Origin of the sequence: Psychrobacter sp. 1Y11 (genome assembly GCF_052259045.1) — a bacterium.
In the GTDB taxonomy this organism is placed as follows: domain Bacteria; phylum Pseudomonadota; class Gammaproteobacteria; order Pseudomonadales; family Moraxellaceae; genus Psychrobacter.
On the sequence record NZ_JBQQER010000001.1, the window covers coordinates 288,358 to 346,028 of the forward strand.

A 57,671-nucleotide genomic window follows, 5' to 3' on the forward strand; every position below is an offset into this window, starting at 1 on the left:
CCAAGCTTTAATACCGGCATCTCGGCAAGCATCGATGATACCCGTCACTAAAGGTGCTTCAGGGCCCACGATGACGATATCAATATCGTTATATTGACAAAACTCTATAACTGCGCTGTGTTCATTATCAGTGTTTTTATTCTCCAAAACGATATTTTGGCATTTGGGCTCTAGCGCCGTGCCTGCATTACCTGGTGCGACGTACACCTTCTCAACCTTGTCATCTTTGGCACATTGCCACGCCAATGCATGCTCACGTCCACCGGCACCTATTACCAAAACCTTCATCATACATCTCACCTTTGTATCGATTGAATCGACTATGTTGTTTATTGAGTGTTGTTATTGTCAATTTTTAATGATCATTAGCGCTAAAGCTTGTAAATCACCTGAATATACTATGGCGTATTCTAACAAATAATTTGTCTTAATTGTTACGAGTATAGGACCCATTAGATAGGTAAAAATAGAAATTGTTGGCTGACAGCTAAGAGTGTTTGTGATTAGCTAAATTGACCTTTTTGGCTGTAAGCTCAGCTGTCTCATTAGTAAAGGTTATTAACTAACGCTTAATACATGAAATTATATTGAATACTACAGCTAAGGGCATAGGTGCGTTACACTTCACTAAATGAGAGCTATGTTTAAAGCTGTAAGGTCATTACTCATATTGAGTCATTAGCCGTATTAAATAATATCGACTCAAAATACATAAAGCCGAAAACTATCATGATAAACAAAAACTTATAATAAGGACAAACGCTATGCCAAACTCTCTAAGTATCAGTAAAGAGGATATTAACCAAATCAGTGACATTGCCACGAGCTACGTGCAAAAGGATAAGTCACTTTTAGAACAGTTTATTCAAAGCTACTATCGCACCTTACATCACGAGATCGCTGATCAGATTGACAATATCGATCTAGCCGGCATGGCACTGCACCACTTTACCTTGTTAAAAGCTTACGCAGGCAACAAACCTCAATTAAAAATACTAAACCCTATCGCAGAGGAACAGCATTTTCATAGCTCCCATACCATCATTCAGATGGTTGCCTATGATCGCCCCTTTCTGGTAGATACTATCTTGATGAGTCTTGAGGCTCAAGGCATAAACGTACACCGCACCTATAACACGATTATTAGCGTAGAGCGAGATGATGACGGTCATATCACTCAAATCGATAGCGCCGCTGAGAGCGCAACCTCGCATCTGTCACTGATTCAATGCGAAATTGCTTATCAAGAAGATAGCGAATTGGCGGATCTACAACAAATGTTGCTAGAAAAAGTGGACACGCTAGATACAGTAGTCGGCGACTGGCAGCAAATGCACGAGCGCTTAACACAGATAAAAAATGAGTTATCAAAGCAGACTTTGCCTGAAGTGTTTTATTCTCAGCAAGAGATTCAAGCCTTTTTGGATTGGATATTAGAGGATAACTTTATATTTTTAGGCTACCGAGAGTATCGCTTAGAGCAAGGTGATATGAAAGAAGTCAATAATCCGGCGGCCGCTTCGTCAAGTACGCAAAATAATGATGATTTGAATCTATATTCTATTGGTAATAGTGGTCTTGGCTTATTACGCGGGAGCAGTGAAGATAGCTTGTCGGAGAGTTTTAGCCAGTTGCCAAAAGAGCTCAAGAAGCTGCTCACAGGACCACGGGTGCTTATGCTATCAAAGTCGAGTCGCGTCTCACCCATTCATCGTCCTGTCTATATGGACTTTTTGGGTATTCATAAATTCGACAGTCATGGCAAACTCATTGGTGAGTACCGCTTCATTGGTCTATTGACCTCACAGGCTTATCAGTTAACGGTCAGCAACATCCCACTACTGCGCGAAAAAGCCAATAAAATCATGGCGATGACATCTATACCCAAAGACGGTCACGCTTATCATAAGATGACTCATGTCATCAATACCTTACCACGTGATGATTTGTTTCAAGCCAGCGTTGAAGAACTGTATCCGATGGTCACAGGCATCTCGCAACTACAAGATAAAAAGAGCCTACGTCTATTTAGTCGTGTCGATCATTACCAGCGCTTTGTCTCCTGCTTGGTCTATATTCCAAGAGACAAGTTCAATACTGAGCTACGGATTAAAGTACAAAATGTGCTAAAAGAAGCTTATGGTGGCACCTCATCTGGGTTTACTACTGAGTTTAATGAATCCGATCATGCCCGCGTTCATGTGCATGTTCGCACAATCCCAGGACAAGTCAATGAGGTCAATACTAGCGATTTAGAAGCAGAGCTCACCGGATTGATGCAGTCATGGAGCGATCATTATCAAAAAATGCTACTCGATAACGTCGGTGAGCAACAAGCCAATGCGCTCATGCGCCGATTTCTAGCGTTTATACCAGCTGCTTATCAAGAACGTTTTGATGCGCGTACCGCGGTTGAGGACACCAAACGCTTGCAGCGTCTTATCAGCTCGACAGACGATGAGCCAATGATTTGGCACTTATATCAGTCAACGGGTGATGCTAGCAATCAGCTGCATCTAAAACTTTATGGTCATCAGCAGCCCGTTATTTTATCAAAAGTGTTACCCGTACTAGAGAATTTTGGCGTATCGGTGGTCTCAGCACAAACTTATGAGTTTGATCTGTCAGAGCAGCCGATATGGATGCAAGAATATGAGCTAACGCTCGAGCATGTCGATACTGTTGATATGCGCGTGGTCCGCGAGCAGTTTGAGAACAGCCTACAACAAATATGGGCGGGCAGAGTGGAGAGCGATCCCTTTAATGAGCTTGTGCTGATTACCGAATTAGATACCTATGACGTGGTTGTCCTACGAGCGTTGTCAAGCTATATGCGTCAAGCTAAAGCACCATTCTCTAGTAGCTATATTCAGCAGACCATCGTCAAATATAGCGCTATCAGCGTCGCCTTAGTCAGGCTATTCGACGCGCGTATGAACCCCAAACACAATGAGGGCACTCGCGAAGAAAAAACCGCGCAAATTCAACAAACTATCATTGAAGACCTAGCAGCAGTTGATAGTTTGGATGAAGATCGCATTCTGCGTTGGTACTTAGATTTGATTAACGCTATGGTTCGTACTAATTTTTATCAGATCGATGAAGAGGGCAGGCGTAAAGACAGAGTATCGTTTAAGTTCTTAGCGGCCGATATTCCTAATCTGCCTAAACCTAAGCCAATGTTTGAGATTTTTGTCTACTCACCAAGAGTGGAAGCGGTGCATCTACGCGGTGGCAAGGTCGCCCGTGGTGGTCTGCGCTGGTCGGATCGTATGGAGGATTTTCGTACTGAAGTGCTCGGCCTCGTCAAAGCACAAATGGTCAAAAATGCGGTTATTGTGCCAGTCGGCTCAAAAGGTGGCTTTATCGTTAAGACTAAAACTATAGCAGATGGCCGCGAAGCCTTTCAAGCCGAAGGCATCGCTTGCTACCAAACTTTCCTGCGCGGGATGCTTGATGTCACTGATAATATCGTCGATGGACAGATCGTCCCGCCAGCTAATACTGTGCGTCATGATGACGATGATCCGTATTTAGTAGTAGCAGCTGATAAAGGTACGGCAAGTTTCTCTGATATCGCTAATGCGCTGTCTAGCGAATATAACTTTTGGCTCGACGATGCTTTTGCCTCAGGCGGCTCAGTCGGTTACGATCATAAAGCCATGGGTATCACCGCACGCGGCGGCTGGGAGTCGGTCAAACGTCACTTCCGTATGCGTGGTCAAGACATTCAAAACCGTGACGACTTCACGGTAGTCGGCATCGGTGATATGAGTGGTGACGTCTTCGGTAACGGTATGCTGCAATCTAAACATACCAAGCTTGTTGCAGCCTTCAACCACCTGCATATCTTTATCGATCCAAACCCTGATACCGTAAGCTCTTATAGCGAGCGTGAGCGCTTATTTAATACGCCACGCTCCACTTGGGATGACTACGATAAGTCGCTTATAAGTACAGGCGGCGGCGTGTTCGCCCGTACCGATAAAACCATTGCCATTACCCCTGAGATGAAAGCGCTATTTGCAATTGAAGAAGATAACTTAGCGCCCAATGATTTTATAAGTGCTTTATTACGAGCACCGGTTGATCTCATCTGGAACGGTGGGATCGGTACTTATGTCAAAAGTGCTAATGAGAGCCATGCTGATGTTGGTGACCGCGCTAATGATGCCGTACGTGTCGATGGCGGTGAGCTGCGGACCGCAGTTGTCGGTGAAGGCGGTAACTTAGGTTTCACTCAGCAAGGGCGTATTGAATATGCGCAAACCGGCGGCCGCATATATACTGACGCTATCGATAACTCAGGCGGCGTCAACTGCTCGGATCATGAAGTCAATATTAAGATCTTGCTCGGTAAAGTCGTTGAACAAGGTGATATGACCTTGAAGCAGCGCAACGAGCTACTTGAGAGTATGACGGACACCGTAGCGCAGTTGGTATTGCGTCAGAACTATCTACAACCCCAAGCGCTGGAGCTCAGTCAAATACGAGCCGCTGATAATCTAAGCGATCACCAGCGCTTCATTCAGCTGCTAGAATCTGAAGGCCGTCTGGATAGAGCGATTGAATATCTACCCTCGGATGAAGAGATTGCCAAACGCCAAAAAGCCAACACCGGTCTAACTAACCCTGAGCTAGCGGTAGTTATGGCTTATGGCAAAATGTGGGTCTATGATCATCTGCTATTATCAGACCTGCCCGATGCGCCATACTTTGTAAATGAGCTGCGTAAATACTTCCCTGATGAGCTGGTCGGCCGTTTCTTTGATGAGATGACAGAACATCGTCTAAACCGCGAGATCATTAGTACCTATTTGACCAATAGCGTGGTCAATCGTCTGGGTATCGAAGCGCTGTTCCGCCTGTTTGAAGAAACAGGGCAGACGCTAGCGACTATCATTCGTGCTTATGCCATCAGCCGTGAAGTGTTTGAGGCAAAGGCAGCATGGCAATTGCTTGAGTCGCTCGATAATAAAGTCGACGCCAAGCTATTATTAGAGCTTGAGCTACGCTTACGTGACGCGTTAGAGAGTGGCGTCGTTTGGTTTATTAATGCCTTTGGACAAAATCTACAAGTGGCGGATATGATCGAGCGTTTTGGCGATAGTGTTGCACAGCTCACTAAGTCCAATGGCTTTATTGAGCAGCAGTTTGCTCAGCATCTACAAGATGATACTGCAAGGCTCACCGCTGATGGCCTCGAGGACAACGACGCGGCGCTGTTTGCTATTTTGCCTTACCACGTTGATGCCTTAGATACGGCCTTACTCGCTGAAAAATATGAGCGCTCAGTAGATGATATCGCTTCCTTGTACTTTGAGGCTTATCAAGTGCTACAGTTCGATTGGATGATGGATCATATCGCCACTCTGCCGCAGCAAGACTACTGGGATCGCCGCGCACGTCACGCGCTGGTCAATGAGCTGACGCGTAGTTTGCGTTTGCTTATGAATGCCATACTATCAGAGCCTGATGCGAAAGGAGCCTTTGACGAGTGGAAGTCGCGTCATGCGAATGCGCTTGACTCTGTCACGACTGAGATGCAAAAGCTAGATAACCATGATGACAGCGTAATTAGTCTATCCACGCTGTCAGTAATGATGAGCGAGCTTAGCAGCTTAGTCAGTAAATAATGAGTTAGTCAATAAATTGTATAGCAAAAAAGCCACCGCTCATTAAACGGTGGCTTTTTTATGGGTAATGTTTGGTTATTTAATGATAAAGGGTTGAACATGAACAAGCCACAAGATGCTACGCTTGCCATCGTCTCCTATCCATAAACAGAGACTTATAAAGAGGTGAAAATCAGCATCGTCGCTATCATGGCTAGCAGAAAAACTATAATAGGCAGCACGTAGCTAGGCATAGATAGTGGCTTAGATATCGGCTTAGACACTTGAGCAATTTTACTAATAACAATAGCCATTTTATTCTCTTATTTATTAGGAATTTGCAACGTGATAACAGCCTTGACCACTAATTTGACTGAAGCCGCCGGACAGTTTTTTGACTTGGATTTGCGTCAAAATCCGTTCTTTTAACGCTTGAACATGGGAGATCACGCCGATCAATTTACCTTCTTGTTGCAGGCTGGTCAGCGTATCTAGCGCAATATCGAGCGATTCTTCATCTAGCGTACCAAAACCTTCATCCAAAAACAATGAATCGACGCGGATGTTTTGACTAGCCATTTGCGATAATCCTAATGCTAAAGCTAAACTAATAATAAAGCCTTCGCCGCCTGAGAGGTTTTTGGTACTGCGAATCTCGCCGCCTTGATAGTTGTCTATGACGTTGAGCTCTAACGGATTACTATTATCACGCGCCAGCAAGTAACGATCACTCATCTTATGCAGCTGCGTATTAGCGTGATTGACCATAATATCAAAGGTCAGACCCTGCGCAAACGCCCGGAACTTTTTACCACTACTGGATCCTATCAGCTCATTTAACTGACGCCAAACTTGCAGATTTTGTTTTTGCTCAGCTATGGCCTTAAGCTGGGATTGTTGGTTGCCTTTTTTGGCTTCATTGTCTTTGAGCTTTTGCATCATAGCGCCGATGGACTCTATTAAACTATTAGACTTGCTTTGTGCTTGCTGCTGCTCATCTAACAAACACTCTTTGTTCTCTAAAGTTAAAGGGTGGGCTTTTTGATCCGCTAGTGCTTGTTCAGTCTGCTGTAGTAAAGATTTTGCTTGCTTCAAGTGATAGTCGATTTGCTGCCGCTGCTCGCTTAAATGATTGCGTTCATTTTGCGATAGGCGCGCGCTCACAAAATCAGCTTCAGTAGCAAAGTCAGAGCTCGCTAGCGCCTGTTGAAAGATATCATCTTGACTCTCTAGCGTGGTTTGTGCGGCTAATAATTCACTTGCAAGTCGTGTCAGCTGCTGCTCTGCTATTTGCAATAGTTGCTCAGCACTATCGGCCTGTCTTTGTACCCGAGACTGCGCAGTTTTGGCTTGTTCAACATCTAAACGTAACCGATCTTCTTCCTTATCAACCTCTTTTTCAGCAAACAGGGCTTTTCTGTCTTTCTGAAATTCAACAACAGCTTTTGTCTGTTCTGCAATAGACTGACTTAAGGCGTCAAGCTCTGTGCTCTCTTTATCCAGCTGTGCTTGTTTGGTCTCAATTTGAGTGGTCAAACGACTAAGCTCAGTCGTTAGCGTTTGCTGTTGTTGCTTTTCTTGATTATAGCTCTGTTTTAACTCCAACATATGGCTACGATACTGACGCAAAGCCGCTAACTGCTGCTCGATTTCTGTATTATCTAATACGCTTTGCTCATCGATACTGGACTTTAAAAGCTGTATTTCTGGGAAGATCCGCTCGGATTGCGAGTAACTAGCAGTATATTTATCGATAATGCTGAGCACATCAGCGATAAGCGTTTGCAGCTCGAGAAAATGAGCCTTAGTGTTATCTTGTAGTCCACCGAGTCTTTGCTGATTGAGCTTGTCATCGTTATCGAGCAGACTGATTTCGCTTGCCAGCTGATACTGATTTTTCTCAAACAGGGCTAATTCTTTTTCAAGCTTTGCTATGGACTCAGCCAATGTCTCATAATCGGTCAAAGCTGCCTTTACACGGTCTTTATGCTCGAGAAGTTGCTGTTTGGTTTGAGCTGAACTTGCAGTAATAGAGTGGATAACGTCGATAGCACTGGTGTCAATCGCATTAGTATTTAGACTCCGCTTAAGCTTTTGGGTCAATGCGCCGATGTCCTTGATAGGATTAACACGAGCCGCAACCGCTTCGTTATAGCGCTCATCTTGTCTAGTTAGAGTATCGCTCATCTGCGCAATATCATCGCTAAGCATACTCGCTTGAGTGATTAGTGGCACGAGTTGCTGCTGCTGGTGTTCTAACTGATTGGTATGAGTTGCAAAAGAAATTTTGAGTTTCGACAGCTCGTTATCTAGACTTTCAATCATGGTGTCGCTATCAGCGAGCTGCTGCTGCGTACTCAAGATTTTCGAGGGCTCAGTGGTTTCGTTGAATGATTCTTTATTAGCATTGGGATGTTCTAAAGCGCCGCAAAGCGGGCAGGGCTGACCATTTTCTAGCTCATTAATATAGTGCTCAAGACTTGCAACTTTTTGTAGTAGCGTCAATTGCATCTGCTTTTCTTGACGCTTGTCCTTGGCCTGTTGAAGACTTTTTTCGGTATTAGTGATTGATTCTTTAAGTGTTGCCAATGCCTCGTTGATACTAGGCTTCGATGATTGAAGGTTTTTTATTTGAGTCGTGAGTGTACTTAACTGCTGGTTACTATATATAAGTGGATCAATTTGACTGATTAGGTGTTCAATCTGCTGTTGTTCCGCTCGATGTTCCGCCAATGATTTGGTCGCTAGCAATTGCTGCTGTTGCTGTTGTAACTCACTAAACTGCTTTTGCGCCGCTGCAATTGAGGTTTCTTGCTCTTGTTGCTGTGATATAAGCTTGGCTTTGTCTAGCCGATATTGCTCGGTTTGCGCTACTAGAACCTTTTTTTGCTGCGCTAGAGTAGTATTATCTTGCAGTAGCGTCTTAAGCCTGCGACCATTATTCTCAAAAGTTGCTATGTCGGTATCGATATCCTTAAGCTCGCTATACTGTGCAAGGTATTGTGCGGTACTAGCCAACTGCGACTCACTGCGCGCCGCTATGGTTTGATGGGATTTTATTTCTTGCGTTAATCTCTGCACACTCGCTGATAGCGTGTCTTGACGTTGGCTGTTATCCTGTAGACGCTGACTTTGCTGCTTGATGCTCGCATCTAATTCGCGGGTTTCGGTAATCTTAGGTAAAGCCTCTTTTAACGCCAGTTGAGCCTGCTTATAGGTTTGATCCGCATGGTTAAGTTGATCCTGTGCTTGCTGCAAGTCAGACTGCTGCGTGGGTAATTTCACTGCTACTGCTTGCTGCTCATCGAACAAGCGCTTCGTAGTGTCGCGACTGCGACTCAGCTGGCCAAATTGACTCTCTAGCTCGAGCGCTTTTGTCGCAGCATCTAAGCGCTTAGCATCAGGGATAAAGTCTTGTTTTGATTGTTCAGCTTTTGATAAATCGTTTTGATAAGTGGCACGTTTGTTTTGCAACTCATCAATCGCATCTAACCACTGAATCTGTTCAGTGAATTGCTGATACTTTTGCTGCTGCTCGGTTTGGGCTAGCTGATACGTTTTTAGCTCTTCGTTAATGACCGCTTCTTCATCAACAGTCAATAGGATCAAGCCGTCCAAACCATATTGTAATTTACTAAGCACCTCTTCCTCGCTACGCTTCTTCTCAAAGACATGAGTTGAGATCGTCGCATAAATATCCGTGCCAGTAATCTTTTCTAAAATATCCGCACGCTCATCTGCTTTGGCTTTTAGAAACGCTGAAAAACTGCCTTGCGCGAGCAAAATGGAGCGCGTGAACTGATCAAAATCCATGCGCGTTAGTTCAATAATTTTCTCTTTAGTACGTGACAGCTTGCTCTCTAAAATATCATCGCCACTGTTTTCACTATCGTCAGTTTGAGCATTGATCAAGGCGACTTCATGAGTAGCGTCTTGCAAATTACCATCAGGCTTACCATAAGCGCGGCGCTGACCCCATCGGCAGCGGTACTGAGTGCCATTTAAATCAATCACCACCTCGGCAAAGCACTCCGCCGTTTGTCGCGTCATCACTTCATTACTGCTTTTGCTAATGCTATTGATACGCGGGGTTTCACCATATAGTGCCAAGCAAATCGCGTCCAAAATCGTGGTCTTGCCCGCGCCGGTCTGTCCGGTAATGGCAAAGATACCTTCGTTAATAAAAGCAGGATCAGCGAAATCGATATACCATTCGCCTTTGAGAGAGTTAAGGTTTTTGAGTCGCAGTTCGATTAGGCGCATGTTAAGATCTTTGTCGTGTTAAAAGTGAGATATAAACTAGGGTTTACAAGGTAAAAGAGGATTTATCTATTCGGCCTGGCTATCATTATGATAGATGTTGTGTAGTATTTGCTGATAAGCGTCTAACAAGGATTTTTTTTGTGAGTCTGGTATCTCATTAATGCTCAAGCAGCGCTCAAACACATCCTTCTCATTTAAGTCTTGCAGAGTCTCTGCATTTTTATCTTGACCCAGCACTTTATTATAAGTGCGTGTGTTTTTAATTTTTAATACTTCACAGGATAGACCCTCTACCATGGCAGCCACTTCTTCACGCAGCTCAGTGACAATGTTATCGCCGTCATAAATAATCTCAAGCCATACCGACTCTGTTAGATCTAAAGCTTTGATGGTATGAGCAATGGTAGTCAAATCACCTGAGATTTGCGCTAATTTTTGGAAGCAAGGGATAGCTAGGCAGACTACTTGCATCCTGTTTACATCGTTTGAGTAAAGGGTTTTGGCATCGCTAGCAGTAGGAACATTCAAAACTTGTTCATGGCTTAACGGTTGTTGGTTGCTGTCGTCTTGCTTGTCAGGCTCAATCTCCATGTCATCAAAGCCAAATAAATCATCGATTAAGTCGTTTGTATTGCTTACGACTTTTTTTGTAACGCTTTCAATAGGCTTGGCTATAACCTCAGGTAATAACTCAGCGGCGTTGTCTATTAAGGACTCATTTGACACATCCCCAAACTGCACAAGTAGCACTTGCTTTTGCTGCTTTGCTTCCCCAAAACCCATGGCAATGGGCGAGCCTGAATAACGAATATGCCCTTGACCACCGACGCGCTGCGGCACGTGCAAATGCCCAAGCGCGACATAATCAAAGCACTCATCGAACATCTCAGCGGATATCTGACCGAGATTACCGACATACAAGTCGCGTACGCCATCATCTTCTGTCGTTTTGCTACCAGCGGCAAACAGATGACCGGTGGCGATAATTGGAATGTGGCGCTGATGGGTTTGGCTTAATGATTTTTGCTGATCTTTGGCTAAGTTTGCAACTTCATCGTAGTGCGCGCGAATTCCCTTGATGACATTAGCATCTTTGCTATCTGCGGACTCGCCGGCGCTGCTACTGCGCACATCGCGGTCACGCAAGTAAGGTACCGCAGCGATAATGCAGTGCGTGTTGCCTTCGTTATCGTCTAAGACCAAAACTTCATCGCTCAAATCTTCACAGGCAGTACCGATGACATGGACGTTTAAAAATTTAAGCACTTGGCTTGGCGCATCCAAAAAAGTAGGGGAGTCGTGATTGCCAGCAACGATGACGATATGCTCACAGCAAAGCGTTGAGACTTTGCCTAAAAACTCATAATACAACGCTTGTGCCCGATTGCTTGGCGTCATAGTGTCAAAGATGTCACCAGCAACGATAAGCACATCTACCTTTTGCGCGCTGATGGTCGTCTTTAGCCATTCTAAAAAAGCCTCGAACTCATCATAACGCATGCGCCCATACAGCCTGCGCCCCAAATGCCAATCTGAGGTGTGGAGAATAGTGAGTGGTTTAACCGGGTTTTTAAAGATATCAGCTGCGGACATAGATAGGCTTAATGGCAATGAATAGAAAGGTTTTATTTTAGCAAGAATTGCTCATGAAAAAGCCACTTTAACAAATAATTAAAGTGGCTGCGTTTAGTGATGATAATAAGTATAAAACCGCTAAACAATGACTAACTGCTCCAAACTATCTTCTTTTGACTCAGACAAAGTAGCAATCATAGACAGCGCATGTGCTTGCTGCGGCGTATTATTCTCATCTACAAGTTGTCTCGGAGTCGAAGCGGTACCGCCGCGTAGCCAATTACTTTGAGTATGGCTACTATCTTTATTATGCGTGTTGTACCATGCCAAATCATGATGCAGCCCCACTACGTCACCCATAATGAGTAGGGCAGGCGTTGGCAACTGAGCGCTATCTTGTAGAGCCACAATCGTATCAAGCGTACCTGTGAGCACTTGCTGATTGGGCATGCTAGCGTTAGAGACGATAGCGATAGGCGTACTAGAGTCGCGTCCCGCCTGCATCAAACCTTCGGTGAGACGCGTTAGCGAATGCAGCCCCATATAAAACACCACGGTCTCATCGGTATCAAGCAGGTTTTCAAACTTCTCATTGGGCGCGCCTGCTTTTAAAAATCCGGTGACAAAACGCACCGACTGCGCATGATCGCGATGGGTTAAGGGAATACCAGCATAGCTGGCCGCGGCATTGGCAGCCGTGATACCCGGCACCACTTGATAAGGAATACGGTGCGCGCGCAGGCTTTCAATCTCTTCACCGCCGCGTCCAAAGATAAACGGATCACCGCCTTTTAGTCGTACCACACGGCGACCTTTTTTGGCCTCAGTTATTAGTAGCTCATTGATACCTAACTGCGCTACCGCGTGATTGCTACGTTTTTTGCCGACATAGACCTTGTCGGCGTCACGGCGGCATAGATCTAATACTTGCGGGGACACCAACGCATCATAAAAGACAATATCAGCTTGCTGCATTAGCCTGAGCGCTTTAAAAGTCAACAGCTCTGGGTCACCAGGGCCAGCTCCTACGATATAAACCTCGCCAACGTTTGCTGGTTCCGCTTGGATGTCATTATCTTCACCTATAACTGCTGCTTTAGCCACTTGCACAGGTGCGCTTGCTGATACTGGCTGTTTACCCTGCTCATTTGTGTGCTGACTGATGGGCGCAACAGGGCTTTGCTTATGTAAACCTTCATTAGTAGTTTTGCTCTGGGCAATCTGCGCGGCGGTTTTATCCAAATCTTTTTGCAGCTGCGCGTTTGCTTCAGTCTCATTACCAGCGAAGACAAGCTCGCTGACTTTTCCTTCAAAGGCACGCTCCCAAAACTGCCGACGACCCGTTAGTGTAGGTATTTTAGTTTTGACCTCGCTACGAAAGTCGCCGGCAAGCTTGGCTAATTTGCCATAGCCTTGTGGTATTAAGGTCTCTAAACGCGCGCGCAATAAACGCGCCAGTACCGGCGCTTTACCGTTAGAGGAGATACCAATCACGATAGGGTTACGATCGACGATAGCAGGGAAAATAAAATCGCATAAATGCGGCGTATCGACCACATTGACTGGGATATTAAGCTCGGTGGCATCGGCATGAATTTGATGATTGAGCGCTTCATCATCGGTGCCGGCGATGATGATACGTGCGCCTCTCATATAGGTTTTATTATAATTTTCACAAATAAGCTCATGCTTATCGTCTTGCAATAACGTTTGTAAAGGATCGCAAATATCAGGCGCGACGACCGTAATATTGGCTCCTGCGCGGCTTAATAAATCCGCTTTACGCAGTGCGACATCGCCGCCACCCACGATCAATACTTTACGGCCTTCTAGTTTAAAAAACAGCGGAAAGGTATTCATAATGTTATGAGCCTTCAATTCAAATATGCTGCCATTATGAATTATCGCGCGCGGTATCTCACCTAACGGATTGGCATTAGTATAGTTATATTTTTCATAAGGGTGGGGTTTTTCGTTTGAAATAGGAATAGATAGCTCTGAATATTAACGCAACCGCAAAAAACAACCTAACAGAGGCCAACCTGACTATCTTGTAGACTGTGCTAATCTATTTAAGATTGATGTATTATTTATAGACACAAAAACAAATAAGGATAAAGACTATGAAATTACGAGACAGAGTAGCCATCATATTTGGCGGCACCTCCGGACTGGGTGAAGCCACGGCAAAAGCTTACGCAGACGAGGGCGCAAAAGTAGTTGTGACAGGTCGCGATGAAAAAGACGGCAATCGCATCGTCAAAGACATTAAAGACAATAATCAAGAAGCAATTTTTGTCAAAGCCGATGTTTCTAAAGGCTCTGAGATTCAGGCAGTAGTGGATAAAACACTAGAAACCTACGGCCAAATTGACATCTTATACAACGGCGCAGGCATTCATGATGCTTATGATAATGCGGTTGAATTAGAAGAAGACTTTTATGACAAACTAATGGCAATTAATGTCAAAGCGCCTTATCTGGCCTCAAAAGCGGTGATTCCGCATTTTATTAAGCAAGGCAAAGGTGCGATTATCAATGTTGGCTCGCAAGCGACACAAATGGCAGGTCCGGGCGGTTCCGCTTATGTGACTTCCAAACACGCAGTATTAGGATTTACCAAGCAGTTGGCCTTTGATTTTGGTAGTCAAGGCGTAAAAGTGAACATTTTATCACCAGGCTTTATCGAGACGCCAATGACCGACGGCATTGACGATGAGCGTTTAGATCGTATTCCTGCCGAGCGTGCTGGCAAGCCAGAAGAGATTGCCGCATTGGCGGTATTCTTGGCGTCGGATGATTCTAATTATATGCATGGTTCTAACGTGTTCATGGATGGCGGCTGGGTGCTTGGTCGTAAATAGTAGTTCTTCTTTGTATCAGTCGTAAATACAATAAAAAAGCCCTTTCATTGAACTGACCCCCATAAGTTGGACACAACTTATGGGGTATTTTTATGCGTTACGACCTAGACTTTAAGATGCAAGTCATCGCATACTATGAACAAGGACATAGTGGTCAAGCCACAGCAAAGACATTTAATGTAAACAAGCGTTTTATAGTTAAATGGGTAAAACAATATCAAAGCGGTGGTATCGATGCTATCAAACCAAAGACCAGCAAAGCCTACTATAGTGGCGAGTTTAAACTTAACGTGTTAACCACCATGCTTAAAGAGGATTTGAGTCAATCTGAGGTGGCACTGAAGTTTAACATCAGCTCACCAGCTTTAATCAGCCACTGGCACAAAGCATATCGAAAGCACGGCATATCTGGCCTAATATCCAAACCTAAAGGTAGAACCGCCATGAGCAAACCATTTATCACAGACAAGCCAGATGATGAAAAGAGCTTAGCAGAGCTTAAGCGTGAGAATGAGTACCTACGTGCGGAGAACGCCTACCTAAAAAAGCTAGATGCCTTGCTCAAACAGAAGAAGAAACCAGCTTTGAGAAAGCAAGGCTCATCGAAGGACTAAGGCAAGATCACCCTTTATCAGCTTTGCTAGAGATCACCAAGACACCTAAGAGTGTCTTTTACTATCATAGAGCAAGGCTTGAGCGTGATGACAAATACATTGACCTAAAGCAGCGTATCATCACTTTATACCACAAGCATAAAGGCAGATATGGCTATCGCAGAATAACGGCAGCGCTAAAGCAATTAGGGAGTCATTACAACCACAAGCTCATCGCTAAGCTGATGCGTAACATGAAGCTTAGCGCCAAGATAAGACGTCAGAAGTACCGCTCTTATAAAGGTGTACAAGGTAAGATTGCAAAGAACCATTTAAAGCGCCAGTTTACTGCAGATAAACCGAACACACGCTGGCTCACCGATATTACTGAGTTTAAGGTGGGTGATCATAAGCTGTATTTATCGCCGATACTCGATTGTTATAACAATGAGATCATCAGCTATATGCTCTCAAAGAGACCGACTTATGACTTAGTGGGTAAGATGCTAGATAAGGCTTTAAATAAGATAAATACGTACCAGAACAACAGTTTAATGCTGCATTCAGATCAAGGGTGGCATTATCAGATGAAACCATTTAGCACGACGCTTAAACAGCATGGTATTAAGCAAAGTATGAGCAGAAAAGGAAATTGCTTAGATAATGCGCTGATGGAGGGGTTCTTCGGTACACTGAAGTGCGAGACGATTTATATTGAGAAACCGAAAACTATTGAGCAGTTAGAGAAACAGATTCATGAGTATATGCATTATTACAATAATGAGCGTATCCAACTCAAACTAAAAGGACTGAGTCCTGTGCAATACAGAACTCAGTCCTTGTTATAAAATAAACCGTCCAACATTTGGGGGTCAGTTCATCATAACGAGAGGGCTTTTCTGTTTTTGTATATTACAGCTTAATATTAAAGCTGAGTATGCAAACCACACTCACGGCTTTCTTCAACCTTCGTTGGATCAAAGTAATCATGCTCGTTGGGCAAGTTATGCTCGTCCAAGTATACATCTAAATCGGCGTCGTTCTTGTCAAATAGTGGCGCCACTTTCAATACGCCATCTTTCGATAAGCTGAGTACGTCAAGACCTTGACGGAATTCAGTTTGATCTTTACGAATGGCATTGAACCAAACGTCAGGCTTTAGCTCGTCTAGTGCACGGCGGAAAGGCTCAAGCTTGACTTGCTCGGTAAATTTATCATGCTGAGGATTATCGATTCCCGGAATACCATTCATTGTCGCGTCACGATGAGCAGCAGTTTGCTTAGGGATATAAGTGATGACATTAAGGTCTAAATCGTTAATCACTTTATTAGCAAAGCGATAAGTGGCATCGGTGTTATAACCAGAGTCTACCCATAATACCGTGATGTCAGGGCGCTGCTTAGCCACTAAATGCAAAATAGCAGACTCATACGGACGGAAGTTAGTAGTGATAATAGGATTTTTGGCTTGAGTCAGCGCCCACTCAACGATTTGCTCAGGCGACTTACCTTGCAAGTCTTTATTAGCTTGGTCGATATCTAAGTTTGGATGTAATTGGCTCATAATGTGTTCCTTAAATGGGATTGATTTAACATTGATTTAATATTGATTTAATAAAAGGTTAATAAACAAGTCATAAATTAAAATTTAAGCGCCTGCAAACATAGGCAAATCCGCAGCTTTTCGGCCATCATAACTACTAGCAAGCGCGGTAAAGGCCTGTTTGATATGAAACTCAGAATCCGGATGCACGTCATGTTCGCTAAGCACGAAGCTATCGACGCCGACGCGTAATAGATAAGCAATTTGATCCCGACCAAACTCGCCAGCGATCCGAACCTCGTCTTTATAACCGAGTTGGCGCAAAGTTTGTACAAAGCTAAAGCCGCGACCATCAGCAAATTTTGGCACATGAATGACAATCAGCGTTTGCTTTAATAACAGCTCGCCAAGCTGGCTTAGGACATCAGCATCCGTATCCGCGGTAATCCAAACACCAAGATGACTGCTGTGTTGAACAATAAGCTTATACATCTCATTCATCAGTCCGCTAGCGAGTGCGCCCTTAACATCAAGCAAATCTGCAAGCGGCACAATAACTTCAGGCTTTTCTTGACGTTGTAGCAGCTCAAGCAAGGTAATCTCACTGAGTGCAATACCATCGGGTAGACTATCAGTGCTCAGCGCTAGCCAGTTATCTTGTGCGCTAACATCGACGCCTTGGCTATCCAAGATATGATGATTAGCCATAGACCTTCTCCTTAAAGGGATCAATACCGACACGCTCGACTAGCTCGCCAAAGCTTTCGACGTCGTTATCAGTGGTCGCGCGCAGCTCGACATAGACATCAACGATTTGCTGAATAGTGTCCGCAACCGCTTCAGTGGGGACGGAGCGGCCTAGTATTTTGCCTAATTTGGCATCGTTACTGGAGTTACCGCCAAGGCTGATCTGATACCAGTTCTCGCCCTTTTTATCGACTCCTAAAATACCGATATCACCAGTATGATGATGAGCGCAGGCATTGATACAGCCTGACATATTTAGGCGAATATCGCCCAAATCATACAGATAATCCAAGTCGCTAAACTGCTTCTCGATTTGCTCAGCGATGTTGTGCGTAGTGGCGTTAGCCAGTGAGCAGTAATCCCAGCCCGGACAGACGATCATGTCGGTGAGCGTATTAATATTAGGGCGGGCTAAGTGCAAATCTAGTAATTGCTGCCACAGCTTGAATAGTTTATTGGCTTCCACATCAGCAAAGACCAGGTTTTGCTGGTAGGTACCGCGTAGCTCGCCAAAGCTATACGCATCTGCAAGATCAGCCAAAGCGTCCATCTGCGAGTCAGTGACATCGCCGGAAGGCACATATTTACCGTCGACCAGACCTGCTTTTAAAGAGATGACCACGGCGCGGTAACCGGCGATTTTGTGCGCGACGGTGTTTTGGTTATACCAACTAGCAAAGTCTTTATTGTCCGCTAGTTGCTGCTGCAGCTCTGACTGCACGTGTAGCGCATCAAACTCTTTATAATCCGGCTCACTAAAATAGCTAATCGCGGTAGTGAAATTGTCATCTGTTAAGGTGAGCGGGCCATCTTTGGTATTCGCTTCCCATTCAGCATCGACCAATTTGGCAAACTCGCGTCCGCCCAAAGTATCGACTAAAATTTTAATCCGTGATCTATATTTGCTACCTTTATCTCGGCGACCATGTAAGTTATAGACCCGCAAGATCGCGTCTAAGTAGCTCAATAGATGCGCGCGTGGTAAGAACTCGTTAATAACTTTACCAAGGACTGGAATACGGCCCAAACCGCCGCCAACGAGCACTTCAAAGCCAAGCTCGCCTTCCTCATTTTTCTTAAGGTGTAGGCCAATATCGTGCACACGGGTAGCAGCGCGATCATTTTCAGTACCGATGACGGCAATCTTAAATTTACGCGGCAAAAAGGCAAATTCAGGATGAAAGGTTGACCACTGACGGATAATCTCGCAATAAGGACGCGGATCTGCAATCTCTTCTTTATGAATACCAGCATACGGATCGGTAGTGGTATTACGGATACAGTTGCCCGAGGTTTGGATGGCGTGCATCTGTACTGAGGCCAGCTCCGCTAAGATATCAGGCACGTCTTCAAGCTTAGGCCAGTTCAGCTGCATATTGGTACGCGTGGTGAAGTGCCCGTAGCCTTTATCATATTTACGGGTAATCTCGGCAAGCTTACGCAACTGATAGCTGGCAAGCAGGCCATAAGGGATAGCGATCCGTAGCATCGGCGCGTAACGCTGAATATAGAGGCCGTTTTGCAGTCGTAGCGGTAGATACTGATCCTCTGGCAGCTCACCTGCCAAAAAACGCTCAGTCTGGTCGCGAAACTGGGCGACGCGTTCTTCTACCAGCGTTTGATCCGCGTAGTTATATTGGTACATGACGTCATCTCAATAGTGATTTGCGTGTGTAATAATTCCAAGGTGTGCTTTAGCACTAAGTCGTTTAAAAATGAACTTAAAGCAATATAGGCTGACATCATATAACTGTGCGCTGATAAATATAAATTCCTATAAGTCATATCCATATCCAAACACAGCATAAATTTTCATAACAAAAATTCGGTAGCCTAGTCGCATTGAATTAATAAGCCACGTATTAACAAGCCAATTTATCCGCTGTTTTAAGGTTAACAACATGACATCTTTATCTGCTTTATCTGCTCAAGCAACTTCTTCTACATCAAAACTGGTGCCACCACACGGTAGCGACGCGCTTAAACCCTTATTATTAAAAGGCGATGCGCGCACGAAAGCGCTTAAGCTTGCCAGCACATTACCAACTATCACTCTAAGCTCACGCGAGCGCGGGGACTTGATCATGCTAGGTATCGGCGGCTTTACTCCGCTTAATGGCTTTATGAATCAGGCCGACTGGCAAGGGGTAGTCGATGAGATGCGCCTGAAATCAGGTGACAACGCTGGGCTGTTTTGGCCGATTCCGATTACGTTATCCGCGCCCAAAGTTTTAACTGATAATCTTAATCAAGGGGATAAAGTCGCTTTGGTAGCTGAAGATGGCGAAGTGATGGGTATCATCACGGTTGAAGAAACCTACAACATTGACAAAGATCATGAGTGCCAGCAAGTCTTTACCACCACTGACCCTGAGCATCCGGGCGTACAGCAAGTCCTGCGTCAAGGTGAGGTCAATGTCGCCGGTCAAGTCGAGGTATTAAGCGAAGGCGAGTTCCCTGAGCTATATCCGGAGATTTACAAAACCCCAAGCGAAACCCGTGAGGTTTTGAGTAATAAAGGTTGGAAGACCGTTGCCGCTTTCCAGACGCGTAATCCGATGCACCGCTCGCATGAGTATTTAGCCAAGATTGCCATTGAGATCTGCGATGGCGTACTGATTCACTCCCTGCTTGGGGCGCTTAAGCCGGGTGACATTCCAGCTGAAGTACGTCAAGAGGCGATTAAAACGCTGATTGACAACTACTTCAGAGCGGATACCGTTATTCAAGCCGGTTACCCACTAGATATGCGTTATGCAGGCCCTCGTGAAGCTTTATTACATGCCGTATTCCGTCAAAACTACGGTTGTAGCCATCTAATCGTTGGCCGTGATCATGCCGGTGTTGGCGACTATTATGGTGCGTTTGACGCCCAAACGATCTTTGATTATGTCGGCAAGGACGATCTGATTACCCAGCCATTGAAAATAGGTTGGACGTTTTGGTGTAATGCCTGTAACGCAATGGCATCTGATAAAACCTGCCCGCATGAAGCGTCTGAGCATGTCAAAGTATCTGGCACTAAGCTGCGTAAGGCTTTATCAGAAGACGAAGACGTACCTGAGAACTTTAGTCGCCCTGAAGTACTGGCCATTTTGCGTGAATACTACGCTGGTATCGCAAAAGAGGAACGTGCTGAGGTGAAGCTAACAGGCGCATCAGCGGTCTAGGCTACATTACATTTAAGCCATACTCGAAAATTCATCATAAAAACAAAAAGGTGGCAAATAATATATTTGCCACCTTTTTTATTCAGACTTTTATTCAATTAGCTTAGGTCTAGATTGGTCTGAAGTTTTTGATACTCACCAACGATTGAGGCGCCACCAGAGCAATAATAGTTTAAGGCGTATTTATCATCGCTATCTATCGTCAGCTTACCGTTTTGAAACTGTAGAAATACCTTGCTGTCATTAGCTATTGTCTCAAAGATAACCCCATGCGCTTGATCTTGACCCATAAGCTTCGCTTGTCCATCGAAGGTGCAAGTCGGCGTTTTTATATCATGACGAGAACGCACCTTTATATGAATTCCCTCTTTATTATCATCTGCTTGTACCATCACGGCGACCCAATCATAGCCTTGATGACGCTGACTATAGCTATCTGACACATAATCACCGACTACCGCTTGTACGGCAGGAGATACGGCGGCTACAGTTGCCGAGCTAGCTGTCGTCATAGTGCTAGTAGCGGATGAGGTGTTATTGCATCCTGCCAGTAAAGCAGTGCTGATTATCACGGCACTTAACATAGCGATCGATGGATAGGATTGTTGAGAGGGGTGCAAGGTCATATATAAGCCTTAATGCTTAGAAATAGAGGAAATAACAGTTCAGATTAGGGCAGCATAGCTAATAACGCTACTTATGCCAAGATATTCATTTGATAAGCGTTTTTGTCACTAAGCATTCTACAAGCAAACTGCTAGCATAGCTCTCATTATCCCTTTCATTATCTATAAACCGTTTTCGTTGACCAAGTAGGCATACGATGACTTCTTCGGTCTACCACCTAGCCAATAACTATCGTCATAAACCTTTTCAAAACGGTAGTCATTATTTAAAGAGAACGTCCATGCAAAACCTGCCTTTGTTGTTCAAGTATTCCCCAAAGCTATCGTCAACTCTGCACTCATCAAAAACCCTGATATCCGCTAGCGTAATGCTGGCAAGCGTAGTCTTGATAGGCTGTAATCAGACCCAAGCTGATGCGAGTGCTAACAAAGCAAGCACCGCGCAAGATATCAGTTTACTCAACGTCTCATATGATGTCTCACGTGATTTCTACAAAGAGTATAACGAGTTATTTAAAGACTCACATCAAGCGCAGTATCCAGATAGCAAGGTGAAGATCAATCAGTCGCATGGTGGTTCAAGTAAGCAGGCTTTGTCAGTGGCCAATGGCTTGCAGGCCGATGTTGTAACCCTAAATCAAGAAAGCGACATGCAGCTACTGGTTAAAAAAGGCTTAGTAGCCACAGATTGGCAGCAAGCGCTACCGAATAAAGCGGTGCCTTATACCAGTACAGTGGTGCTACTCGTGCGTACTGGTAATCCTAAAAATATTCAGGATTGGCAGGATTTGGGACGGACTGATGTAGAAGTCGTTATGCCAAATCCAAAAACTAGTGGCACTGCACGTTATGCTTTTTTGGGTGCTTATGGTTACGGCTTGCAGCACTTTAAAGAAACGCTTGATACAGCACCTCAAACCGATAACTTTATCAAGCGACTGCTCGCTAATGTTGTCACTTACGATAATGGCGCGCGAGCCGCTACCACTAGCTTTACTCAGCGCGGGCTTGGCGACGTCCTCATCACCACAGAGAACGAAGCGCGTCTAGTCGCCCAAAAACATGCTAAAGGACAAGTTGATATCGTCTATCCCAGCTATTCTATCACCATTAATAACCCAGTCGCTGTGGTTACAGCTGTAACCGATAAAAAAGGCAGTACTAAGTCGGCAAATACTTATCTAAAAGAATTGTGGAGCGCGCCTGCGCAAGAACTGATCGCTAAGATGTCTCTGCGTCCTAGTGACCAAACGGTTCTTAAAGCGCATCAAAGTACGCTACCTGTCATTGATACCTTTGAGCCGACGGAAGTCTTTGGATCATGGGACAAGATTATGGCGCTGTTTTTTGTTGAGGACGGGCGCTTTGATCAGCTTGCGCAAGCCCATACTCGGTAAAGGCATCAGGTAAGACTCTAGCCACTGTTTATTTTGATATTCCATTTTGGCAGAAACATACACATATTCGTCATTAAAGATAATATGCAGACGCTGTTAGCATACTTGCATGATTACTCAGCATAATTGAATGAATAATTAAATGAGCTATCACCCCCTTTTATAAAGCTTTAATTCTCTACCTATTCGAGGCATTTATGACGACTTCTCCCAAAAGCTACTCTTTAAATAAAACCCACTTTTTCAAAAACAAAACCCTAAGTGCCCTTAGTATCGCAGGCGTGGCGGTCACGCTTGGACTAGCGGGCTGTAGTAATAATGAATCAGCGGAGACGGCAGCCAACGCTGACCCTGCGGCAAGCGGGGAGGCGCAAAATATTGAGCTGTTAAATGTCTCTTACGATGTGGCGCGCGATTTTTATAAAGACTACAACCCAATGTTCGTTGAGCATTACCAAGCTGAAAACCCTAACGCTACTATCAATATTAAGCAGTCGCATGGTGGCTCAAGTAAACAAGCCTTGTCTGTCGCTAATGGTTTACAAGCTGATGTAGCGACCATGAACCAAGGTTCAGACATCGAGCTATTACAAAAAGAAGGCCTAGTAGCGAACGACTGGGAGCAACAGTTTCCGGATAACGCAGTACCTTTTACTAGCACCATCGTCTTTTTGGTCCGTAAAGACAACCCAAAAAATATCAACGATTGGGAAGATCTGACTAAAGAGGGTGTTGAGATTGTGATGGCGAATCCAAAGGTCACAGGCAATGGTCGTTACGCTTTTTTAGGCGCTTACGGTTATGGTTTACACGCTTTTGATAACAACGAAGACAATGCCCAAAACTATGTCAGAGACATGCTGAAAAATGTCAAGGTTTATGAGAATGGCGGGCGCGCGGCAACCACCACTTTCGTTCAGCGCGGTATCGGCGATGTGCTTGTTACTTTTGAGAATGAAGCGAACCTAGCTGCCACTAAGTTTGGACAAGGGCAAGTCGATATCGTCTATCCGAAGTACTCGATTAAATCAGAGAGCCCTGTCGCTATCGTCAATGCGGTCACTGAGAAAAAAGGCACGACAGATGCAGCCAAAGCTTATCTTGACTATTTATGGAGCGAGCCGGCTCAGCAGTTAGCGGCCAACTTGTACCTACGTCCAAGTGTACAGAGCGTCCTTGAGAAAAACGGTGATAAATTACCACCGGTTGAAACTTTCCGTCCTAATGATACTTTCGGTACGTGGGATGAAATCATGGGTAACTTCTTTAGCGATAATGGCGTGTTTGATCAACTAGCGGTGAACGCTCCGCAGTAGCTTTTACAATAACCGCTACCGGTTATTATTACCTTTATTTGCTGGCTTAACTGACAGACAAATCCAAAATGTTCATGATAAATAAATAAGGACATGGCCGCTTGCGCTATGTCCTTTATACCGTAAGCTGCCTAGATGCTCACTACAAAATAAAGAGCACTAAAAGACAAAGCACTCACGATGATAAGTAAGTGCTGATAAAAATACAGACAGCGACGTAATAATTAGGATATAACTATGAGCGCAACGACACCTCCTGTCAGCACCTCGCCTAAACCTGTAAGAAAAAGTTGGCTTACGCGTTTGCGTCAGCGCAATGTGCTACCGGGGTTCGGGCTAAGCATGGGTATCACAGTTTTTAGCCTATCGCTACTGGTGGTATTGCCGTTTGCGATGATGGCTTATACGACGACGCAGATGGGCTGGTCGGGGTTTTGGGATACCATCTCTCAGCCACAAGTTACCGCTGCTATCAAATTAAGCTTATGGGTGTCATTTCTTGCGATGCTGACGAACATGGTCTTCGGTACGCTGGTCGCTTGGGTGCTAGTGCGTTATGAGTTTTGGGGCAAATCCTTAATCAATGCCTTAGTCGATTTGCCGTTTGCCTTGCCAACGGCGGTGACCGGTATCTCGCTTGCTACCCTTTACGCTCCTAACGGTCTAATAGGCCAGTGGTTCGCCAAATTCGATATTCAAGTTGCCTTTACACCTATCGGTATTTGGCTGGCCTTAGTGGTGGTCAGTTTTCCTTTCATTGTACGGGCGGTACAGCCAGTACTCGCTGAGCTATCCGTTGAATTTGAAGAAGCTTCAGCGGTATTGGGCGCTAATCGTATCACGACTTTTCGTAAAGTCATTTTACCTGAGCTGTTACCCGCGTTATTTATGGGGGCGGGTATGATGTTTGCGCGGGCAACCGGCGAGTACGGCTCTGTTATTTTTATCGCCGGTAATATCCCGATGCAGTCTGAGATTTTGCCTATTATTATTATCAGTAAACTTGAGCAATTTGATATTCAGGGCGCCTCAGCAGTCGCTTTATTTATGCTCATGATCTCTTTTGTTATTTTATTAAGTATAAATATAGTGCAGTGGCGATTATCGCGCCGCGTAGGAGCACGCTAAGATGCAAATAGCCAACAGCTACGACTACCAAAGTAACCCCGCCACTAAAGATTCGCCATGGATCAGACGCACCTTCATTGGCATTGCCGTGCTGTTTATGATTATCATGCTGGTGATACCACTGCTTGCGGTCTTTTATGAAGCGCTTAAAAATGGTTGGGAGTTGTACCTTGCCTCCTTAGTGGAGCCAGAAGCACTCCAAGCGATAAAGCTGACGCTACTGACTGCCGCTATCGTCTTACCGATCAATATGGTGATGGGTATCGCTATTGCTTGGCTGGTGACGCGCTATCAGTTCAAAGGTAAGCAGCTAGTCACTACGTTACTAGATTTGCCGTTTTCGGTGTCGCCAGTAGTCGCAGGTTTGATGTTTATCTTGCTATTTGGTCTTAATTCTCCAGTTGGCGGCTGGCTTGAAAGTCTTGGCTTTCAGATTATTTTTGCGGTGCCGGGAATTGTGCTTGCCACCTTATTTGTCACTTTTCCATTTGTAGCGCGTGAGCTGATACCTTTGATGCAGACCCAAGGCGATTCTGAGGAGCAAGCGGCCTTAACGCTTGGCGCTAGTGGTTGGCAGACATTTTGGCACATTACTATGCCTAATATTAAATGGGCGCTGCTTTATGGTCTGATATTGACTAATGCTCGAGCCATGGGCGAGTTTGGTGCGGTGAGTGTGGTATCTGGGCATATAAGAGGTGAGACCAACACTATGCCGCTACTCGTTGAGATTGCTTATAACGAGTATAACTTTACCGCCGCCTTTGCTTTATCTAGTCTATTGGCAGCGCTAGCGCTAGTGACGCTATTGCTGCAGCAAGTGATGACTAAGATGCAAGAGCGCAAATTTGCCAAGTCGGCGCGTCTGGTTGCTGCTCCTGAGCTGCCTGTTAGCGCCAATGACACGCCCACAAGGGATAAGCCTGAATAACAGATAGCGTAAGTCATTCATATTATAAGCGAATAAGAGATACACGTATGAGTATTGAAATTAGAGATGTTAATAAAACCTTTGGTGATTTCACCGCTTTGAATAATATCAATATCACCGTACCTACAGGTAAATTGACTACCTTATTAGGCCCATCAGGCTGTGGTAAAACCACGCTACTACGCATTATTGCTGGCCTGGAATACGCAGACTCTGGGCAGATATTATTTGATGATTTGGACGTGACGGATATTCCGGTACAAAAGCGTCATATTGGGTTTATGTTTCAGCATTACGCGCTGTTTCGTCATAAAAATATCGCCGATAACATCGCCTTTGGGCTGACGTTATTACCCAAATCTGAAAGACCCGGTAAAACCGATATTAAGAAACGGGTGGCGGAGCTGTTAGAACTTGTAAAATTGCCGCAACTTGCCAATGCTTATCCGCATCAGCTCTCAGGCGGACAGCGCCAACGTATTGCTTTAGCCCGCGCGTTAGCGGTTAAGCCCAAGCTGTTATTATTAGATGAGCCCTTTGGGGCGCTTGATGCCAAAGTGCGTAAAGAGCTGCGAACTTGGCTGAAAGACATTCATCACGAATTAGGGATTACTAGTATCATGGTGACCCATGATCAAGAAGAGGCGCGGGCAATATCCGATGAAATTGTGGTTATGAATCATGGCCGCGTCGAGCAAGTTGGCACCTCGAAGCAGCTTATTAACCAGCCCGCCAACAGCTTCGTCAGTGACTTCTTAGATTTAGCCTAACTCTACGTAAAAAAAGACCTATAGCTACTAGCTATAGGTCTTTTTTACACTTCGATATAACCATTAAAGATGGTTACTATATTTTAATATTCTGTCTGAGTAGCGAGCTATCAGCTCGTTTATGCATCAGCGCTTCGAGAGTTATTCATCTCTTTTACTGGTGTGTTTTGTTCCTTCAACGTCTGATAAGTAGTCTCAAGGATAGTAGCACACCAATCAGGCGTATCATTTGCAACTTTATACCACATCCAGGTACCATCACGCACACAGCTGAGAATACCTAGCTTTTTGAGATGGTTAAGATGCCGAGATATTGTTGGCTGCGGCTGATCTAGCATGTCTACTAATTCGCCCACGCAGCGTGCTTCTTTTTTATATAAGATCTGAAACAGCTTCAAGCGAGTGGGGTCGGACAAGACTTTAAACAGCTCAATAGGCTGTATGGCATTATTTGAATTAGACATATAAAGGTCTCTTGAATGGTAGCTTATCTGCGCACAAAGCTGTTCACAAAAAAGTCAATGATAGGTATATAAACCAGTCTGAAAAGAAGTGATAGGGCATCAATAAATATGGGGTATTAAATCAGTAAATAGTCATAAAAGATAGTCAAGAAATAAATTATGACATTCATTAATAGTACTGAAATAACTTGCATACTAAAAACCATATTAACGAGTATGGATGATACCGACAATATTCTAGCTTCTAGGATATTTAGATGTCAATTTATAATAAAAAACCGTTTATCGGCTATTTAATACACTTCATGCTGCTTATCTTATCATTTTTTACGATTTATTTATATGCAAATAAGTAAATATCACAAGTTAGGCAACGAATTTCTTTAGTTATCGTCTTTTATCAACTTTACTATTTACTATCGCTGTAGATAACGGCTGCTTGTTTTAATAAAAGGTAGAAATAGAGCCGACAAAAGAAGCAATGACAGGCAGGCTTACAAAAGCTATTGTAAATGCTAATAATTATCATTATAATGATTGTTAAGCCAGTTTGTAGTGATTGGCACACCAATAGCACTAAGATAGTAAAGTAGGGGTAGTTATATGTACGTTTGCATCTGTAACGACGTCAAAGAAAAGCAAATTCAAGCCGCCATAGCGTCAGGTATTGACACTCTCGATGGCTTAAAAGAGACCCTTGATGTCGCCACTTGTTGCGGCTGCTGCGAGCCTATGGTCAACGACTATCTTGACGAGCATCATGCCAAGCTTGATGTACTAGCTTATGCGGTGTAGCGATAATTTAGTTAACGCCTACTTTTTTGTTATCGCTCTCGTCTATAAACCACCTATAAATAGATAGTAAAATACTAATCAGCCGTCCGTTGCTTATAAGAGCAGGACGGCTTTTTGATTTGTGTAGTTATAAGCTCAAAAAACTAAAACAAAGATTAAAGCTGCACCCTAAAATAAGAAGCAATAACAATAGTGGCTACTGTAGTCTGATAATAATTATCAGTTAGCATCTTATTCTTAGTTCCTAATATTACAAGCCCTGAGCTGTCTTTATGTTAGACTTATCAATTGATCAATTATGTTTTAGCTTGCGATGTCATTGACAGCGCTGATAGTGACAAAAGCTGATAATTAAAGGAGTAAGTGTTATGAAAGGTAGCCAAAAAATTATTGATTATTTAAACTTTTTACTAGGTGGCGAGCTGGCAGCGCGGGATCAATATTTTATTCATTCTGAGATGTACGCTGAGTGGCACTATGGCAAGCTGTATGATCGTATTCATCATGAGATGGAAGATGAGACACTGCACGCGCAAGCGATCATTCGCCGTATCTTGATGCTAAGCGGCACTCCTAAAATGACGGTCAATGAAATCCATATCGGCAGCACTGTACCTGAGATGCTCAAGCTCGATCTCGATCTCGAATATGAAGTACAGCAGCACCTAAAAGACGGTATTGCCTTATGCGAAAAAGAGCACGACTATGTCACTCGTGATATCTTGGTAGAACAGCTTAAAGACACCGAAGAAGATCATGCGCATTGGTTAGAGCAGCAGCTCCGCCTTATCGATATGGTTACTTTGCCAAATTACCTGCAAAGCCAGATAGCAGAAGTGCCGCCAGAATTAACCCAAGGCTAATATCAAGACTGAAAGTAGTTTCATAGACTAATATCATTTATTTTTAGATGCTTAGGAGAGAGAGATGAGAGGCGATAAAGAAGTTATTAGAGCCCTAAATAAGGTGCTTGGACAGTCACTAATAGCGATTAACCAGTACTTTTTGCATGCGCGCATTGCGCGGCATTGGGGCCTTGAAGCTTTAAATGAAAATTGTTACCAGCAGTCTATCTATGAGATGAAATGGTCGGATGATTTGATTGCGCGTATCTTGTTATTAGGCGGTCTGCCCAATCTGCAAGACTATGGCAAGATGTTTATCGCAGAAGATGTCCCTGAGATGATCGAGTGCAATCTGCGCTTAGAGCGTCAAAAATACGATATCATTACCGATGCGATCACTTTGTGTGAGCAGCATAAAGACTATGTCTCACGTAAGCTACTCGTTAAGCTAAAAGACGGTAACGAAGAGTACGACGATTGGCTTGATACCCAGCAAGATCTTATCCGCGATGTCGGCGTGCATAACTATATTCAATCGCAGATTAATGACGATCATACGCCATAAGTATGCAAGCTTTACTAACTATAGTTCTTTAATAACTATAATTGAAGTTTATTCCTAGAAGCTCTTGTAATACGGTTAATAAAAAAACCAGCCTAAGCCTTGTGTGCTTAAGCTGGTTTTTTTTAAGTTTATATCTTTAGACAACTAATATAAGCCGTCGCCATCATTAGGCTTAAGACGTAAAAAATGCAGCCCTGATAAAATAGTCAAGATGCCAAGTACCCAGTAAGTCGTCTGAAATGCCATCAGCATATCGAGATCCATGCGCTCACGCAATAAGTTAAGTACCGCCGCGCCAAAGGCAATCCCAAAACCGATCGCAAGCTGCTGATTAACCGCCATTAAACTATTGCCGCTACTGGTCTGTGTACCTTCCAAGTCACCTATCGTGAGAGTGTTCATAGCGCTAAACTGCATGGAGTTACAAGCGCCCATAATGGTCAAAATAGGGATATACCATATCCAATAAGACGGATCGTTGAACTGCGCTAGAATAATAATCAAAATACCCAATAAAATCGTGTTCACCACTAATACCTTACGGTAGCTGTAGCGCTGGATGATTTTACTGACCCAAGGCTTGATACCCATAGCGCCAATGGCTATAGGCGCAAGCAACCATCCCGCCTGAGAAGGTGAATATTTAAACACCACTTGCAGCAGCAGCGGCAACAAAAAAGGCACCGCACTAATTCCTAAGCGAGTAAATAAATTACCAACAATGCCGATTCGAAAGGTGCGAATACGAAACAAACTCAAGGGAAATAGCGGTGCTTGCCGGCGCTTAGCATGCCAAACATAAGCGCCTATCAATACTGAAGCAATCAGCGCGAGTATCAGTCCATATAAGCCGCGACCAGTTTGTGAGCTAAACTCAACGGCTAAGGTAAAGCCGCAAGCCGCGGCGGCAAATAAAGCAAAGCCTGCCCAATCTAAATGCTTGGCATCTTCAAACAAGTCGGGCACCAGTTTTTTGCCCATAACGTAGCCTAGGATACCCATAGGAATATTGATTAAAAATATCCAATGCCAACTGAAGTATTGTACGATATAGCCGCCGAGCACTGGGCCTATTAATGGGGCAATCAGCGCCGGAATCACCGCAAAGTTCATCACCGTTAAAAGCTTATTGCGCGGATAAGACTTGACTAAGATCAGCCGTGCAACTGGCGTCATCATCGCCCCGCCAATCCCTTGTATAACACGCGAGCCAATCAAAATATCGAGCGTCGGCGAAGCGGCACACATCAGCGACCCGACAGAGAAGATAATAATAGCGGATAAAAATACCTTACGCGTGCCGTACTTATCCGCCAAAAAACCACTAATCGGAATAAAGATCGCTAAGGTTAGCGCATAACTGATCACCGCCCACTGCATTTTGAGTGGCGATTCTCCTAGAGCCTCAGCCATCTGCGGCAGCGACGTGTTAAGAATCGTCGCATCAAGGATCTGCATAAACAGCGCTACGGCTAACACATAAGGTAGGAATTTATCTTGCGCTGGGGTTAGCGTTACCATGTAGACATCACCATCGCTTACTTTATAAAGTGTTAAATTTATGAAGTATTAAATTATAGTTTGAGGTTTTCGCGTAGTATAGGGACAATCAGGCAGTAGTTAAAGAAGGGTAAAGTAACGGTTAGCGGCCAAAGCTCAGTCTCAAAGTGTAGTTACAGTCACCCTGATAACGATACGTACGGATATTCATCAGGTTAAATGACATAACTTGCTTAATAATCGCTACATTAGAGCTCTTTTCTAACTAGAGAGTTATCCGCTATAGTGGACTCTCAAAACTGAAATGAATTTTAAAATTTAAAGCTGGTAGCAGCTTTGATAATTTTATGAAGCAAAGTTTATAATAAAACAGGATAACCCTTATGAGTGATAATAATGATAACCCCTATAAACCCGCAAAAGTTTGGACGAATGATAAAGAAAACGGCGGTAAGTTTGCCAACACCAATCGTCCCACCGCAGGCGCGCGCCACGAGCAAACATTACCAGTAGGGGATGCGCCGCTACAACTCTACTCATTGAACACACCAAATGGTGTCAAGGTCAATATCTTACTAGAGGAGCTGCGCGAGCTTGGGGTAAAAGGCGCAGAATATGACGCCTATAAGATCGATATCTCTGAAAATGATCAATTCGGCTCAGGCTTTGTCGATATCAACCCCAACTCTAAAATTCCAGCCTTAGTAGATTATTCAGCAGTAGAAGATGATGAGCCTATTCATATCTTTGAGTCAGGCGCGATTTTACTATATTTGGCAGAGAAGTTCGGTAAGTTTGTACCACTAGAGCAGGGCCGAGCGCGGACTGAGTGTCTGTCCTGGGTGATGTGGCAGATGGGGAGCGCACCGTATGTAGGCGGCGGCTTCGGTCATTTTTATGCGTATGCCCCTGAACCGATGGAATATCCGATTAATCGCTTTACGATGGAGACCAAACGTCAGCTTGATGTGTTAGATATTCACTTACAAGACCGTGATTATATGTGCGGTAATGGTGAACAAAGTTACAATATTGCTGATATGATTATTTGGGCTTGGTACGGCCAACTTGTGCTCGGCGATCTCTATGAAGGCTCGGCTGAATTTTTACAGGTTGATAGCTATCAGCATTTGCAGCGCTGGGCTAGAACCATAGCGCAGCGCCCGGCAGTAAAAAGAGCGGTTGATCTTCCGCTACAATCTATTCATTCATAACTATCTAATCTGCGATAAAGCCTTAAAATTAAACCATTTATTAAAATAAAGGGCCGATAGCTTAAGTTATCGGCTTTTTTATGGGCTTAGCTAATAAGCCAGAACAAACACACAAGGAGTGAGCAATACTAGCCATCGTTAGGCATCAATAGTCTACGGTAATGAGTAGTTATAGAGATTAAATACTGATTTTTAGGACGATTTAATAGAATTTATATCCCTTTTATCTATTACACAATGATATGTTAGAATAACAAACGGTAACATTAAGCGTTTAAGATAGTAGCTTGTCTATGTTAAAAAACTGCACTGATGTCTTATAAGTTTAAGAGTATCCCTTATGAAATATACTAATAATAAAATCAATTGTCCTGATAATAAGCAGTGGCGTGATAATCATTCTAGCGCAGCTATTGTTCTTGCTCTTTATAATACTAAAAAGCATCTTAAAAAGTATTTGGCATTAGGCTTGTTCGCCGTCAGTACTATGACCATCAGCACTATGGGTAATACGGCCACCCCAGTAGCGCTTGAATCAAAAGACTGGCAAGTCGCCTGTGACAATACTCGTACTTGCCGATTAGCAGGGTATCAAAGCCAAAATAATAGCGAGATGCCTGTCTCAGTGCTATTAGTTCGCCGCGCTGGTGATACAGCAAAGGTTGATGGCAGAGTAAAGCTTGGCGGGGCTAAAGAGGGCTCAGCCAAATCCTTGCTGCAACTAGGTAACCGTCACCGTATCTCGCTTATTATAGATGGTAAAGACTATGGTGAGGCGCAGCCATACTCTAGCACTACTAATGACGCCGTCTTAACCCCTGGGCAAGTGAGCGCCCTGCTAGAGGCTCTGACCAAAGAGAGCAAGATCGAATTTGTGCTTCGTAATACACGCTGGGAGCTGTCCGGTGATGGTGCAATGGCAGTCATGCTAAAGGCAGATGAAGCGCAAGGGCGAGTTGGAACGAGTGGGGCGTTAGTGAAGAAAGGGGGTAAGTCTGACAGTCAAGTGTTAGCTGCCAAACCTGCCCCGCAATTACGCTTAGTGCCACCAACAACAAGAATGGCCAAAAAAAAGAGCTTTAGAATAGACGCCTCAGACCTTACAGCTATGATGAAAAATACCCTAGCAGATGCAAAGCGCGATTGTCCAAGCTTAAGCGATGATTCCGGCTGGCATGTGAAGCGCCTAAATGGCAATCAGCTACTCGCTCAGCATAAATGCTGGGTCGATGCTTATAATGTTGGCCATGGTATGTGGGTGATGAATGACAGCGCGCCTTATAACCCAAAATTGGTCACTAATAGTGCTACTAGCTATGACAGTGGCAAAATAAGCGCTATCCAAAAAGGCCGCAGCCTTGGAGATTGCTTAGAAAAGACAGACTGGGTCTGGACGGGTCGTCGTTTTGAGAAAAGCTACGAGAGCACCACAGGTCTTTGCCGTATGGTAGAGTCTGGCGGCGCTTGGGATTTGCCAACTTATGTCTCGGATGTTAAACGTTAAGCTTGGTAGTATTTTTATAGTATGAGCGCTTATCATCCATATTCAGCTTAGCACTGATAATCAGTACTGCTACTGCTTAGTACTGTTACTTAGTACCGAGTTGGCCTCTAGCGCTTAGCATTTTGTTTGCTAAACCTTAGCATTACTGGTGAATGCACTATGGTTATGAATATCAAAAAATAGATAGGGATAATAAATAAGCTGTGATATACTACGTCGCCACGTTAGCTTCGACTACGTGTATTATGAGATTGATAACATCGCCTGCGATTTTGAGCCTAGGATGGCTATGAGTAATTGTTGCCGATGATTTTGTGTACTTAAATAGCTTTTATTGATAGCGCTATTTTTGACTCATATCTTATCTACTAGCCTATAGATTGGCTTAAATTGGGTGTTGCTTGCCTTTATCTACTTTGGACAAAGTAATGATGAAGTTAGAGTAACAAACGAAGATAAGACACTCGGCACTACCACCAAAATACGTCAGACATCATGCAGATACTTTACCATTTTGATTGGTAAATAGGCTGTTTGATGAACGGTTATCAGTGGTAGGCATCAAGCACGCTGAATTTGCAGCGGCTCAACTACCAAGGATACTCATGACTGACATCTTATCTACTATCGCCGCCCAAAACGGCATCATCGAAAACAACGACACTCAAACAACCAACACAGCAGCAGAACAGGCTCAAGCCGCTACTACTGACGCGTCTGAGACTACTGAAGAAAACCAAATCACCTTTGCTGATCTTAACATTGCCAAGCCTATCTTAACCTCGCTTGATCGCAGTGGCTATACAAACCCGACACCTATCCAAGCGCAGGCTATTCCTTTTGCTCTACAAGGTCGTGACTTATTACTATCAGCGCAGACGGGTAGTGGTAAAACAGCAGCTTTCGTTATTCCACTGCTAGATCGCTTAAGCCGTGCCACAAGCTTTGACAAACACACTAAAGCCCTTATCCTAACGCCTACGCGCGAGCTTGCTCAGCAGGTTCATGATAGCGTGCGTACGTATTCGCACGATATGCGCGGTCTATTTTGTGTACCGCTAGTCGGCGGCGCGCCGTATAACGGTCAGATTCGCGCACTTAAAAAAGGCGTACAAGTGATTGTCGCAACCCCAGGTCGTCTGCTCGATCATATTAAAGCAGGCCGTGTTGATTTATCACACTTAGAAGTGCTCGTGCTAGATGAAGCCGACCGTATGCTTGATATGGGTTTTGCTGATGATATCAACGATATCCTAAAAGCGGCACCAACCGACCGTCAGACGGTGATGTGTTCAGCCACTTGGGATGGCCCAGTTGGTAAGATCGCTGCAAGCTTCACGAAAAATCCTGAGCGCGTGTCTATTAAAGTAGAATCGGCTCATATCGATGAAAAAGTCTATTACTGTGATGACTTTAATCATAAGAATAAAATCTTAGACAAAGTCGTTTGTCAGCCAGAGATGGACCAAATCATTATCTTTGCGGCAACCAAGCGTAGTACTGAAAAGCTTGCCAGCCAGCTTAAAGAAGATGGTCACAAAGCCAGCTTCTTGCACGGCGATCTGCCGCAAAGCAAGCGTAACCGTATCGTACAAGACTTGCGTAATGGCAAATGCAAAATACTAGTCGCAACTGACGTCGCTGCTCGTGGTCTCGACGTACCTGCAATCTCGCATGTCATCAATTATGATCTACCGCGTCAGACAGAAGATTATGTCCACCGTATTGGCCGCTGTGGCCGTGCTGGTCGTACCGGTGTTGCAATCAGCTTATGTAGCATGGATGATCGTCCACAGCTAGCAGCTATTAATCGCTATCTTGATCGTAAGATGGAAGTAGACGTTATTGAAGGGCTTGAGCCGAAGAAAACCTACGTACCAAGTGAGAATAAACCTAAAGGCCGCGGCCGCGGGCGTGGTCGCTCAAATGGTGGTGGTCAAGGACGCGGACGTTCAGGTGGCTATGCCGGTAAGTCTAACGGCGGTGGTCAACGCGCTAGCAACGACAGCGGTTATCAAGGCCAAGGAGCAGGCAAGTCACGTGACTCATCTGGTAAGCCAAAAGACCGTTTCGGCGGCAAGCCTTATCAAGGCAAGCGCAGTGGTCCTAATCGCGGCGATGGCACGAGTGCCCCGCGTGGTGACCGCGCAGCAACCGGACGTGGTCGCCCAAGCGGTAGCCAAGGCCGTCCAGCCAATCGCTCAGGCGGTAATGGTCGTCCAAGTGGCAATCGCGGCAACCGTGGTGGCAACTCGTAACAAACCATCATTTGGTCTGTTGAGCTAAACCTCTATTGAGGTTTATGAATAGTGTAAAAAGCCAGATATCTAGTGAATAGCTAGTATCTGGCTTTTTTGTAGGTCAATAAAAATAGGGCGCTCTTATGAGACGACCTTGCGCTCATTTTCGTGCTTCTCTATACTGCAGTGCTTATTCACTTCCTCTCAATTGATCCCGCTTGGAGCCATTAGATGCTCGCTATTTCTGACTTAAAGATAGACAGCTTACCGTTAGCTTTTGGCATTATCATGGCAATTATTGGTTTGGTATTTTATACCCAAGGGTTGCCGGGCAAATTTTGGCGGCGCTTTTATGCCGTGCTGCCAGGTATCGTGCTGTGCTGCTTTATACCGGCGACGCTCAATAGCTTAGGCGTGTTTGCTGATGGTATCGGCTCGCAGATTTATGGTTTTACCGCTACTTATCTGTTACCAGCAAGTTTACTCCTGATGACGCTGTCGATGGATGTGCCCAAGATATTGGGACTAGGCTGGAAGGCGCTTGCCATGTTTTTTGCTGCAAGCTTAGCTATTATTGTTAGCGGGCCTGTCAGTTTAGGGTTAGCAAAATGGGTGTCACCTGAGATGTTCACAGATGACACGTTGTGGCGCGGGTTTTCGGCGGTCGCAGGAAGCTGGATCGGCGGCGCGGCCAATCAGGCAGCGATGAAGGAGCTGTTCGGGGTTAGCGATGATTTATTCGGTATGATGATCTTAGTGGATACTACTAATGCATCATTATGGTTATTAGCAATTTTAGTGTTAGCCAAGCATAGCGATAAGGTAGATCGCCTGTTAAGAGCAGATAACAGCAGCATAGAAAAAGTCATCAAAGCTGTCGAGAGCTACGAGCGCGATCACGCGCGTCCAGCCACTTTAAATGATTTAATGGTGATGTTTGGGCTGTGCTTTGCCATGGTTGGGGTAGCGCATTTTGTCGGAGGACAGATTGCAGGTTTCTTTGCGCCCTATAGCTGGGCGGTGCAGTATAGCTTTGCCAGTAGCTTTTTTTGGATGGTGGTGATTATTACCTTAATCGGGGTTGTCTTCTCCTTTACCAAAATCCGTCGTCTGGATCATGTCGGCGCCTCCAAAATCGGTACGGTATTTATCTTTGTACTTATTGCCGCTATCGGTATGCAGATCAATCTTGCCGGCATCGTCTCGCAGTGGCGCTTACTCTTGATTGGTCTGGTGTGGATGAGTATTCATGTGGCTATCATCTTTATTGTCGCAAGACTCATTCGCGCACCATTTTTCTTCTTAGCGGTTGGCTCAAATGCCAATACCGGCGGCGCGTCATCAGCGCCTATTGTCGCCACCGCTTTTCATCCGTCACTGGCGCCGGTTGGTGTGTTTTTGGGTATTTTGGGGTATGCGGTTGGTACCTTTGGCGGTTATATCAGTACACAGATGATGCGTTTGGTAGTGGGGTAGTAGCGGTTAAGAATAGCTTGTTTGGTACTAAAAAAGCAGCATAAACTCGTTTTATGCTGCTTTTTTTAAGCGAATAAATTATCAGCTTTGAGAATAACGATAACCGTCAGCTATTATTATTCAAAATGAACCACTGAGCGAATGCTTTCTCCTTTATGCATAAGGTCAAACGCTTCATTAATGTCCTCGATAGGCATCGTATGGGTAATGAAGTCCTCTAAAGGAATATTGCCTTGTAAGTAACTCTCAACGTAGCCGGGTAGTTCACTGCGGCCTTTGACGCCGCCAAATGCTGAGCCTTTCCAAACGCGGCCTGTGACAAGCTGGAATGGACGGGTGGAGATCTCTTGTCCTGCGCCAGCGACACCGATAATCACCGATTCGCCCCAACCTTTATGACAACACTCGAGCGCTGAGCGCATGACATCGACGTTACCGATACATTCAAACGAATAATCGACGCCGCCATCGGTCATCTCGACGATAACGTCTTGGATAGGCTTGTCGTAGTCTTTGGAGTTAATACAATCGGTTGCGCCGAGTTTTTTGGCCAACTCGAATTTATCTTCGTTGATATCGATAGCGATGATGCGGCTGGCTTTGGCCATTTTTGCGCCGATGATGGCAGCAAGGCCGATACCACCGAGACCAAAAATAGCAACAGTAGAGCCTTCTTCTACTTTAGCAGTATTCATAACTGCGCCCATGCCGGTAGTCACGCCGCAGCCCAGTAAGCAGACCTTTTCTAGAGGTGCCTCTTCATCGACTTTGGCTAAAGAGATCTCAGGTAGAACGGTGTACTCAGAGAAAGTGGAGCAGCCCATATAGTGATAAATAGGCTCGCCATCTTTATAAAAGCGCGTGGTGCCATCTGGCATTAGGCCCTTACCTTGAGTTTCACGTACTGCTGAGCACAGGTTGGTTTTTCCCGAGCGGCACATTTTACAGACGCCGCACTCAGCAGTATATAGAGGTATCACGTGGTCGCCAACGGCAACGCTAGTCACACCTTCGCCGATTTGCTCAACGATACCGCCGCCTTCATGGCCTAAGATAGCGGGAAACACGCCCTCTGGGTCTTCACCGGATAAAGTGAAGGCATCGGTATGACAAACGCCACTGGCCAGTATTTTTACTAATACTTCACCTTTACGTGGCAGCATCACGTCTACTTCTTCGATAGATAGTGGCTCTTTTGGGCCCCAAGCGACCGCAGCTTTAGATTTGATAAATTCATCAGTAGTATTGGCTTGCTTTGACATAGCTTCGCTTCCTTCTTTTTAATTGTAATGAGTTTTTAGGGTTGTGATGACTATTTTATATTATTTCTATGGTAATGATAATATAGTGAAATTGAAAATATCTTTTACAAGGTGGTAATAATCATGCAGTGGGAAGGGGTTAGTGAATTTGTTTATGTTGCCGAGTGCGCAAGCTTCACCAAAGCTGCCAAAAGGCTCGGTATTTCTACTGCGCAAGTAAGCCGGCAAGTGAGTACCTTGGAGGAACGTTTGAATACCAAACTCCTCTATCGTACCACTCGTAGGGTCTCATTGACAGAGGAGGGGCGGGTGTTTTATGAGCGCTGCCGCACGGTGTTAGATGATTTGAATGCAGCGGAACAAGCGGTAAGTAATTTGCAGTCTAAACCTCAAGGTAAGATAAAACTAACCGCGCCTGTCACTTATGGTGAGCAGCAACTCTTACCGTTAGTTAATGATTTCATGCTGCAATATAGAGATATTGAGGTCACGGCTTTTTTGACCAATCAAACTGTTGATTTGATTGAGGGTAGCTACGATTTAGCCATTCGTATCGGTCATTTAAATGACTCAACTTTGATGGCTAAGAAACTGAGCAGCCGGACTAATTTTGTCTGCGCTGCTCCTGCTTATTTGGATAAATATGGTACTCCGCATCATTTAGCAGATCTTAGTCAGCATCACTGCTTACTGGGAACGCTAGATTATTGGCGTTTTAAGAGCACTGGTAAAGAAAAAAAGGCGCAGGTAAATGGTCCGGTGCGTTATAACAGTGGCTACAGCTTGGTCGATGCGGCATTAAAAGGCCTAGGTATGGTCCAGCTTCCTGATTATTATGTACAAAAATATCTGGAGAGCGGCGCGCTAGTCAGTTTACTGGATCAGTATCGAGAGCCTGAAGAAGATATCTGGGCCGTTTATCCGCACAATCGTCATTTATCATCGAAAATCAGAATATTAGTCGATTACTTGGCTGAGCATTTGAACAAATAATCTTCTAACCAAACCAAAAAGTCATCACTTGTCGTCGAGACATTTAAACGCAGATATGTCGAAGCCCTAGCGTCTGGATAAAACAATTGTCCCGGTGCGACTAACCAACCCTCCTGATAAGCATCTAATGCCAGCTGGCTAGTATCTTGTCCGGTATCTACCCAAACGAACAGACCTGCCTGCGTATGCTCAGGATATGTGATACCAATCTTGGGCAGCGCGCTACGTAGTCTTTGATGCGCAGCATACAGCTGCTGCTGCACTTTTTTAATTTGTCGACGGTATTCGCCGTGCGTCCATAGACGGTGAATAACGCGCTCACCAAACTCTGGGGTATTTAGAGTACTCAAAGTTTTTATTCGCAATACGTCATCGATAAATCTATCAGGATACACCAGCATACCGACGCGCCAGCCTGACGCCATGGACTTTGAAAACCCCGTGGCATAAAGCACGCGCTCAAACTGATCGAGACTGGCATAACGCAGCACTTGTCCACCCGGTACAAAAGTGGCGTACAAATCATCCTCAAAGATATAGGCATCGTACTCGTGAATCAGATTAAGTACTTGATGGGCGCGGGCAGGATGCAGGTTATAAGAAGTGGGATTGTGCAGTACGCTATTGGTGAGATACAGTTTCGGACGATGCGCGGCGAACAGCTTTTGCATGTGCTCGATATTTGGACCTTGATGATCACGATCTACAGCAACGACATTTAGCCCTTGTTGTTGCAGGCTGCTCGATAGCCAATACCAACCCGGACCATCGACGATAACAGTATCACCTGCTTGAGTCAGTAATTGCGCTACCATCGTCACCGCCTGCGATACCCCTGCTGTAGTGATGACATTATCGACATGGGTATGCATCCCTTGCGTATTTAGCTGCTGCACGAGCTGCTGGCGTAGCGGTAAATAGCCTTGAATATCTCCGTAATTATAAACAAAACTGTCCGCTTGCTGCGTCACCTGCCGGATCGCCCATTCCATCTTTTCATTACGCACCCACTCATTAGGCAAAGTGCCCACGCCCGGTGAGCAGTGGTGCGGAATATCACTAAACACTTGTTGCACTAGCCATCGCGTATCAATGGCTGGGTATTTAATCGCTGGTTTTTTGGCGTTATTTGACGGTACTGGATTTATTTGAGTACGAACGTAATAGCCAGAGCTGGGCTTCGCGACTAATACATTGGTAGCGACTAGCTGCTCATAAGCTTGTACCACCGTAAAGCTCGATATATTCAAGAGCTTGGCCAGTTTGCGTACTGAAGGTACACGCTGATTAGGCAAGTAAATTTGCCAATCAATACGCTGCTGGAGCCATTCAGCGACAGCCGCAGTCTTGGTTAAATTGGGATTGAGCGTATAGGTTTCGACCATGATGCGCCACTCTTGTTTTGTTTTAAGTGCTGACTTCAGCTTGCTCACTCTGAGGCAAAGTTAAAAGAGTAAACCAGTCAATTGTTATGCTCATAGTGACTATACACTTTGTTCACCAATCGTGAAACTGTATCGGGTCTGTTATGGATATTTACATTAAAGTTGGTCTTATCACTAACGTTCAGCACTATTAGGGTGAAACAGCAGATGGACTTAACCGCGAGCTTTAAAGGCAGTATAACGGCATTAGCTATTTTTATGCTGATCAATTCTATTACGCCAGGTCCTAATAATTTAATGTTATTGCACGGCAGTATCAAACGCGGATTTTGGGCGTGCCGCTGGCATATGCTTGGCATTACTACCGGTGTCGCAGTTATGCTTTGGTTAAGCTATTGGGGCATGACGGCGTTAGTGGTTAGTTTCCCTGCCGTTATGTTGATTATAAAAATTCTAGGTACGCTATATCTGTTATGGCTGACCTATCAGATGGCGAAAACTGACTTTTCCGCTATTATTAATGAGGCATTATTACGTGAACAACAACGTAAACAAGATAATGAGAGTGATACTAAGGTAAAAAGAAGCTTCGGTGAACTACCTTTAAGTTTTGGGCAGGCGCTACTGTTTCAATGGCTCAATCCCAAAGCATGGACGATGACTATGGTTGCTCCCAGTCTGGCGATGTTCCACGCTGGCAGACCTTGGCTAGATAATTATGCGCTGCTTGCGATGTGCGCGCTTATAAATATTTTATCCATTAGCTGCTGGGCAGCAGGAGGTCATTGGCTACGTAAGTTAGTGCATTTGCCGCGAGTAATTCAGTTGATTCATGCGGTAATTGTACTCATGACATTGTACTGCGCAGTAACGCTTTGGCTGTAGATAAAAGCTACCTATAGCTAAGATTAAAGCTCTATTCACTCCAAGTATTGATAACAATAACTAAAAACCATTATCTAGGATAATCCTATGAGCCCAATCCATATCGCCTTAGCGGTGCTCGTTGCCTTTATTTGGGGCGTAAACTTCACTTTCATTGCGTGGGGACTTGAGAGTTTTCCGCCACTAATGTTGACTGCTATGCGTTTCTTCTTCACTGCTGTACCGCTAATATTACTCCTTAAGCCGCCTACCTTTAACCGAACCTTATTTGTCTATGCGATTGGTACTTTCGTACTGCAATATGCCTTTGTGTTTACCGCGATGCACTTGGGCTCCTCGGCAGGATTAACAGCGTTGTTATTGCAAATGCAGATTTTTATCACCGTATTGTTAGCCTATGTCATCTTGGGCGAGGCGGTAAGTCGTAAGCAAATCGTTGGGATGATAGTTGGTTTGTTAGGGCTAGGGGTAATTGCATTAAACCTTGGCGGCGATATGCCACTGAACGGCTTTATTTGCATCTTGATTGCGGCCATAGGCTGGAGCTTTGGCAACATTGCCTCCAAGCAGGCTTCAAAGCAAGCCACTATAAAAGCGACACAGCAGGGCGCTAATACCTCTATGGTTTCGCCTACTAATAGCAAGGATCAAGGCTCAAATAAATCATCGGCACTATCGGCATTAGCCTTAGTAGTATGGGGTGGTCTGATCGCTTGTGTGATATTAACATTATCTTCAGTCATATTAGAAACTGAGGCATGGACGCTTGCGACCTTTACGCAGGCATCCTCTAAATCTTGGTTGTCCCTTGGGTTTATCGTTTATGTGTCAACGCTAATTGGCTTTGGACTGTGGGCGCATCTGCTGGCACAAAACACCGCCTCCAAAGTCATGCCGTTTGCCTTATTGGTGCCTGTATTCGGTATGGCGACCTCAGTGTTATTTACAGGGGAAGTGTTGACATGGTGGAAAATGCTAGCGATGGTACTTATCTTGTCAGGCCTGATACTAGCAAACGTAAAGATAGGACTTAGAAGAAATTCTGTTAGTACTTAGCGGATATACAGTAGTGGGGTAAACTCTCAAATATTTTATTAAAAGCCCAGTCCTTGGGCTTTTAATAAAAATTATTATTATTCAACACCCTAACCCTACATACTCTTCCATTCGACTAATTTTGCCTCGTATTTTTATAAATTGTAAATTGCATTCTTCATAATAACTTATTTTATCTTTATCTATGAGACATTAGTGTCTGGACAAAAAATTGTCTCATTTCTATCAGTTAACCTTTTATCCTTAGATAAGCAAATTTATATAAAGTTATCGTTTTGTCTCTCTATGCTAGTAATACGTAAGCCCAGACTGAACTACTCATAGTAGCTGTTAGAATAATTGCAAAATAAAATATCAACAGGATACGCTATGACTTCTAAAAACAATAATAATAAAACTGACCTTAAAACCAGTTCTAAAAATAATAAAACTTCAAATAATGCCAATAACCAAGTTCAAGTCAGAGGCGCGCGCGTTCATAACCTAAAGAACATCGATGTTGATTTGCCGCGTAATGCGCTGGTGGTATTTACAGGGATATCAGGCTCAGGGAAATCATCGCTGGCTTTTGGAACTTTATTTGCCGAGTCACAGCGGCGCTATCTGGATTCAGTAGCTCCTTATGCCCGGCGCCTAATTGACCAAGTGGATGAGCCTGATGTCGATGCTATAGAAGGATTGCCGCCAGCGGTCGCCTTGCAGCAGCAACGCGGCACGCCTTCGGTGCGCTCATCGGTGGCGAGCGTGACTACTATCTCTAATGGTTTGCGTATGCTCTATTCGCGGGCAGGGGACTATCCAGATGGGCAAGAGATGCTCTATGCCGATGCGTTCTCACCCAATACACCAGAGGGCGCTTGCCCAACCTGTTCAGGTATTGGACGGGTATTTGAGGTAACCGAGGATTTGATGGTTCCTGATGCAACCAAAAGCATTCGCGAACGCGCTATTGCTTCGTGGCCAGGCGCTTGGCAAGGGCAAAACTTAAGTCGTATCTTAACCACTTTAGGTTATGATATCGATGTTCCGTGGCATAAATTGCCCAAAAAGTCTCGCGATTGGATTTTATATACTGACGAGACGCCAACGGTACCGGTTTATCCTGAATACAATGTAGAACAAGTGCGAGCGGCTATTAAAAAGGACGAAAAGCCCAATTATATGGGCACTTATATCAGCGCCAAGAACTTTATTTTGCAATCATTTACAACCACTCAAAGCCCGCGAGTTAAAAAACGGGTCTCGCAGTTTATGCAAATATCCAAGTGTCCTGAATGTCATGGTAAGAAGCTCAAAAAAGAGTCGCTAGCGGTTAAATTTGCAGGTCTTGATATTGGCGAGCTGTCACAATTAACGTTAACAGAGCTTGCCTCCAAGCTACAAGGTAGCGCCCACGCCCGCTTAAATAGCCCAAACTATAAGCACAATCCTGAAAAAGCCATTGTAGCGCAGCGCATTACTAGCGATATTCTCGCACGGGTTGAAGCATTGACGAGACTAGGATTAGGCTATCTATCACTTGAGCGTACCACGCCGACTTTGTCGCCAGGGGAGCTGCAGCGTTTGCGTCTGGCAACCCAAATCCGCTCGCAACTATTCGGCGTGGTCTATGTCCTTGATGAGCCGTCGGCGGGGCTACATCCGGCTGATACGCAAGCGCTGCTCGGTGCTTTGGATGAGCTGATAGCCGCTGGCAATTCGGTGTTTGTGGTCGAGCATGATGTGAGCGTCATCCGTCACGCCGATTGGGTGGTCGATGTCGGACCCAAGGCTGGCGTGCATGGCGGCGAGATTGTTTATAGCGGACCTGTAGCGGGTTTACGCGGCGTTAGCGAGTCATCAACCGCGCAATATCTATTTACTGATAACGACAGCGTAAACCAGCAAAACTTAAGACAACCTACTGCTTGGCTTAAGCTTACTGAGGTAGAGCGTAATAATATCCAAGGTTTAGAGGTTGAGTTTCCGCTCGGGGTACTCACTAGTGTTACTGGGGTATCGGGTTCAGGCAAATCAAGTTTAGTCAGCCAAGCAGTAGTCGAATTAGTCAATGAAGCCTTGGGGAAAAAGACAGTTGCCCAAGCACCAACCGATGAAGCAGATCTGCTTGAGCAGGAGTTTGAAGCCCAAACAGGCGGGCGCATTGTCTCTGGCATGGATAAAGTAAGCCGGCTTGTGAACATTAACCAAAAAGCCATTGGCCGTACACCGCGCTCAAACCTTGCTACTTATACCGGATTGTTTGATTATGTGCGTAAATTATTTGCTGCCACTAAGCTTGCAAAAGCGCGCGGTTATGATGCTGGCCGCTTCTCATTTAATACGCCTAAAGGACGTTGTCCCAATTGCGAAGGTTTAGGGTTTGTTAGCGTTGAGCTTTTATTTTTACCTAGTGTTTACGCGCCCTGTCAAGTCTGTCATGGACAGCGCTATAACGATGAGACGCTTGAAGTCACTTATCGAGATCAAAATATTGCTGAAGTGCTAGATTTAACCGTTGAAAAAGCTCATGATTTTTTCGCCGATGACGCGCCTATTTTGCGTGCATTAGATGCTTTATTGCAAGTGGGTCTTGGTTATCTGCGTTTAGGTCAACCCGCTACGGAGCTATCAGGCGGGGAGGCGCAGCGTATTAAGCTTGCCACCGAGCTACAACGCGTTCAGCGCGGCGATACGCTCTATATTCTTGATGAACCGACCACTGGTTTGCACCCAGCTGATGTCTCTATGCTCATGGCACAGTTAAATGGACTGGTTGATGCGGGTAACACCGTTATTATGGTGGAGCACGATATGCAAGTGGCGAGCAATAGTGACTGGATTATCGATATGGGGCCAGGAGCTGGGGATGCCGGCGGGCAGATTGTCACTCAAGGGGTGCCAGCTACAGTAGCACAGTCAAAGAGGAGCCGAACCGCACCTTTTTTAACCTTAGCTTAGTTCTATAAATTCTAACTCTAAATAAAAAGATTGAGTATTAGCCCCAATAATCATCAGGGCAAGCAGGCAGCTCTACCAAAGTATTACGCAGCGCCTCAGACCAATGACGGCTAATTTTATTAAAGTGCTCGTCGTCGGCTTCGATACGGCGGCCTTTGGGCAGGGTTAAGCTATCGTTTTGATAGATCAAAAAGTCTATCGGCATACCCACAGATAAATTGGAGTGAATGGTCGAGTCGAATGATAGCATCAGCGCTTGGGTGGCATGATTGATATCGGTGTCGTAATCGACCGAACGATCTAAAACAGGCTTACCGTATTTGATCTCGCCTAATTGAAAGAAGGGTGTGTCTTCTGTGGCTTTTATAAAGTTGCCTTCAGGGTAGATCATATAGAGCTCAGGCTCTTGGCCCTTTATTTGACCGCCAAGCAAAAAAGAGCTGGTAAAGGTGCTGCTATTATCATCGTTGGCCACCGTTTGCGCATGCGCCATTACATTACGCATGCATTCGCCCACCATTTGCGCAGCGTCAAATAAAGTCGCTACGGTATTGATATTGCTCTCGGCGCGCTGATCGATATCGTTTTGTAGCTTATTAAATACCGCTTGCGACGTGGCTAAGCTGCCGGCGGTTTGTAGCACCATAAAGCGCTCACCTTCAACGCCATATTGGTAAAGCTTACGGAAGGTAGAGATGTGATCGACTCCCGCATTGGTACGCGTATCACTAGCGAATATTAGACCGTCTCTAAGACGAATAGCGGCGCAGTAAGTCATGAGTATCCTAAAAGTATATAAAGTAGTGAGGGCTATGATAGCCGCGTGACTAGTACTTGACTGTAAAGATTTTCGTAACCACCACCTATTCTGACGCCGCGTACGGGCGCAGTATCTAAGTAGTCACGGCCAATAGCGACATACACGTGTGAGTTTGGCTGGAACGCTTGGTTTGATATATCAAAAGTGTACCAAAAGCCATCTATATAAGCTTCCGCCCATGCGTGGCTGGCCATATGGTTCTCGGTATCATCATACAAGTAGCCTGAGACGTAGCGTGCAGGGATTTGCTGGTCGCGTAGTAAGCTCAAAAACACATGGGTATGATCCTGACAGACGCCGCCCGCCATGTTAAAGGCCTCAGCAGCTGTAGTACCGACATGGGTAACGTTTTTGACAAAAGGCATGGTCATGATTAGCGCATTAGCCATTTTCTTTAAACTATCGAGGGTAGGGGTTTTTAAGAAAGGCGCAGCAAACTCACGCATCTCCTCAGAGCATTTGGTTAATGGACTCTGGACGGTAAATAGCAGATAGGGTACATTGTCCATATCCTCAAGCCGCTCGGTATCGGGGTTAATCTCAACAATACCAGAGGCTTGCATTTGCAAGTTATCATGGGTCTCATTACGGCTAAGGGTGAGCCATTCATTGCCGAAGCCGTCTTTTTGACTAACTGCGACTTTAGGCAGTAGCACATCCCAACGGTGAATCACTTGATGTGGCAGCTGCATCGGAGTCATACGGATGTATTGCACACTGCGCTGCGCTTGCTCGCCATAATAGTAATTGGTCTGATGACTGATTTGTAGTTTCATAATGTCCTCGTATTATTCTGTTTATCACTTTTATTAAGGTTACTTATGAGCTTAAACCCCTTGCTGCAAAATGATATTGAACTCACGGCTGATCATCTTAAAGTCGCTAAACTGCTTTGAGCGAATCATCTGATTGGTCAAACGCGTCAGCTCACGCCAGCGAGTGTTTTCAGGGAGCTGGTTAATCCAGTATTTAAATTGTAGGCTGATTTCGCTAGTATCTTCACCGAGTAAGACTGCGCGCTCAAGCTGCTCAAAGTAGCGGCCCAATTGCCAAAAGCAGGTCACGGTCGGATGTTCTTGCTTCATCGCTGCGTTACAGGCATACAGCTGCAGCGTTGCCGCGCGGTAAGTGCCAGCATTGGACAGACGCTTAATCAAGTTATACAGCTCTGCGGTGTCTTTACCGATGACGCCTTTTGCTTCTTGTACGTTGGTCTCGATAGAGGTGACCACGCTTGGAATTATATTTTGCTCCAACTCATTGAGCATCTGCGATTTCATGACTTTTAGCGAGTCGCTGGTATCTGCACTAAAGCCTAAGTTATGAATGAGGTGCTGAACCTGTGATTTTTTAATATCACCATTGATCAGCTGTTTCATGATGCTGTCATAGTAATATAAGCGCTCACTATAACGACCGAGCCAAATTAAATAGCTACCGGTGGATAGCAGCAAGATCATTGGCGCGTCGTCTAAATCGGCAAACCCTGCTTCAGTTGGCTGCGCGCGATTATAGTAGCTGGCATGATTGACAGCGCTATTCTCTATGCTTGATGGGTCAGCTCTATCAGCCGTTTTATTTACATGGATTTTACTGGTGTGAGGTTGGTTTAATTTATCATCATCGACAACCCAAGTGTCTTTAATGCCGCCTCCTTGAGAGGAGTTGACCACTAACGAGCCTTCCACCATAGCTACTCGAGTGAGGCCGCCTGGTACGATGTCGACTGAGCCATCGCCATGACTGAGTATGAACGGACGCAAATCAATATGACGCGGGGCGATACCGTCGATGACAGCGGTAGGATTGGTAGATAGGGAAATGGTAGGCTGGGCGATAAAGCCTGCTGGGTTTTCAAGCAAGCGCTTACGATAGTCGCTAATCTCTTGCTTGCTAGAGGTCGGACCAATCAGCATCCCGTAGCCGCCCGAGCCTTGGGTTTCTTTGACGACTAATTTATCGAGATTATCCAGCACATAAGCGAGTTCATCAGGCTTGCGGCATTGATAAGTTTCTATATTTGGTAGTATAGGCTCTTCATTGAGATAAAACTTAATCATGTCCGGCACAAAAGGATAGAGACTTTTGTCATCAGCGACGCCCGTACCTGGCGCATTCACAATGACCACATTACCGGCGCGGTAAGCACTCATTAGTCCTGAAACGCCTAAAATAGAGTCTGATTGGAAGGCAAGCGGGTCAATAAAAGGGTCGTCGATTCGGCGGTAGATGATATCTACTTGCACTTTGCCGCGAATGCTTTGCATATAGACTTTACTATCTTCAACAACCAAATCATAACCGTGAACGAGTGGTACATTCATCTCATGCGCCAAAAACGCATGCTCATAATAAGCACTGTTAAAGCGTCCTGGGGTTAAGATGACGATTTGTGGGTCGTATTTGCTGATCGAGCTAGCCAGACATTTCTTCAGGCGTTTAGGATAATCACTGATGCCCAATACCGGCGTATGCGCAAATAAATCGGCGAGGAGGGTTTCAGAGATAGTACGGCTCTCAAGCATATAAGAGACGCCAGAAGGCGTACGTAGATTGTCTTCTAATACACAAAATCTACCCTCTTCATCACGAATCAAATCAATACCGCTAATGTGCGAATAAATCGGTTTATCGAGCTCAATCCCCATCATCCACGGCTCATAGCAGCCGCTAGCATAGACGTAGCTGGCAGGTACGATATCGGCTTTCATTATCGCTTGGTCGTGGTAAATATCGTGCAAAAAAGCATTCAATGCGGTGATACGCTGCTTACAGCCTGCTTCTATGAGCTGCCATTCGCTAGCAGAGATGATACGGGGCACGATGTCAAAAGGAATCATCCGCTCGATATTTTTGGCATCACTATAGACGGTAAAGGTGACACCTTTACGATAAAAGATGTTTTCGGCTTGTTCATTAAGATGATTAATCGCATCCATGCTCGTATCATCAAGCCAGTCGCCGACCGCTTGGGCAACAGGGCGATACTTACCTTTGGCATCTTTTAGCTCATCGAAACAAGGACGCTTCTCCAAGGTTTTTTTTGTTTGGCTTTGAGATTGTGTCTGGTTCTGATTTTGGCTCTGTTTCTGAGTCGCTTCTTTAGTCATAAATACCTCACGCATCCTTGGTAAAGTTTAAAGTTATGATGAACACAATAACTCTCCCTATATTACTTAAGACTATAGCGCGTCTTTAGGGTAATACACAACAGAGGTTCGACATTAATATTTTGTTTTTATTCGCTTTTCTTTCATATTTTAAGCTTGGTTTATGACCTGTTGAAGCTAATTATTAGTCCTGTATAGTAAAAAATAATTCAAGTCAGATTGTCAGTATTTAATCACATCACTACCACCAAACCCTCATTCGCTGGAATATTACCCGCACAAACGTCTTCATAAACTTCTGATAGACCTTCAATCCCGTCTAGTTCTCTGACTTTTAGCCAGTTACTAGTCTTTGCAGCGCACTGCATTATGTATTGTCCAGTGCGTTTGTTAAATTCCTCAGTGCCTAATTCTTTCATTAGCTTTTGAATATAACTTGGCGCAAAGAACTGTTCGCTACGCTCCTTAATAATACCATCCATTTGACGAGGTTCATCCCAATGGGTCAGTCCGACATTGATTGTGAAGCGCATATTAGCGCCTAAGTGGCTATGCAATCGACTTAGTACCGCAAAGTTAGCAGACATATCGACGATGACGGTAGGTTTGCTAGCATCAAGCTGCTCAAGATCGTTATAGCTTAAGACATTATCATAAGTATCAATCGAACTTACAAAGTCCACGTTACGAGTTGAGGTGAGCCCGATAACCGCAGGCGCGTCTTCGTCCTCGTCAAGTCCATAAGCGAGCCCAATACTGGTCTTGCTTGACGCGCTGATTATGACCACTTGCTCAGCGCCATACCAGTCATTGCTCTTTAACATCTCTTGTATACAAAACGCGGTGAGATGCAGTACAGCAAGTAACATGCGCAGGTTGTCATGAGTGCGGTCATAGTCCGTCTCGTGATTGACACGCTGATAGAGGTTGTAGCTTGGCGGCAATTCGGCGCGATGGTCGCTACCATCCATCAAGCTTGAAGGTGTAATCCGAACAGGTTTTATCACAAGCTCATTGGCAGGCGGGAAGTAGCCAAAGAGTCTATCGCCAACGGGAATAGCATCGCTATTGGACTCGGTCACATCCGCAAAGCCCCATACAGGAATGATGCCCCATTGTTCTGCGTTTCTGCCGTTAGGCGCAAAGAACTGCCAGTAGCGCAGCTGATCGCCCATCACCGCATAAGTAATATTATTGGCGGTAAAAGCAAATCGATCGACTTTGACGAGCACTTCACCATCTTTGATAGTAGCTTTGGGCGTTTCGACTATTCGGGATTGGGTTAGGTCGGCTTTATTGGTTTGAAACTCTAGCATGTCTTCATCCTTGATATGAGTTGTTGGCTATTATAGGTATCATAAGCATACTTTAGCATATCACGACACTTACCTTGTTTTAACGGCTACGATTATGTAGCAAATTGATACGATAAATGTGGTTTAATTGATATAACAAATTGAACCAATGCAAGGCAAAAATATGTTTGAAATGATAAAAGAATGGCGAGAGCAGCGAGTACTCGATAATAGCGATTTTACTCGAGATGATTGGCAGCGCGCTGCTAAGCGTATTGTCATCCTCGATAGATTGAATGAAGAAGAAATGGAGCGCTTGTTTGAATTGGCAACCTTATTCCTAGATAGTAAATCTATCACGGGCGCGCAAGGTTTTGAGATTACCGATGCCGTTAGACAGTCGATTGCGCTGCAAGCCTGTCTACCTATCTTAAATTTAAGCTTAGAGTGGTATGCGGGCTGGTCATCTATCATCATCTATCCAGGCTCATACAAAAGCGATGCCAAAAGCGTTGATGAATTTGGCATCGTCCACGAAGGTAGTCAACACCGTAGCGGAGAGGCGTGGCAGCGCGGGCCTGTTATTTTGTCATGGAAAGATGCCAAGCACTCCGGCGAACGCGACGGGCATAATGTGGTCATTCATGAGTTTGTACATAAGCTCGACATGCTCAACGGCCGTGCTAACGGATTTCCGCCGCTGCAGCCGGATATGGATCCTGAACGCTGGACCACCATTATGAGCCGCGACTTTGAAGACTTTCAAACCCATCGCAAATCTGGCTTAGATCGTTATGGCGCAACCAATCCGGCGGAGTTTTTGGCGGTACTCAGTGAAGTGTTTTTTGAGACCCCGCAAAAGCTGATTGATGCTTATCCTGATATTTATGACATTATGGAGAAGTTTTTTCGGCAGTCGCCACTATGATACATAACTAAATATGAATATAACTTACTAATAACCAAAAAGGGTAGTGTAATGCCCTTTTTTAATCGTTATCAGTCAACTTAAATTAATACCTTAAACCGTCCACTGATCAGAGATAATAGCGACTAAATAGCGCTTACCTTGATACTCATCAAATACCAAACGCATAGCACGCCAGTCCATACCACCGTATTGTTCGCTACCATCTTTATAAAACTCAACATAATCGGCGTTTTGATATATTTTACTTAAATTATCAATACTATTACCTGTAGCTTGGCTATCGTTAACAGTCATAGTGGCATTTTCATCAAAAACCTCTGCGTTAACCCAAGTCTGCAAATAGTCAGGCAAAGTTGTGATGAGTGGATCGCCTGTGCCGTCTTTTTCGCCCCAAGTGAAGCGAATGTCAGACTTTTGCAAATATTGAGCAAATTGAGTACGGCTAAAGGATTTATCAGACTCTGGGCGCACATAAGCATACATTGAGAAGCGTACGCCGCGTATCGGATGAATATCATTCTTAATGCTAGCATAGCTGCCATTAGCCAAAGCTTGTTGAATACGTAGAGCCTGTTGTTCAAGCGTCTGCGCCGGTGCTGACGTAGAGTTTTGATTATGGATCACAGGAGTGTTGATAGCTGCGTTATGTTGTGCGGAGCTGTTTTGCGAATTAGTAGCAGACTGACAGCCAACTATAACTAATGAGATAGCTGCAGTAATTATTAGTGATAAGGAATTAGACAGTTTGCTCATAACGACATCCTTAGCGTAGCAGAAAATTAAAAACCGTAACTTATTTTATTATAATACTGGCAATAGTAAATCAAACATTAATAGCGACATCAATAGTTAGTATTTACTTAAAGCGTATGCAAAAGCCGTTGGTTTGTTTTCGCATAATGTATATTATGTTAAATATACTGTATTAGAGTACGGCTCGGTCTAGTGTTTGACTTATCATTCTTAAATCGCTTTTAGAACTCATCCATTGATTTAATAATGTTGTTCTAGTATTTAAAGCAGTGCTTATTTTGCTTGAAGCTTAGTCGGTTTTTTAACTCTCAAGCGATAACATATTCATAATCAGTTTAATCAGCGTCTCTTTTTGATTGGGATCTGATTCTGCTACTAGCAAGGTTAAAGCAGCAAGTCCGGTATTATTAATGACCATATCGCCCCCATCATTGAGCAATCTGCTATTACGATGCAAAAAATCAACGAACAAAAAAGCGCCGCTGCGTTTATTACCATCGGTGAAAGGATGGTTTTTGACCATAAAATACAATAAGTGCGCCGCTTTACTTTCAATCGTTGGGTACGCAGGTTCGCCAAATACGCTTTGCTGTAAGTTACCTAGTACACTATCCAAACCGTCACCGCGAGGTTTAGCAAATAGCTCAGTGGCCTCACCGCGCGCCATTAGCTGTGATTTTAGGTCGTTTAATGCGGTCATTGCTTCATCTGTGGTCGGCAAAGTACCGCCAGATTGCCCTGCAGGGTCATCAAGCAAGCCTTCGTCGTAGCGTTGCAGCCATAAAAAGGTCTGGGTATAACGGCTGATAATCTCAATCAATCCACGACCTTCGTCAGTTTTTAATTCAGGGCTTAGAGCAGTTTTTTTAATCAAAGCCAGTGCTTGCTGCAATTCACTAGAGTTTTTATCAAACCTTTGTTCATTTAGCGTGTACCCTTGTACTAGATATTCACGCAGACGCTGAGTGGCCCAAATACGAAACTGAGTACCTTTTTTAGAATTAACCCGGTAGCCTACAGAGATAATCGCATCTAGATTATAAAAACGAATTTTTCGGCGCACTTGGCGCTTACCTTCTTGTCGAACTACCGAGGATTCCTCGGTAGTTGCTTCTTGGTCGAGCTCGCCTTCGTTATAGATGTTTTTTAGGTGCAGACTGATAGTATCCGTATCTTTCCCAAACAACTCTGCTAATTGAGCTTGTGACAGCCATAAAGTATCGTGTTCTAAACGAATCTCTATCGCTGCTTGTCCATCATCGGCTTGGTAGATCTCAATCTTTGCTTGGTTGTTATCTATGCGATCGTTGGTTATCATTGATATTCCTTTAAAGATAAGGCTCTATGAATTAGGCGGACTTTAAGCTATTAATCAGCATCCTAAACACACGGTATCATTTTTAAATTCAGTCAACACTATGACATATAAAAAAAGACCACAACGCTAAGCTGTAGTCTTTTTAACATCAACATAAACTATTGAAAAAATAGTGACTTAGGCGGTATCTGTCGCCTTTTGACGACGATCTGCCAACATACCGCGCTCTATAATAAAATCAATAATTTCTTCTACGCCTACACCATCATACAAGTTAGCAAAAATAAAAGGTCTATCGCCGCGCATTTTTTTAGAATCACGCTCCATAACGTCCAATGACGCATGCACCGATTCGGCAATGTCTATCTTATTAATAATTAATAGATCTGACTTGGTAATACCCGGGCCACCTTTACGCGGGATTTTATCACCCGCTGCCACGTCAATGACATAAATAGTCAAATCTGACAATTCAGGGCTAAAGGTCGCCGCTAAGTTATCACCGCCGGATTCAACCAATACCAACTCTAAACCTGGATGACGCTCTTGTAAGTCATCAATCGCCGCCAAATTCATTGAGGCATCTTCACGAATGGCGGTGTGTGGACAGCCGCCAGTTTCAACCCCAATAATACGATCGGCAGGTAGCGCATCATGTTTTAATAAAAAGTCCGCATCTTCTCTAGTGTAGATATCGTTGGTGACTACGGCTAAGTTATAGTCGTCCTTTAGCGCACTACACAACTGGCGTAATAATGCCGTTTTTCCTGAGCCAACAGGACCGCCCACGCCTACTCTTAAACACTGTGTCATATATAAATTCCTTTAAAGTATTGTTAATTTTAAAACTAAAATATAGTTTATATTCTATTTTGAATATTAACTTCTGAATAATCTTGAGTACTGAGTTTCATGTAACGCGCTGCCCAATGCCACACCCGGTAATATTGGCCCTAGCTCATCGTCAGTGAGTGATAAGGCTGTATCCACAGCATATACCAATTGCGCTCGCAGCTTCTCGTTGATGCGCTGAGCGGCAGTTTGCCCAAGAGGCATCGCCTTACAAGCGACAGCCAATTGGTTCTCAAGCCAAGCCCAAGCAAAGCCTAGTAGGCTCAAACGGACAGGGACGCCGCGCTTATGTGCCGTCCATGCAAAGGCCGTCAGATAAGTAGCATCTTTTGGGAATTGCGCCTCGCCTTCTTCTATATTGGGCTGCAAGTCCAGACTATTTAATAAACGGATCAAAGCAAGTCCTAGTCGCAAGTCTTCATCGCTAAGCTCAGCACTCTCACAGTTGGCTTGTAGCCACTCATTCCAGTGCAGCAGCTGCTGTCTGTCTGCATCTTGCCAAGCTTGCATCAGGCGCACCAATACCGGAAGCTCGCAACGAGTCAGCCCATCTTCTAATACGCCTTCGAGCCAAAAGGCTAATTGCGCTTCATTAGTCACCCACTCTAGCTCAAAGGCGCTCTCAAGCCCTTGTGACCAAGCAAATGCGCCAATAGGTAGTGCAGGACTGACCAATTGCATAAGACCTAATAAACTCAAGTCGTCTATTGGGGTGGCTAGCGTGTCTGCTAATGAGCCTTGTTTAAGGGGATCAGTGCTCATGATGATGTCCATGATTGTGGTTATGGTTCTGAGCGTGGCTATGGCCTAAAAACTTACCCTTATCCGTGTTGGCATAAGCGCCAGATTCAGGATCAAAAGGCGCTTGATGGTGCGTTAACGTAGCGCCAAGAAGCTGGGCTAACTCTTCTAACACATGATCAGGTGCAAAGCGCACCCAATAGCGACCTTCATTAGTATCATTATCGTCAGTATTGTCATAACCTATGGCTAAAGGTACATGACGATTACCTAAGTGATAGCACAACCGTGCAAGAGGTAAACCATTGTCAATATAGGCTGTCGTCACTGCTTCATCAGCTGCCAATACTTCAATAATCTCGCCTGTTTTGGCCTTGAGCAAACTACCATGATGTAGTACTGGTCCACGCTCTAAAAATAAGCCTACCTCTTGTCCCTTGTCAGTGACCGTGCGTAAACGACCGCGCACTCGCAGCTCATAAGGCAAGGTTAAGGTGTCGGTGGCTGCCTGCTGTAGATTCTGATTATCAGCATCTACAGCGTGATCTAATCTTTGTATAAACTCAAGCATAAAACGTCCTAAAATAAGTGGTAGCGCTGTGCTAAGGGTACTATCGATAAAGGCTCACATGTTAATAGCTCACCATCTGCGTGCACCTCATAGGTTTCAGGATCTACTGAGATATCAGGGCAATAATCGTTTAGCTTCATGTTTTTTTTGCGCATTTGACGTACATTTTTACAAGGCTCAAGCCGGCTCATAAGACCTAGCTTTTCTTCTAGGCCTGTGTTGGCAGCCGCCTGACTGATAAAGGTGACCCGCGTGGCTGATACCGCTTTACCTAATGCGCCAAACATACGTCGGTAATGTACTGGCTGCGGCGTAGAGATAGCAGCATTAGGATCACCCATCGCCGCCCCTGCTATCATACCGCCCTTTAATATAATCGAGGGTTTAACGCCAAAGAATCCGGTTTTCCACATCACCAAGTCAGCTAGTTTGCCAACTTCTATCGAACCAACCTCATGGGCAATACCGTGGGTAATAGCAGGGTTGATGGTATATTTGGCAATATAGCGCTTCACCCGAAAGTTATCAGCGCCAAGCTCTTTATCTTCTGGCAAGAGTCCGCGCTGAATTTTCATCTTATGCGCGGTTTGCCAAGCGCGGCATACCACCTCCCCAATGCGGCCCATCGCTTGCGAATCTGACGACAGCATAGAGATGGCGCCCAAGTCTTGGAGGATATCTTCGGCAGCAATAGTCTCGCGGCGAATGCGTGAGTCCGCAAAAGCGACATCTTCAGGGATATTTGGGTCTAAGTTATGGCACTCCATCAGCATATCTAAATGCTCATCAACGGTGTTGATAGTATAAGGCCGTGTGGGATTGGTCGAGGACGGTAACACGTTAGGCTCACCGCATGCGACAATAATATCGGGAGCGTGACCACCGCCTGCGCCTTCGGTATGATACGAGTGTATGGAACGATCTTTACAGGCATCGAGCGTCTCTTTGACAAATCCAGACTCATTTAAGCTATCGGCATGTAGCGCGACTTGGATATCATACTTATCAGCCACGTCTAAAGCACAACTAATAGCCGCAGGAGTCGCCGCCCAGTCTTCATGAACTTTAAGACTCATAGCACCTGCTTTGACTTGTTGCTCTAACGCTTCAGGTTGACTGGCACTACCTTTACCCAAAAACCCAATATTGATAGGCAACTCATCCACTGCTTGCATCATTTTGCCTAAATGCCAAGGACCAGGCGTTTGCGTGGTCGCGACCGAACCGGTTGCAGGCCCCGTGCCGCCACCAATCATGGTGGTCAGACCACTCATCAAAGCCTCATCTACTTGCTGCGGGCAAATATAATGAACGTGGGTATCCACCCCGCCTGCAGTCAAAATCTGACCTTCACCGGCGATAATTTCTGTGCCTGGGCCAATCACAATATCGACATCAGGCTGAGTATCAGGGTTACCGGCTTTACCAATGGCGGCGATACGACCGTTTTTTAGGCCGATATCGGCTTTGACAATACCCCACCAATCGACAATGATTGCATTGGTAATTACTGTATCCATCACGGCCTCATCACAGCGCTGGCTTTGTCCCATACCATCACGAATGACTTTACCGCCGCCAAATATGACCTCTTCGCCATAATGCGTGTAGTCTTTTT

Annotated in this window: 43 protein-coding genes and 1 pseudogene (2 of these 44 only partly in view); 22 read left to right on the plus strand and 22 right to left on the minus strand. The window is 44.8% G+C overall.

What is annotated here, in order from left to right:
• A protein-coding gene (gene purD, locus ACTXGJ_RS01140; RefSeq protein ID WP_443564878.1) for a phosphoribosylamine--glycine ligase crosses the window boundary here: on the minus strand, window positions 1-288 show its 5' portion. The gene continues 1,062 nt to the left of window position 1, outside the view; the window shows 288 of its 1,350 coding nt (coding positions 1-288); the start codon lies at window positions 286-288; the stop codon falls past the left edge of the window.
• A 476-nt stretch (window positions 289-764) separates the two neighbouring features.
• Between purD and ACTXGJ_RS01145 the strand changes: the two genes are divergently transcribed.
• Window positions 765-5,636, plus strand: coding sequence for an NAD-glutamate dehydrogenase (locus ACTXGJ_RS01145; RefSeq protein ID WP_443564841.1), 4,872 nt, complete (start codon window positions 765-767; stop codon window positions 5,634-5,636).
• Between the two features lie 309 nt (window positions 5,637-5,945).
• Here the strand turns inward: ACTXGJ_RS01145 and ACTXGJ_RS01150 are convergent, their stop codons facing one another.
• The 3 genes from ACTXGJ_RS01150 to cobA all read right to left on the minus strand — a co-directional run bounded on the left by ACTXGJ_RS01150 (window position 5,946) and on the right by cobA (window position 13,313).
• Complete coding sequence (locus ACTXGJ_RS01150; protein ID WP_443564842.1) at window positions 5,946-9,878, minus strand: SbcC/MukB-like Walker B domain-containing protein; 3,933 nt, start codon at window positions 9,876-9,878, stop codon at window positions 5,946-5,948.
• A gap of 66 nt (window positions 9,879-9,944) precedes the next feature.
• Window positions 9,945-11,471, minus strand: a complete 1,527-nt coding sequence (locus tag ACTXGJ_RS01155; RefSeq protein WP_443564843.1) for an exonuclease SbcCD subunit D C-terminal domain-containing protein — start codon at window positions 11,469-11,471, stop codon at window positions 9,945-9,947.
• A 120-nt stretch (window positions 11,472-11,591) separates the two neighbouring features.
• A complete protein-coding gene (gene cobA / locus ACTXGJ_RS01160; RefSeq protein WP_443564844.1) occupies window positions 11,592-13,313 on the minus strand; it encodes a uroporphyrinogen-III C-methyltransferase in 1,722 nt (573 codons plus the stop codon).
• A 263-nt stretch (window positions 13,314-13,576) separates the two neighbouring features.
• Here cobA and ACTXGJ_RS01165 point away from each other — a divergent pair, with 263 nt between their 5' ends.
• From ACTXGJ_RS01165 to ACTXGJ_RS01175, 3 genes are all read left to right on the plus strand, one after another.
• Window positions 13,577-14,317: an SDR family NAD(P)-dependent oxidoreductase gene (locus ACTXGJ_RS01165; protein ID WP_443564845.1), complete on the plus strand. Its 741-nt coding sequence runs from the start codon at window positions 13,577-13,579 to the stop codon at window positions 14,315-14,317.
• Window positions 14,318-14,409: 92 nt separating this feature from the next.
• The gene (locus tag ACTXGJ_RS01170) at window positions 14,410-14,931 is read left to right on the plus strand and encodes a helix-turn-helix domain-containing protein (protein ID WP_439244752.1); all 522 of its coding nucleotides are present in this window, start codon (window positions 14,410-14,412) and stop codon (window positions 14,929-14,931) included.
• Window positions 14,919-15,758: an IS3 family transposase gene (locus ACTXGJ_RS01175; RefSeq protein ID WP_439244753.1), complete on the plus strand. Its 840-nt coding sequence runs from the start codon at window positions 14,919-14,921 to the stop codon at window positions 15,756-15,758. Before ACTXGJ_RS01170 ends, ACTXGJ_RS01175 begins: the two co-directional genes overlap by 13 nt.
• A 77-nt stretch (window positions 15,759-15,835) precedes the next feature.
• Here ACTXGJ_RS01175 and ACTXGJ_RS01180 read toward each other — a convergent pair whose 3' ends face one another.
• The 3 genes from ACTXGJ_RS01180 to ACTXGJ_RS01190 all read right to left on the minus strand — a co-directional run bounded on the left by ACTXGJ_RS01180 (window position 15,836) and on the right by ACTXGJ_RS01190 (window position 18,845).
• Window positions 15,836-16,474 carry a phosphoadenosine phosphosulfate reductase domain-containing protein gene (locus tag ACTXGJ_RS01180; protein ID WP_439240845.1) on the minus strand — a complete coding sequence of 213 codons (639 nt, stop codon included), beginning with the start codon at window positions 16,472-16,474 and terminating at the stop codon, window positions 15,836-15,838.
• An 84-nt stretch (window positions 16,475-16,558) separates the two neighbouring features.
• Window positions 16,559-17,161, minus strand: a complete 603-nt coding sequence (locus ACTXGJ_RS01185) for a DUF934 domain-containing protein (protein WP_443564846.1) — start codon at window positions 17,159-17,161, stop codon at window positions 16,559-16,561.
• A complete protein-coding gene (locus ACTXGJ_RS01190; RefSeq protein WP_443564847.1) occupies window positions 17,154-18,845 on the minus strand; it encodes a nitrite/sulfite reductase in 1,692 nt (563 codons plus the stop codon). Before ACTXGJ_RS01190 ends, ACTXGJ_RS01185 begins: the two co-directional genes overlap by 8 nt.
• Before the next feature lie 256 nt (window positions 18,846-19,101).
• Here ACTXGJ_RS01190 and sat point away from each other — a divergent pair, with 256 nt between their 5' ends.
• Complete coding sequence (gene sat / locus ACTXGJ_RS01195; protein ID WP_443564849.1) at window positions 19,102-20,370, plus strand: sulfate adenylyltransferase; 1,269 nt, start codon at window positions 19,102-19,104, stop codon at window positions 20,368-20,370.
• A gap of 98 nt (window positions 20,371-20,468) precedes the next feature.
• On the opposite strand, the gene ACTXGJ_RS01200 is transcribed toward sat, so the two are convergent.
• Window positions 20,469-20,996 carry a hypothetical protein gene (locus ACTXGJ_RS01200; protein ID WP_443564850.1) on the minus strand — a complete coding sequence of 176 codons (528 nt, stop codon included), beginning with the start codon at window positions 20,994-20,996 and terminating at the stop codon, window positions 20,469-20,471.
• 281 nt (window positions 20,997-21,277) lie between these two features.
• Here ACTXGJ_RS01200 and ACTXGJ_RS01205 point away from each other — a divergent pair, with 281 nt between their 5' ends.
• The 5 genes and pseudogenes from ACTXGJ_RS01205 to ACTXGJ_RS01225 all read left to right on the plus strand — a co-directional run.
• Window positions 21,278-22,393, plus strand: coding sequence for a sulfate ABC transporter substrate-binding protein (locus ACTXGJ_RS01205; protein WP_439241329.1), 1,116 nt, complete (start codon window positions 21,278-21,280; stop codon window positions 22,391-22,393).
• Between the two features lie 197 nt (window positions 22,394-22,590).
• Window positions 22,591-23,709 (plus strand): sulfate ABC transporter substrate-binding protein, encoded by a 1,119-nt coding sequence (locus ACTXGJ_RS01210; protein ID WP_439240834.1) that lies wholly within the window; start codon window positions 22,591-22,593, stop codon window positions 23,707-23,709.
• Window positions 23,710-23,946: 237 nt separating this feature from the next.
• Window positions 23,947-24,837, plus strand: coding sequence for a sulfate ABC transporter permease subunit CysT (gene cysT, locus ACTXGJ_RS01215; protein ID WP_443564851.1), 891 nt, complete (start codon window positions 23,947-23,949; stop codon window positions 24,835-24,837).
• A gap of 1 nt (window position 24,838) precedes the next feature.
• The gene (cysW, locus tag ACTXGJ_RS01220; protein ID WP_439240830.1) at window positions 24,839-25,768 is read left to right on the plus strand and encodes a sulfate ABC transporter permease subunit CysW; all 930 of its coding nucleotides are present in this window, start codon (window positions 24,839-24,841) and stop codon (window positions 25,766-25,768) included.
• Window positions 25,769-25,815: 47 nt separating this feature from the next.
• A pseudogene (locus tag ACTXGJ_RS01225) lies at window positions 25,816-26,535 on the plus strand (sulfate/molybdate ABC transporter ATP-binding protein); the annotation flags it as partial.
• A 122-nt stretch (window positions 26,536-26,657) separates the two neighbouring features.
• Here ACTXGJ_RS01225 and ACTXGJ_RS01230 read toward each other — a convergent pair.
• A complete protein-coding gene (locus ACTXGJ_RS01230) occupies window positions 26,658-27,002 on the minus strand; it encodes an ArsR/SmtB family transcription factor (protein ID WP_439240828.1) in 345 nt (114 codons plus the stop codon).
• Window positions 27,003-27,605: 603 nt separating this feature from the next.
• On the opposite strand from ACTXGJ_RS01230, the gene ACTXGJ_RS01235 reads away from it, so the two are divergent.
• The 3 genes from ACTXGJ_RS01235 (at window position 27,606) to bfr (ACTXGJ_RS01245) (ending at window position 29,207) form a co-directional block, all read left to right on the plus strand.
• Window positions 27,606-27,797, plus strand: a complete 192-nt coding sequence (locus tag ACTXGJ_RS01235) for a (2Fe-2S)-binding protein (protein ID WP_439240826.1) — start codon at window positions 27,606-27,608, stop codon at window positions 27,795-27,797.
• Window positions 27,798-28,165: 368 nt separating this feature from the next.
• Window positions 28,166-28,660 carry a bacterioferritin gene (bfr, locus tag ACTXGJ_RS01240; protein WP_443564852.1) on the plus strand — a complete coding sequence of 165 codons (495 nt, stop codon included), beginning with the start codon at window positions 28,166-28,168 and terminating at the stop codon, window positions 28,658-28,660.
• Window positions 28,661-28,724: 64 nt separating this feature from the next.
• Window positions 28,725-29,207 (plus strand): bacterioferritin, encoded by a 483-nt coding sequence (bfr, locus tag ACTXGJ_RS01245; RefSeq protein WP_443564853.1) that lies wholly within the window; start codon window positions 28,725-28,727, stop codon window positions 29,205-29,207.
• Window positions 29,208-29,351: 144 nt separating this feature from the next.
• Here bfr (ACTXGJ_RS01245) and ACTXGJ_RS01250 read toward each other — a convergent pair whose 3' ends face one another.
• The gene (locus ACTXGJ_RS01250; protein WP_443564854.1) at window positions 29,352-30,728 is read right to left on the minus strand and encodes a DHA2 family efflux MFS transporter permease subunit; all 1,377 of its coding nucleotides are present in this window, start codon (window positions 30,726-30,728) and stop codon (window positions 29,352-29,354) included.
• 362 nt (window positions 30,729-31,090) lie between these two features.
• Between ACTXGJ_RS01250 and yghU the strand changes: the two genes are divergently transcribed.
• The 4 genes from yghU (at window position 31,091) to ACTXGJ_RS01270 (ending at window position 37,141) form a co-directional block, all read left to right on the plus strand.
• Entirely contained in the window at window positions 31,091-31,921 is an 831-nt protein-coding gene (gene yghU / locus ACTXGJ_RS01255; protein WP_025645187.1) for a glutathione-dependent disulfide-bond oxidoreductase, read from the plus strand.
• A gap of 340 nt (window positions 31,922-32,261) precedes the next feature.
• Window positions 32,262-33,425, plus strand: a complete 1,164-nt coding sequence (locus tag ACTXGJ_RS01260; RefSeq protein WP_443564855.1) for a DUF1176 domain-containing protein — start codon at window positions 32,262-32,264, stop codon at window positions 33,423-33,425.
• Window positions 33,426-34,030: 605 nt separating this feature from the next.
• Window positions 34,031-35,683: a DEAD/DEAH box helicase gene (locus ACTXGJ_RS01265; RefSeq protein WP_443564856.1), complete on the plus strand. Its 1,653-nt coding sequence runs from the start codon at window positions 34,031-34,033 to the stop codon at window positions 35,681-35,683.
• A gap of 213 nt (window positions 35,684-35,896) precedes the next feature.
• The gene (locus ACTXGJ_RS01270) at window positions 35,897-37,141 is read left to right on the plus strand and encodes a DUF819 family protein (protein ID WP_443564857.1); all 1,245 of its coding nucleotides are present in this window, start codon (window positions 35,897-35,899) and stop codon (window positions 37,139-37,141) included.
• 116 nt (window positions 37,142-37,257) lie between these two features.
• Here the strand turns inward: ACTXGJ_RS01270 and ACTXGJ_RS01275 are convergent, their stop codons facing one another.
• Window positions 37,258-38,370 (minus strand): S-(hydroxymethyl)glutathione dehydrogenase/class III alcohol dehydrogenase, encoded by a 1,113-nt coding sequence (locus tag ACTXGJ_RS01275; RefSeq protein ID WP_443564879.1) that lies wholly within the window; start codon window positions 38,368-38,370, stop codon window positions 37,258-37,260.
• A gap of 156 nt (window positions 38,371-38,526) precedes the next feature.
• Here ACTXGJ_RS01275 and ACTXGJ_RS01280 point away from each other — a divergent pair, with 156 nt between their 5' ends.
• On the plus strand, window positions 38,527-39,396 hold the full coding sequence (locus ACTXGJ_RS01280) for a LysR family transcriptional regulator (RefSeq protein WP_443564858.1): 870 nt from the start codon (window positions 38,527-38,529) through the stop codon (window positions 39,394-39,396).
• Here ACTXGJ_RS01280 and ACTXGJ_RS01285 read toward each other — a convergent pair.
• A complete protein-coding gene (locus ACTXGJ_RS01285; RefSeq protein ID WP_443564859.1) occupies window positions 39,369-40,781 on the minus strand; it encodes an aminotransferase-like domain-containing protein in 1,413 nt (470 codons plus the stop codon). The genes ACTXGJ_RS01280 and ACTXGJ_RS01285 overlap by 28 nt on opposite strands.
• Window positions 40,782-41,039: 258 nt before the next feature.
• Here ACTXGJ_RS01285 and ACTXGJ_RS01290 point away from each other — a divergent pair, with 258 nt between their 5' ends.
• From ACTXGJ_RS01290 to uvrA, 3 genes are all read left to right on the plus strand, one after another.
• A complete protein-coding gene (locus ACTXGJ_RS01290; RefSeq protein WP_443564860.1) occupies window positions 41,040-41,666 on the plus strand; it encodes a LysE family translocator in 627 nt (208 codons plus the stop codon).
• Between the two features lie 87 nt (window positions 41,667-41,753).
• Window positions 41,754-42,722: an EamA family transporter gene (locus ACTXGJ_RS01295; RefSeq protein ID WP_443564861.1), complete on the plus strand. Its 969-nt coding sequence runs from the start codon at window positions 41,754-41,756 to the stop codon at window positions 42,720-42,722.
• 369 nt (window positions 42,723-43,091) lie between these two features.
• On the plus strand, window positions 43,092-45,662 hold the full coding sequence (gene uvrA / locus ACTXGJ_RS01300; RefSeq protein WP_443564862.1) for an excinuclease ABC subunit UvrA: 2,571 nt from the start codon (window positions 43,092-43,094) through the stop codon (window positions 45,660-45,662).
• A gap of 37 nt (window positions 45,663-45,699) precedes the next feature.
• On the opposite strand, the gene ACTXGJ_RS01305 is transcribed toward uvrA, so the two are convergent.
• The 4 genes from ACTXGJ_RS01305 to ACTXGJ_RS01320 form a co-directional block, all read right to left on the minus strand.
• On the minus strand, window positions 45,700-46,440 hold the full coding sequence (locus ACTXGJ_RS01305) for a peptidase (protein ID WP_439240798.1): 741 nt from the start codon (window positions 46,438-46,440) through the stop codon (window positions 45,700-45,702).
• A 32-nt stretch (window positions 46,441-46,472) separates the two neighbouring features.
• On the minus strand, window positions 46,473-47,258 hold the full coding sequence (locus ACTXGJ_RS01310; RefSeq protein ID WP_439240796.1) for a transglutaminase family protein: 786 nt from the start codon (window positions 47,256-47,258) through the stop codon (window positions 46,473-46,475).
• 51 nt (window positions 47,259-47,309) lie between these two features.
• Entirely contained in the window at window positions 47,310-49,592 is a 2,283-nt protein-coding gene (locus tag ACTXGJ_RS01315) for a circularly permuted type 2 ATP-grasp protein (RefSeq protein WP_443564863.1), read from the minus strand.
• Between the two features lie 233 nt (window positions 49,593-49,825).
• Entirely contained in the window at window positions 49,826-50,908 is a 1,083-nt protein-coding gene (locus ACTXGJ_RS01320) for a DUF2855 family protein (RefSeq protein WP_439240792.1), read from the minus strand.
• Window positions 50,909-51,071: 163 nt separating this feature from the next.
• On the opposite strand from ACTXGJ_RS01320, the gene ACTXGJ_RS01325 reads away from it, so the two are divergent.
• The gene (locus ACTXGJ_RS01325; protein WP_443564864.1) at window positions 51,072-51,815 is read left to right on the plus strand and encodes a M90 family metallopeptidase; all 744 of its coding nucleotides are present in this window, start codon (window positions 51,072-51,074) and stop codon (window positions 51,813-51,815) included.
• 93 nt (window positions 51,816-51,908) lie between these two features.
• On the opposite strand, the gene ACTXGJ_RS01330 is transcribed toward ACTXGJ_RS01325, so the two are convergent.
• From ACTXGJ_RS01330 to ureC, 6 genes are all read right to left on the minus strand, one after another.
• The gene (locus ACTXGJ_RS01330) at window positions 51,909-52,571 is read right to left on the minus strand and encodes a hypothetical protein (protein WP_443564865.1); all 663 of its coding nucleotides are present in this window, start codon (window positions 52,569-52,571) and stop codon (window positions 51,909-51,911) included.
• A 301-nt stretch (window positions 52,572-52,872) separates the two neighbouring features.
• Complete coding sequence (gene rhuM, locus ACTXGJ_RS01335; RefSeq protein ID WP_443564866.1) at window positions 52,873-53,889, minus strand: RhuM family protein; 1,017 nt, start codon at window positions 53,887-53,889, stop codon at window positions 52,873-52,875.
• A gap of 177 nt (window positions 53,890-54,066) precedes the next feature.
• Window positions 54,067-54,702: an urease accessory protein UreG gene (gene ureG / locus ACTXGJ_RS01340; protein ID WP_439240784.1), complete on the minus strand. Its 636-nt coding sequence runs from the start codon at window positions 54,700-54,702 to the stop codon at window positions 54,067-54,069.
• 66 nt (window positions 54,703-54,768) lie between these two features.
• On the minus strand, window positions 54,769-55,503 hold the full coding sequence (locus ACTXGJ_RS01345) for an urease accessory protein UreF (protein WP_439240782.1): 735 nt from the start codon (window positions 55,501-55,503) through the stop codon (window positions 54,769-54,771).
• Window positions 55,493-56,053, minus strand: coding sequence for an urease accessory protein UreE (gene ureE / locus ACTXGJ_RS01350; protein ID WP_443564867.1), 561 nt, complete (start codon window positions 56,051-56,053; stop codon window positions 55,493-55,495). The genes ACTXGJ_RS01345 and ureE overlap by 11 nt, the downstream gene beginning before the upstream one ends.
• An 8-nt stretch (window positions 56,054-56,061) precedes the next feature.
• Window positions 56,062-57,671, minus strand: the 3' portion of a protein-coding gene (gene ureC / locus ACTXGJ_RS01355; RefSeq protein ID WP_439240778.1) for an urease subunit alpha. It continues 94 nt past the right edge of the window; 1,610 of the gene's 1,704 nt are visible here — the last part of the coding sequence; its start codon lies off the right edge, out of view — the gene reads right to left on this strand; its stop codon occupies window positions 56,062-56,064.

What these genes read in the sequence shown, in the direction of transcription:
- ACTXGJ_RS01260 (WP_443564855.1), top strand. Translation starts at nt 32,262, where the DNA reads ATGAAATATACTAATAATAAAATCAATTGTCCTGATAATAAGCAGTGG.
- ACTXGJ_RS01295 (WP_443564861.1), top strand. Translation starts at nt 41,754, where the DNA reads ATGAGCCCAATCCATATCGCCTTAGCGGTGCTCGTTGCCTTTATTTGG.
- ACTXGJ_RS01200 (WP_443564850.1), bottom strand. Translation starts at nt 20,996, where the DNA reads ATGACCTTGCACCCCTCTCAACAATCCTATCCATCGATCGCTATGTTA.
- ACTXGJ_RS01315 (WP_443564863.1), bottom strand. Translation starts at nt 49,592, where the DNA reads ATGACTAAAGAAGCGACTCAGAAACAGAGCCAAAATCAGAACCAGACA.
- ACTXGJ_RS01210 (WP_439240834.1), top strand. Translation starts at nt 22,591, where the DNA reads ATGACGACTTCTCCCAAAAGCTACTCTTTAAATAAAACCCACTTTTTC.
- ACTXGJ_RS01285 (WP_443564859.1), bottom strand. Translation starts at nt 40,781, where the DNA reads ATGGTCGAAACCTATACGCTCAATCCCAATTTAACCAAGACTGCGGCT.
- ACTXGJ_RS01150 (WP_443564842.1), bottom strand. Translation starts at nt 9,878, where the DNA reads ATGCGCCTAATCGAACTGCGACTCAAAAACCTTAACTCTCTCAAAGGC.
- ACTXGJ_RS01250 (WP_443564854.1), bottom strand. Translation starts at nt 30,728, where the DNA reads ATGGTAACGCTAACCCCAGCGCAAGATAAATTCCTACCTTATGTGTTA.
- ACTXGJ_RS01320 (WP_439240792.1), bottom strand. Translation starts at nt 50,908, where the DNA reads ATGCTAGAGTTTCAAACCAATAAAGCCGACCTAACCCAATCCCGAATA.
- ACTXGJ_RS01310 (WP_439240796.1), bottom strand. Translation starts at nt 47,258, where the DNA reads ATGAAACTACAAATCAGTCATCAGACCAATTACTATTATGGCGAGCAA.
- ACTXGJ_RS01145 (WP_443564841.1), top strand. Translation starts at nt 765, where the DNA reads ATGCCAAACTCTCTAAGTATCAGTAAAGAGGATATTAACCAAATCAGT.
- ACTXGJ_RS01170 (WP_439244752.1), top strand. Translation starts at nt 14,410, where the DNA reads ATGCGTTACGACCTAGACTTTAAGATGCAAGTCATCGCATACTATGAA.
- ACTXGJ_RS01330 (WP_443564865.1), bottom strand. Translation starts at nt 52,571, where the DNA reads ATGAGCAAACTGTCTAATTCCTTATCACTAATAATTACTGCAGCTATC.
- ACTXGJ_RS01235 (WP_439240826.1), top strand. Translation starts at nt 27,606, where the DNA reads ATGTACGTTTGCATCTGTAACGACGTCAAAGAAAAGCAAATTCAAGCC.
- uvrA (WP_443564862.1), top strand. Translation starts at nt 43,092, where the DNA reads ATGACTTCTAAAAACAATAATAATAAAACTGACCTTAAAACCAGTTCT.
- ACTXGJ_RS01265 (WP_443564856.1), top strand. Translation starts at nt 34,031, where the DNA reads ATGACTGACATCTTATCTACTATCGCCGCCCAAAACGGCATCATCGAA.
- ACTXGJ_RS01230 (WP_439240828.1), bottom strand. Translation starts at nt 27,002, where the DNA reads ATGTCTAATTCAAATAATGCCATACAGCCTATTGAGCTGTTTAAAGTC.
- ACTXGJ_RS01325 (WP_443564864.1), top strand. Translation starts at nt 51,072, where the DNA reads ATGTTTGAAATGATAAAAGAATGGCGAGAGCAGCGAGTACTCGATAAT.
- ACTXGJ_RS01205 (WP_439241329.1), top strand. Translation starts at nt 21,278, where the DNA reads ATGCAAAACCTGCCTTTGTTGTTCAAGTATTCCCCAAAGCTATCGTCA.
- bfr (WP_443564852.1), top strand. Translation starts at nt 28,166, where the DNA reads ATGAAAGGTAGCCAAAAAATTATTGATTATTTAAACTTTTTACTAGGT.
- cysW (WP_439240830.1), top strand. Translation starts at nt 24,839, where the DNA reads ATGCAAATAGCCAACAGCTACGACTACCAAAGTAACCCCGCCACTAAA.
- yghU (WP_025645187.1), top strand. Translation starts at nt 31,091, where the DNA reads ATGAGTGATAATAATGATAACCCCTATAAACCCGCAAAAGTTTGGACG.
- cobA (WP_443564844.1), bottom strand. Translation starts at nt 13,313, where the DNA reads ATGAATACCTTTCCGCTGTTTTTTAAACTAGAAGGCCGTAAAGTATTG.
- ACTXGJ_RS01190 (WP_443564847.1), bottom strand. Translation starts at nt 18,845, where the DNA reads ATGTACCAATATAACTACGCGGATCAAACGCTGGTAGAAGAACGCGTC.
- ACTXGJ_RS01305 (WP_439240798.1), bottom strand. Translation starts at nt 46,440, where the DNA reads ATGACTTACTGCGCCGCTATTCGTCTTAGAGACGGTCTAATATTCGCT.
- ACTXGJ_RS01270 (WP_443564857.1), top strand. Translation starts at nt 35,897, where the DNA reads ATGCTCGCTATTTCTGACTTAAAGATAGACAGCTTACCGTTAGCTTTT.
- bfr (WP_443564853.1), top strand. Translation starts at nt 28,725, where the DNA reads ATGAGAGGCGATAAAGAAGTTATTAGAGCCCTAAATAAGGTGCTTGGA.
- ACTXGJ_RS01180 (WP_439240845.1), bottom strand. Translation starts at nt 16,474, where the DNA reads ATGAGCCAATTACATCCAAACTTAGATATCGACCAAGCTAATAAAGAC.
- ureG (WP_439240784.1), bottom strand. Translation starts at nt 54,702, where the DNA reads ATGACACAGTGTTTAAGAGTAGGCGTGGGCGGTCCTGTTGGCTCAGGA.
- ACTXGJ_RS01290 (WP_443564860.1), top strand. Translation starts at nt 41,040, where the DNA reads ATGCTGATCAATTCTATTACGCCAGGTCCTAATAATTTAATGTTATTG.
- ACTXGJ_RS01185 (WP_443564846.1), bottom strand. Translation starts at nt 17,161, where the DNA reads ATGGCTAATCATCATATCTTGGATAGCCAAGGCGTCGATGTTAGCGCA.
- ACTXGJ_RS01280 (WP_443564858.1), top strand. Translation starts at nt 38,527, where the DNA reads ATGCAGTGGGAAGGGGTTAGTGAATTTGTTTATGTTGCCGAGTGCGCA.
- cysT (WP_443564851.1), top strand. Translation starts at nt 23,947, where the DNA reads ATGAGCGCAACGACACCTCCTGTCAGCACCTCGCCTAAACCTGTAAGA.
- ureE (WP_443564867.1), bottom strand. Translation starts at nt 56,053, where the DNA reads ATGCTTGAGTTTATACAAAGATTAGATCACGCTGTAGATGCTGATAAT.
- ACTXGJ_RS01345 (WP_439240782.1), bottom strand. Translation starts at nt 55,503, where the DNA reads ATGAGCACTGATCCCCTTAAACAAGGCTCATTAGCAGACACGCTAGCC.
- ACTXGJ_RS01155 (WP_443564843.1), bottom strand. Translation starts at nt 11,471, where the DNA reads ATGTCCGCAGCTGATATCTTTAAAAACCCGGTTAAACCACTCACTATT.
- sat (WP_443564849.1), top strand. Translation starts at nt 19,102, where the DNA reads ATGACATCTTTATCTGCTTTATCTGCTCAAGCAACTTCTTCTACATCA.
- ACTXGJ_RS01165 (WP_443564845.1), top strand. Translation starts at nt 13,577, where the DNA reads ATGAAATTACGAGACAGAGTAGCCATCATATTTGGCGGCACCTCCGGA.
- rhuM (WP_443564866.1), bottom strand. Translation starts at nt 53,889, where the DNA reads ATGATAACCAACGATCGCATAGATAACAACCAAGCAAAGATTGAGATC.